The organism is Rhizobium sp. CNPSo 3670, from assembly GCF_057784555.1.
Window position 1 is genome coordinate 1 of sequence record NZ_JBXSOL010000029.1, and the last position, 56,658, is coordinate 56,658.

Below are 56,658 nucleotides of genomic sequence, written 5' to 3' on the forward strand. Positions count from 1 at the left end.
AGAGAAGAAGCCGGCGAAGCCCTCAGAGAACTGGTTGGCAGGGCTATCTTAACCAATCAGGCGGAAATCCCGCAGGCAATCGAGATTTGGGACGCCCACGGTCAACTGGCTGCCGAAGTACATATTGGTGCAGCGATACCCCAAATCGTAAATCGAAACCGAGATCGATAGCGCCGGTAATCAGTTGATCTTCAAACCGGTGTCGCAGCCACCCACAGGCATCGGTTGCGGGGAAGCCGCTAGATGCTGGATGACGATCACTCGAAAAAGCGACTTACCGAAGTTGGACTCGTTTAGGCAGCGGCGGCGCGGCTGAACCCGGTTGGAAGAATTGAAAGCGCGTGCAGCGAATAAGGCGCGGCTATCGGTCATCTGATATCCTTTGCCATTTGTTCTGAACAACCTTCATCGGGGGAGAGCACCCCTTCGTCCCAAGACAGATACGAGAAAGGTCGCGCCAGCTGGCGAGCTCCCACAGCAACGACCTCCTCCGGATTAAAGAAGACGACCGGGGCATTGCCCGCGTATTCGAATGACCCCTACCTCTCTTCGCCATCATGCAGCGGTCTGCACCCCGAGAGCAGCCCTGGTCGCACGGCGCATGCGTGCACCATGGGTACGTACACCTGGCAGAGTTCGGTAGATTTCGAGATAATCGCGCGCCATGCGCTTTGCAGAAAAGCGCTTTTCGAACGTTGCGCGAACTCTGCGGCGGTCCAGGCGCAGCGCTCGGTCGATGTTTTCCACGGCTTCGGTGACTGTATCGACGATTATGCCGGAGACACCGGCGTCAATCACTTCCGGTACGGAACCGCAGCCAAACGCAATGACTGGGGTGCCGCATGCCATAGACTCGATCATCACCACTCCGAAGGGTTCTGGCCAGTCGATCGGGAACAGCAATGCACCGGCATTGCCGAGAAACTCCGCCTTTTGATGTTCGTTGATCTCTCCGACGAACTCCACGTTTTGATGGCTCTTTACCAGAGGCTCGATCACGGTTTCCCAGTAATGCTTGTCGACATTGTCGATCTTCGCCGCGATCTTCAGGGGGATCCCTGCTTTAGCAGCGATCTGGATGGCTCGATCGGGTCGCTTCTCCGGCGAGATGCGCCCGAGGAAAGCAAGATAGTTTCCTTTCGGCTTTGCGGTGAAGGGTAGAATCTCGTCCGAGAGCCCATGGTAAACGGTGCCGGCCCAGTTGACCGGCGGCATGGGCTGTCGCTGATTGTTTGAGATCGACACCAGCGGTATGTCCGGGAAGGCTTGGTAGAATGTTCGAAGGTCCGGTAGATCCAACCGTCCGTGCAGCGTCGTCACGGTTCGGTCTGCGAAGTCCATAATCAATGGGAAATGCAGCAGATCAATGTGGAAGTGTAGGACATCGAATTCGTGTGCCCGGCGGCGAACCTCCTCCAGCATGGCAATATGGTGCGGCACGTGGTCCCTGACTGCTGGATTGAGACGCAGGGCGATGCGCGAGCACGCTACCAGTTTGGCGTCAGTAACAGAGTCGCCGCTGGCGAAAAGCGCGACCTGGTGGCCCTGACGGACCAGCTCGTCTGTCAGATAAGAGACGATGCGCTCCGTTCCGCCGTAAAGCTTCGGTGGGACGCTTTCAGCAAGGGGTGCGATCTGGGCGATCTTCATCGGAAAGCCTCCTCGAATGAGCGGAGCATCCTCTTGGATGCCGCGCGATCATCAGATGTAGAACTTGAACTGATGCGCCGCGTTCCGTAATCCTTTTCCATTAGCCGAGTTGGCCTGAAAGTTGAATCGGGGCGCCGCGACGGTTCCTTGGCTGATGAGGATCAAAGGTCAGGTATCCTGACGAGAAATCGCAAGCTTTGTTCGATTGAGCGCACATGGCTGTCGGGGCAGGGATTCGAACCCTGCGTCACAGCTCGAAAGCTGGAAGCAACCTCGGACACCCGAGGGATGGGGAGAGCGCCACGCTCCGATTACGCTTACGCCCGACTACCGCATTAACCCCCAGGGCCTTGTGTTTGTTCCTTGGTCGCGGACCATGCCAATAAGAACATGAGGCAGTCGAAAGCTGCTGAGCAACCTGCAAGAGTAACCAATCCGCCCGCCAACTAGACTGCTGCCACCGTGTCCCTGGTGCGAACATCCCCCTCATAAATGCCGACAACTGCCCCGTTGCAAGAATTGCGGTGGCAGGTCACGCTCCTCGCGTCTTCAGACCGCACCCTCTGCCCTGGTTAGGAGAACTGGTGCAGAACCTCCGCACCAGCTCCGAGCACTCCGGGATCAACCGTCTTCTTTGACGCGATAGGCATCCGGAAGGATGAAAATCTCGTCGGCACGCCCGTATCCGCCGTCCTTCACTTCCTCGATCAGTACCATTGTGTGTGGCCGTGCCGCCTCGGAGAAGTACTCCACCAGCATGTCGGTGGCGCGGTGCACGATTTCTTCCTTCTGGTAGCGGCTAAGCGCGCCCTCGGGTGTCTTTATGTTAACGAATGGCATTGGAATCTCCTTTCTTGTGGGTTCTGCTTCAGATCATGCCGCCATTGGCGCGTAACACCTGACCGTTCACCCAACCGCCTTCCGGGCCGGCCAGGAAGGAAACGACTGAGGCAATGTCATCCGGTTGGCCCAGGCGCCCGAGCGGAATGGTACCAACGATTCTCTGGACCAGCTCGTCGGGCTTGCCGGACATGAAGAGTTCGGTCTCGACGGGACCGGGCGCCACCGCATTGACGGTAATGCCGCGCCGGCCGAGTTCCTTCGCGGCGACGTGCGTGATCGCCTCGACGGCGGCTTTGCTTGCCGCATAGACGCCGTAAGTCGGCCCGTAAGCGCCGACGACGCTTGAAGAAAAATTGATGATGCGCCCACCATCGCGGAGCCGACGGGCTGCTTCGCGAACGGCGCGGAATGTCCCTGTGAGGTTTGTGGCGATCTGCTGCTCGAAACTCGCGTCGTCCATATCGGCAATCGGAGCCAACTTTATTATGCCGGCATTGTTGACCAGTATGTCGGTCCCGCCGAAGCGCTCGTCGGCCGCGCTGAACAGATCGGCAGCTGCGGCTGGAGCGCTAATGTCAGCCTGCACTGCGAGAGCCTTCCCCCCGCCCGATTCAATGTCTGCGACGACCGCATCAGCCGCCTGACGGCTCTTTGCGTAATTCACCACGACGGCGATGCCGTCTTGCGCCAGCCGAAGCGCTATGGCTCGGCCGATCCCTTTCGATGCGCCGGTGACGATAGCGACGCGCTGCCCTTTGATGCTCATTGTAACCTTCTCCTTTATGACGGAACAGGAGATATCGATGGTGTCCCGGGAGAACAATCCACCAACATTTGACATGAGAATTCGTCTGTGGTGAATAAAGATATGGATCGGCTTGACCGCATGCAGCTCTTTATCCGGGTCGTTGAGCGGCGTAGCTTCGCCGCGGCGGCGTCCGACCTTGGGCTTGCCCGTTCCACGGCCACCGAGGCGATTAAAAAGCTAGAAGGCGATCTCGGCGTTCGCCTTCTTGAGCGAACGACCCGGCATGTCGCGCCGACACTGGACGGCGCAGCCTTCTACAGGCGATGTGTGGCGATCCTCGCCGAGGTGGACGAGGCGGAAAACGTCTTCCGTGACATGCAACCGCGCGGCCTGCTGCGCGTCGACGCGCACCCTTTGCTGACACGCACATTCCTGTTGCCGCGACTCAATGAGTTCCTCGATCGGTATCCTCTGCTGGACCTGCAGATCGGGCAGGGCGACCGGCTGGTAGATCTCGTCAGGGAAGGTATCGACTGCGTCATCCGCGCCGGAGAGATTTCAGATAGCGGCCTGATCATGCGTCGCCTCGGGATGATCGCTGAAATCACCTGTGCCAGCCCAGCCTATATATCAAGGCGCGGAATGCCACGCTCCCCAGACGCGATGGAGGGGCATCGCGCCGTTGGTTTCATATCGTCCCGTACCGGGCAGATCATGCCTCTCGAGTTCACGGTCGGCAACACTGTCCGTTTCGTATCCTTGCCGTGCCGGCTGACGGTCAACAACTCCGACACCATGACCGATCTCGCCCGCCTCGGCTTCGGCCTCATTCAGGCGCCGCGTTACCGCCTCCAGCGGGATCTGGACGAAGGGACGCTGGTCGAGGTCCTTGCCGACTATCTTCCTCCGCCGACACCGCTTACCGCGCTCTATCCGCAGAACCGCCAGCTTTCGCCGCGGGTGCGCGTCTTCCTCGACTGGATCGTCGAATTGTTCTCCAAAGCTGAATTCTGACGGTCGGGCGCGATCCCAAATATCCAGCTATCTCCGGAGGGCTGCCAAGACCGATTGCTCGCTCCGTGGAATAGCTAATCGAAAGGAGCAACAAGCAAGGTCTACACCTTAGAGGTATGCGAGGCGTCGGCCTTTTCGCGCGACATGGCTTTCGCCAAATGTCGCTCATCTTGCTTCGATGCGATTGAACGGTCGAACAGCGTCTTTGGCAAGCGGCGTGTCCTTACCGCTCCATAGACAGGGTTAAAGCCGATCTTGCAGCTCATACGTTGAGCTGATCACCTCATTCCACGCCCAGTTCTGGAGGAGTCGAGTCGCCAATTCGATCGCCGTTGACCTGCCACGGGTAATTTCCTCGAGATTGGATTAGAGTCCGGCCTCTTGAAGGGCGGACAAATGAAAAAGCAGAGATTTGCTGAAGTCCGGGGTCAGGAATTTGCTTTCCGTCATTCTCACCTCCTTCGGCGGCAGTGGCCCGGAGCCGAGTCGCCGAATCGTAAGCCAATCTTCATTGTGGAGGTGAAGTCGGGACATGACACAATGAATGACCGGCAAGATCGTAAGATCGTTCGGCATACCATTGGAGGCTCATTCACCCCAGCCAGTACCTCGCTCCCGGCCCTTTTCGCCCTGCCACGTCGGCAGGGTTCGCCAAGCGACATCGATCGATCGACAGGCAGCCGCAACCGATGCATTCGCCAAGACCGGACCGTAGGCGCTGTAACTCGGCTATGCGCTGGTCGATACGCTTTGCCCACGCGCTCGACAGCCGCGACCAATCCCGACGTGACGGTACGCGATCGGCCGGCAGCTTAGCGAGCTCGGCGCCGATCTCCTCAAGCGTCAGCCCGATCCGCTGTGCAAAGACGATGAAAGCGATCCGCCGCAATGCGGACCGGTGGTAGCGTCGGTGTCCCGAGCCGGCGCGCTCGGATGCGATCAGCCCACGCTCCTCATAGAAGCGCAGAGCTGATGAGGCAACGCCGCTGCGTCGCGACACGTCGGTGATGGTCAGCATCGGATCCATGCATAAATAAAAGCACGAAGCTCTCTTGACTTCAAGTTCACTTGAACTTGTAGCAGTTACGCGTACCCATTGAAGGAGCACCGCAATGCAGGCGAATATCGATCTTCAAGGACTTCGCGTAGGGATCACCGGCGGCACTTCCGGCCTCGGGCTGGCGCTTGTGCGGCAGCTTGCCGGGAAGGGTGCGAGCATTGCCTTCGTCGCCCGCACCGCCGCGAATGTCGAGCGCGTCGCAGCCGAGACGGGCGCGTTTGGCATTGTCGCCGACATCGGCAAGAAGGAAGACATCTATCCGATCGCGATGCAGATCAGTGCCAATCTTGGCGGGGTCGACGTCCTGATCAACAATGCATCGAACCTCGGTCCTGTGCCTCTGGCGCTTCTTGCCGACACGGAGTGCGAGGAGCTGGAGGCGGCGCTTGCTGTCAACCTGCTTGGCGTCTTCCGGCTGACGAAAGCTCTGTTCGGTGCGCTTGCCGCGTCCGCGCGCGAGGGCCGCGGCGCGCTGGTGATCAACATCTCCAGCGACGCGGCGGTCAACGCCTATCCCGGTTGGGGCGCATACGGCGCGAGCAAGGCAGCGCTTGCCCATCTGACGGCAATTTGGGACGAGGAGTCGAAGCCAGATGGAATAAGGTTCCTTGCGCTCGACCCTGGCGATATGGACACCCCGCTGCACGCGTTGGCGCTCCCGGACGCCGATCCTTCGAGCTTGAAAGACCCGGAACTGGCCGCTGCCGAAATCCTCGAAACGATGCTCGACGCGTTGTCGGCTCACGCTGCGCTTACCGCCGGAGCCCACGCATGATCGCCGCTGATCGCCTCGATCGGCAATCGGCCAGGCTGTTCGTCATTGAGGCGGACGGCACGATGCGCGACCTGCCGCGGGCTCACCTCGGGACGTTATTTGATCCTGGCGATCTGGTTGTCGCCAACGACGCCGCGACCTTGCCTGCCAGCCTGCACGGCACGCATCTCCAATGCGGAAAGGCGATCGAGATCCGCTTAGCCTGCTGGCTATCAGCTTCCGCTCCAGTCCGCTTCATGGCGATAGCCTTCGGCTCTGGCGATCATCGCACCCGCACGGAAGATCGGCTGCCGCCGCCTGCGCTGTCATCAGGCGATCGCCTCCAGTTCGGCTCACTTGAAGCCAATGTCGAGCGCGTTCTCGACCATCCTCGTCTTGTCGAGCTCAGCTTCCAGGGCACCCGAGCAGCCATGTTTGCAGGACTGGCGCAGCATGGCTGGCCGATCCAATACGCGCATGTTCCCGAGCCGTTAGCACTATGGGATGTTTGGACGAGAATTGCTGCCCGGCCGGTCGCGTTCGAGGCGCCATCGGCTTCCTTCGCGCTCGACTGGCGCACACTGCAAGCTTGGCGTCGTCGCGAGATTGGTTTTGCAACACTCACGCATGCCGCGGGCATTTCTTCCACCGGCGATCCCGCACTCGACTCGCGCCTTCCCTTTGACGAGCCTTACCACATCCCTGAATGCACCGTGGGGCAGGTCGCGCGGGCGCAGCTCAGAGGCAGCCGCATCATCGCGATCGGCACCAGCGTCGTGCGCGCAGTTGAAGCAGCCGCCAATCCCGATGGCAGCGTGCGTGCCGGAGATGGTATTGCGACAGGCCGCATCGGCCGTGGCACTCCGCTCCACGTCGTCGATGCGGTTCTCACCGGCGTCCACCAGCCCGGCGAAAGCCATTTCGAGCTGTTGCGCGCCTTTGCCGACGACGGCCTGCTCGCCAGCGCCTCCGCAGCTCTCACGGGATGCCGCTACCGTGCGCATGAATTCGGCGATTCGATGCTCCTCAATCGTCAACAGCGGCTCTATCGCGCGAACCTTCCCGGGGCATATGATCATCGATCTTAAGCTGCAGATGCTGTTGGAGTTTTATTCCGGCCACCGCTGATATCTTCTTGAGAGTTATTCGATCGATAGGACAGTTTGCATCGCCGTGCCTTGGCTGGCTCGCCGGCGCTGAAGCGTGGCGTCAGGTCGGTTCGAACATTGGCTCGCGCAGGGCGGTGCTCGGCGCCATCGTTATCAATGGCAGGATCTAGCAGGAAGCCGACCTGGAACACCTCGTCGCTCAGCAGCTCCTCGATCTCTCGGCCGATCTTCCTTCCCTGCCGGGCGCGACAGTGAGTTCCGGCCGCCGACCGGCCGCGGCGGCGACGAGTTCGCGCACGGCTCTCTGGGCAGTCCGAATTCTCGCGAACGGCCGGCGCCGGGGCTTCGGCTGAGAGATATGTTTATGCCGGACCTTTGATATCCATAGCCGGAGAACAAGGGCAGGAATTTTCAGTAGATTTGCTGCTGACTAATGATAGCCACTGCACCGCGGTGATTCGATTGCCATCAACTGCAAGCAGATGCTGAATGACGGGTTTGGTTCTGCTCTCATCAAGGCGACAGAGACCGGATAATCGGAAAAGTCGGACTATTTTGGTGTTTAGTTGCGGGGATGGGCGGGCTTATGCAATGAAGCGCCTGCCTTTCGGCCGCCGCCTGCAGACGCTTGTCCTTGGTCCATAATGCCGCTCGCCGATCAAGCAGTATCGAGGCGAGCAAGTGGGCATCGGTATAGCCGATGCCCATACTGAGGATGCCGTGACGGTCGATCATTGTCATCACTTCGTCGTGCGTTGCGACGAACGCTTGGCGCTGGGCTGCCAGAAATGTAATCACACGCTCGCGATCTCGAAGGCTGCCAAGCGCCGGTTCGCCGACCACAGCCGGATGGCAGAGTAGACGATCGTGCTCAATGATCGTCCGAAGCTCCGCATCAATTTGGCGAAAATGATCGATCCATATAGAAGTGTCTGCCAGTATCACTTGGTCGTCGGGCTCCGGCGACGTGGAGCTGCCTCCGCATCGGGCATAGTTCCACCGAACGCGATCAGGCGTTTTCCGGACTCTACTCGGACAAGCGTCTCCAACGCCTGGCGGACGAGAGCAGCGGTTTCTTTTGTGCCGGTGAGGGACCTGGCCCTTTCCATAAGAGTGTCATCGAGATTGATAGTCGATCGCATCGTCTATTATCCTTGTACTGATGTTCTAAATAGCACCATTTGGTGAAAATCTACGCCTAAGTCCCGCGTTGATACCTCCGGCGTCATGACAAGAATCAAGCGGCGACCTGTCGCCCGAGATAATCCGATCTGACCAGCATGGCGCGATCGTCTACTGTCACAATCAAGCCGGATTGAGGAACTCCTATCGGGGAACGTGCTTGGACTTTTGTAGTTGCGTTTGTAACCAATCCATACAGTTCAGAGAGGACCAGGGCCGTTCTGGTACAGAAAATACAGAGCGGATTGCGGCGCACGAGTGGAAGCGAAGTGGCAATTTGTGGTCTGGTGTCGCCTCATCCGGTAACACTGATCGAAGAAAGAAATAGGTGCCCCAGCCAGCTATTCCTGACTGACTTGTGCCTCTGAAGGCAGTCTGTTGCCGCGGGCAAAATCCACGAAGGCACGCAGCGGCGGCGGCATCTGACGCCGGCTGGGATAATAAAGGTGGAAGCCGGGGAAGGGGGGTGTCCAGTCGTCAAGTATGCTGACCAGCCGGCCCGCGGCGAGATGTTCCGCCACGTGATGATCGAAGAGATAAGCTATCCCGACACCATCCAGCACGGCCCGCAGCATCAGGTCGTTGTCGGTAGTACTGAGCGGCCCCGAGACGGCCACTTCGAGCTTCTCGTCGCAGCGTTCGAATTCCCAGAGATAGAGGCTGCCATCCGTCGGCCACCGGGAAGCGATGCAAGAGTGGTCGCGCAGGTCGCGCGGCGTTTGCGGCATGCCGTGGCGCGCGACGTAGCCCGGCGAGGCGATGACGACGAGCCGCATCTCACCGCCGAGCTTTACGCTTACCATGTCCTTTTCCACCATCTCGCCTAGTCGGATGCCGGCATCGAAACGACCGGCGACAATATCGGTAAGTTTGTCATCCACGATAATGTCCATGATGATATCGGGATAGGCTGCATTGAAGGGAGCAATCAACGGCGCCAGCGTATGGACGATCGCGACCCGCGGTGCGGTGATGCGCAGGAGACCGGCTGGCTTATCGCGCAGCGCCGCAACATCCGCCACCGCCCGGTCGAGATCGGCAAGCGCGGGCACTAGTCCGGCAAGCAATCGCTGGCCAGCCTCGCTCGGCGCCACGCTGCGTGTCGTGCGGTTGAGCAGACGGATTCCCATTCGTTCTTCGAGTGTGCGGATCGTCTGGCTGAGTGCGGAGGCCGACATGCCGAGCCGGGCAGCCGCGCGGGCAAAGTTGCCATGTTCGGCAACTGCCACGAAAGCCCTGAGTTCCGCATAATCGCTGCCGCGCATTATGTTCTCTTTGCTAAAGAAGTCATGTCGATAATGTAGCATTGTTATCAGTATTGGCAAGGCGCATCTTCTGTCTGCAACACAGGAGATTTATCCGATGTCAGATGAAACAACCAACACAGCGTCCCTTGACCGCTATCGTCTCCTCGGCCGTTCCGGCCTGCGCGTCTCGCCGCTCTCGCTCGGCACCATGACCTTCGGAACCGATTGGGGCTGGGGCGCCGACGAGCAGGAATCGCGTCGCATATTCGACGCCTATGTCGATCGCGGCGGCAATTTCATCGATACTGCCAATCAGTATACAGGCGGAACCTCGGAAAGACTGGTCGGTCGCTTTGCCGAAGGCCGCCGCGACGAGCTTGTCATTGCCACCAAATATACTATCACCTCACGCCCGAAGGATCCGAACTCCGGCGGCAATCACCGCCGCAGCATGGTTCGCTCTGTGGAAGACAGCCTGAAGCGGCTGAACACCGATTACATCGATCTTTTCTATCTGCATGCCTGGGACTTTACGACCTCCGTCGATGAGGTCATGAGGGGGATGGACGATCTCGTGCGTGCCGGCAAGATCGTCTATGCTGGCATTTCCGACACGCCGGCATGGCAGGTGGCGCGCATGCAGACGCTGGCGGACCTGCGCGGCTGGGCCCCTCTGGTAGCTCTGCAGATCGAGTATAGCCTGATCGAGCGCACGGTTGAGCGTGAGCTGATGCCGATGGCGCGTGAACTCGGCCTCGGCGTCATCCCCTGGTCACCGCTCGGGATGGGCGTTTTAACAGGGAAATACAGCCGTTCCGATCTTGACATCGGAGCCGGCACGGCAAGTGCCGTCGGCACCCGCAAGAATGTGGCTGCCGGCAACGGCTCGCTGAGCGAGCGCAGCCTCGGTATCGCAGATGTCGTGAAGCAGGTCGCGGCCGAGATCGGGAAGACGCCTGCGCAGGTGGCGATCGCCTGGACGCTTACCAATCCTGCCGTGACTTCTCCGATAATGGGTGTGAAGACGATGGCTCAGCTCGAAGACAATCTCGGTGCGCTCGATGTCGTATTGTCTGAGGAGCATCGCACCCGCCTCGCTGAGGCCAGCGCCGTCGTTCTCGGCTTCCCGCACGATTTCCTCGCCAAGCCACTGACGCGCGGCGTCATGTTCGGCGAAGCGACCATCGAGCCGCGACGCTGAGTACGCTCGTTCGACGCAGAAAAACGCGGCGACGGTCGAAGAATCGAACGCCGCCGCCATACACCAGCGACTGAGTTCAGCGCCTTGTCGTAACGTCCAGCTCAGGCCAGTACGCCTTGAACGTGGTGCAGCTCGCGCGACGATTTCAACGCCGGATGGCTAAGATTGCTGCCGCTCCGATGTGATAGCTTACGACGCCAGTGATTGCTTTGGTGTGCGATGCCGGAGTTTGGAAGCTTGGTTGTTGAAGGCAAGGCGCTGCTGGCCGCCGTTACGATGTCGGCCGCAGTTGCTTCCGTGCCGAGGGTAACTGTCGCGCCGACCCGCTGACTGTTTGGCGCCTCCTGATGGCGCCGATGACTCTGGAGGCGAGGGGGCGGGACGACTGAACAGTATCCGCGACGAATACGTCCGCCGCTCCGATCTCGATGGCCAAATCACATCGGCTGGAATCCAGCATCAAGGATCTTCGCGAAGAGCACCGTGAGACGTCGAAGGAAACCACCCGACGGCTCGATGCCATCATTGCGTCACTGGCGAAAAACAGCGCGTGAGTGTCGGGCGGCGACGCATCGCTTGGGCGGAAACGGGAAACTTCGACTGGTCAATGGACCGTGATTGGACTCGGAGAGGTGAGATCAATGCAGATGGCTGGCGCAGTCTCCAGATCAAGGGTCCAACAGGGTGGGATTGTCGGCTTGATTGCGTGGGCTCTGTCATAGTCCATAATTTGGACAGCCACTGGAAATGGCAGCTCTCCTGCACCCTGATCGTAGCGCATGATTGTCTTAATGAATTTCCCTGAGGTCTTCGATATCCAGATTTCTATCGCCGCACTCCATTTGTATCGGTGCCAATGTGCGGAGTAGTGAAAAGCAAGACCTTCTTCCGTTTGCGAGACGCCGAGCTCTGTACAAGACGTGAAGACTGGCAGTCCCGAATGTGCATCGAGTGGGGTACGAATAGGCAGCCGCCGTTCTTCACCCCAGCCGGCATTTTCAATTTTGTAATAGACGAGATTGTCTATCGCTCGCACTTCCACGTAAGGCCTGAGATGACCATCTTCTTGCAACTCTGATAAGGTATAGCTGTAGCGCCCGCTATTATGCATGTTTTCGTATGCACGGTTGACGGCATAGCAGGATTTATCCTCCCCATTCAGCGCCTGATGAGAAGAGCGACTATCCTCCGCGCCGTGAGCGGTTGCGATTTTGATCAGAAATAAACAAAAAGCGGCTGCAGCAATAATACGCATGGAAACCTGCGAATGAAATGACGGGTAGAGTCCCAATGATCTCACTTACCCGGAGCATTGATGTCTGGGCAATTTCATACCTTGGCGACGTCGACGTTAACCGCAAAATAGTTTCTACCACCAGGGTGAGGTGGTATGTTCGTGACGCGCCACTGAAGACGGCTAATGCCTTACCAGAGTCGCTAAAGGGACTGAAGATGCGAAGATACGTTTTTAGTTTTCTAAGAATTTTAGTGATAAACGAAGAGAAATATGGCCTTTATGCTATAATAACTGGGCTTTTAATTTCCGCCCTTGCCTGGATTCCCCTTGTTGTCTTGGCGACCACTTTGTCATCTGAGTTATCGATCGGGCCAGGGCTCGCGATGTTGTGTGTTCTTTTTATATTTTCGCCTTTCGTTATTTTGTTTTACGCTTCATTTGCTTTGTTATCTGATGAGGTTTCTGGATATTTAACGGGGCGAACGCTGATTGGAAAAGAACCTGGTTCTCTTAAGCGCAAAATTCGGCAGATGGCTGGGATCTAGAAGACATGGGAACTAAAGCGGACGACCGCGTAGCGCAGTGCCATCTTTATGTTTCGGTCCGTGAGAAACATCGAAAGTGTCGGGCCGCACGGAGACACGCTTGGAGAGCACTTCACTGGGAATTGCTGCACGACCCGACTCTTAGGTGGGCGGATTGCAAACAGGAAGGCATTCCGCTGCCATCAAAGCGGCTGATCAATGTATCTGAGACCGGTGAGGCAAGCCGCTGGCCGTTGGATCAGCCGGCCTTGGCGGGCGGGGTGAGCCAGCCGTCGCGTGGCAGTTCCGGCCGTTGCGGCTTCGGACGGAACTTCACCAGCACCTCGCGCCCGTCGACGGAGGCCTGCGTGCGTTCCAGCGCGTCCCGCTCGGCGACTGCCTGGCGCCAATGTTCGCTGTCCCGGCCGTCAGGGCGGCCCTGTTCTTCCCAGATCGCATAGGCCCGTTTGCTGATCCACTCATGGCGTCTGTCGCTCATCTATCGATTCCGTTCGTGAAAGGCGTTATTCGGCAATTCTGTCCGGCAGAACAGGCGCGCGGCGCTTGGCTGCCATCAGCAAATCGAGTTCGATCGAGGAAGGCCCGAAACGGGTGAACAGGCTCTCGACCTGGTCGCTGCGCAGTGACCTTCCTCCCGCGATCCGATGAGCTAATCAAGTTCTCTGCCTGCAGTTCCCGTACGCTGGCGGACAAAAGAAGGGGGATAGGTGGAAGCTGATGGGTCTTGGAGGGTCAGGTATTGTCGAAATAGGGGCGTCGGCGCACACCTTCATCCTTATAAAGTTCGGCACGGCGGCAATGGCGTGGGCGACCGGAAAATAGCGACGGCTGACCAAAAAGAGGCCCCGCCGAGACGAGGCCAGTTGTGATGTGGGAAAGAAGGGATCATGACGCCCTTAAAATTTCGGTATGATCGTCCGTTTGGAACAGACTCTCCTAATATACGTTGTAGGAAGCCTGCCCACGGAGGACGCCATGATCAGCATCTGGGACGCGAACGTCCAATTGAAGATAGATGATCGTGTTCACGTCATCAGGAACGCTAGAGAGGCGGTCGCGTTCTTGAAGAAATACTGGCCCGACAAGAAAAACGCGAGCTATGCGACAGCGTGGAAGGTATGCCTGGACGCGGCGCATGGCGTTGTTCCCGATACGGAAGCACGATCTGCGTTTGAGGCTGCGGCAAAGGAGGCCGGTATCCTTCAACAAACTTGAGGTCGCTTCGTTTGAAGTGAGAAACTGGATCATGCCGCCATCGGCCATCATGCGGCATTGGGCCGTGCGAAGCACCTCCGAGAGAACTGGGAATTACCTCCGCACGGCCCAACTCTGGTTTGGATTCTAAGAGGACGGGCACGTCGTTCGCGCGGTCCAGTGAGCTAACCTAATTCTTTCTCTACTGTTCCCGTACGAAGCGGGGGCCAAGGCGCGCGTACGGAAAGATCGGATCTAGATAGCTGTAAACGCAGTAACGCAACAAAGTTCCACGACCAGCGCATGGTCGTGGGAGAGAAAGCCCCGCGCGGAAGCGGGGCAGAAAGGTAAGGGGGTGTTTTGATGCGCCACTTGTGCGTCGCGCAAATAGCTTGCCTATTATTATCTTTTTTGGCAATAAACTATGCTATTGACAAATACGCAATTTAAGAGACGGGCGTTCATTATTGGTCATGGCCCAGCATCGGTCCAGACATTACATGATCGCGAGGCGCGGAAGCAAAAGCTGAATGGACACTCCCCCTGGCGTCCATGATCGCTGGATATCAATTTTAAGGCTCCGTGCTATCCTTTGCTCCAGGATGCTTCCAAAGCCACAAGGAGCTTGATTTGGCTCCGTAGTCGGCGGTCCGTTCGCTTCAACCCAAACCAATTCGATTGTGTCCGGCGAGATTGCAGTTGCGATCTCGAGGGTACCTTCGTTGACAGAGAGCGCTCCGTACTTAGCCGCGTTCGTCGCGAACTCGTGAAACAACAGCGCCAGAGAGCTGATCTTCGCTGGACCTACCTCGACGTCCCCGCCGCTCAGCGTCCATTGCCGGTTACCATAAGGTGCAAGGACATTCGAGAGAAGCTGAAACAGCGTGGCTGACTGAACCTCGACGGCCTGTTCGGTTAGACTTGGCAGCGTTATCTCGTGCGCTCGGGCCAGAGCCATGAGCCTCTCTTGGGTGCTGGCGGCGAGATCGCCGGGCGTTGCTGCGGTCCGGGCACCGAGAGTGATAATGCTGCTGATGATCGCGAACAGGTTTTTTACGCGGTGATGCATTTCCCGGAGGAGCAGTTCTCGGTGTTCGGCTGCCCGTCTCCGCTCCGAGACGTCGCGGGCAATCTTCGATGCTCCGATAATTTTGCCATTGCCGTCTCTGATTGGGGAGATCGTCAAAGAGATGTCGATGAGTTCGCCGTCTTTGCGGCGTCTTACGGTTTCAAAGTGATCGACGCGTTCACCGGCTTGGATTCTGCTAAGTATGGCGGGCTCTTCATCAAGGCGATTATCCGGGATAACAAGGGTGATGGGCTTTCCTATTGCCTCGTCTGCGGTATATCCGAAAATTCTCTCGGCGCCTTTGTTCCATGTCGTGACAATGCCGGACAAGCTCTTGCTGACAATGGCATCGTCTGACGATTCGATAATGGCCGCGAGAAAGGCCGCCGCATCATAAGCAGGCGATGCAGGCTCGGCGGTAGCCGGTCTTTCTCGATCACCCAAACCCATCTTCGCCCCTGTCTGATGTTTGATAAAGCCATCTCTCACGGTCGAAGATTATAGCATATCGCATTGCCGTTCGGTCGAAATGAATCCTCAAGCGCGGCTGCAAACCCGCGCGATCAGCAATGCCAGCTCATCACCAGAAATAATGTCATAAGATTTGTTGTTGCCGTGAACAAAGACCTCCAGGGCGTCGAGCTGGTCAGCGTGCTCGCTCGCATATTCGATAGCTTGCCTGAGAGAATCGAAGGTCTTGTTCGGAGTGTGGATTAACCAGCTATGAACCGTGCACTGAGTTGTCGTATAGACAGAGATTTTGTCCATCATTGAACACCGGTCCATCTGTGATGCAATTTAGGAGATTAATATATACCCCTGAGCAAACGAGCAGACCAACCGCAAGATGCAATCTGGTTGCTAATTAGTTAACGAAGAAGCACCGCAGCCTTGCGGGCAATTCCCTCTCCCGATATCTCAGAACCAAAATGCCCCGCAGTGTCACCGTCGAGGCCGTCAGCGAGGCGCACAGGTCGATATGGACACCCCGCTGCACGCGTTGGCGCTCCCGGACGCCGATCCTTCGAGCTTGAAAGACCCGGAACTGGCCGCTGCCGAAATCCTCGAAACGATGCTCGACGCGTTGTCGGCTCACGCTGCGCTTACCGCCGGAGCCCACGCATGATCGCCGCTGATCGCCTCGATCGGCAATCGGCCAGGCTGTTCGTCGTTGAGGCGGACGGCACGATGCGCGACCTGCCGCGGGCTTGCCTCGGGACGTTATTCGATCCTGGCGATCTGGTGTCGCCAACGACGCCGCGACCTTGCCCGCCAGCCTGCACGGCACGCATCTCCAATGCGGAAAGGCGATCGAGATCCGCTTAGCCGGCTGGCTGTCAGCTTCCGCTCCAGTCCGCTTCATGGCGATTGCCTTCGGCTCCATTTCGAGCTGTTGCGCGCCTTTGCTGACGACGGCCTGCTCGCCAGCGCCTCCGCAGCTCTCGCGGGATGCCGCTATCGTGCGCATGAATTCGGTGATTCTATGCTGCTCAATCGGCAACCACTGCTTTATCGGCGCGATCCTTCTCGGGCCACTGATCGTCGAGCATAGCTGCACATGCTTTTGGGGTTTTATTCCGACCACCGCTGATGCCCACTAGAGTGTCAGCGCCCTCTATCGTCTTCTCGTCACAGTCTATAGGACAAGCGGTCAGCTAGATGGCGATCGAACAGTTACTGTCGTCTTCGATCGCGGTACTCCCCGTGGGCAGGCGCGAGGATAGCGTGGGATTCTGCACGGTTCAGCATGTTGACCAGTTCTTCGCCCTCATCGGCGGTAAGCATGTCCATAACGAAGCCGTGGACGAGAGCTTTCTGGTCTGAAACCGTATCGATTACCGTCCAGTAGATGTTGAGGTTCTTCTGCAGGGCGTATCTCTGGTTTTGCATCGATGATACCTTTCCTGGATCTTTCGGTTGCTCGCGCGTTGCATCAACATCGATGACGTCCGTCCATTGGTGGGGAGGCGCGGACCCGACGCAGATTCTTGCACCGAGACGCGATAACGTGCGTCCTGTCTCTGCATGCTTTTTCAGCTGGGAAGAGGATAGAGCCGACGGGCTTCGGAACGTATTGCCGAATGAGATAAGCGACCAGCCGAATTGGCACCCCGACTATCCACCCGTGGCAGACGCCCGATACTTTGGTCTAGATATGTGAGCCTACCTGACCCACGCCGGCTTCGTCGTTAATCCGAGGCTGTCCGCCATCCGGACCAGGTCAACGAGAGATCTCGCCTGCATCTTCTGCATGACGTGGCCGCGATGAACCTTGACGGTCACCTCGCTCAGGCCCACTTGAGCAGCGATTTGCTTGTTGACGCTGCCCGCGACCACCAGGTTCATGATCTCGCGCTCGCGCGGCGTCAACGAATCATAGCGGGACCGAAGCTCGGCAATGAGCGCGACCTCCTGCCTGCGAGCGCAATCGCGCTCGATCCCGGCATAGGCGGCATCGAGCAATTCCTGCTCGCGCAGCGGCTTTGTCAGGAATTCGATAGCGCCGGCTTTCATCGCCCGCACAGAGATCGGAATGTCGCTGTGGGCACTGATAAAAATGACCGGAAGCTCAATTCCAAGGGAAGTGAGCATGCGCTGAAATTCCAGGCCGCTCCGCCCCGGCAGCCTTACATCGAGAATGATGCAGCCCGGAACGTCGGGGCGCTTACTATCCAAAAATTCCTGGCTGGACGCGAATGTCAGTACCTCAAGTCCAACCGAGCGCAGGAGATCGCCGAGTCCTTCGCGGACGGATGCGTCGTCATCAATGATGTAGACAATCTCCTTCATCCATGTCCCCAAGTTTTGCGCCGGTCAGGCGGCGCCCCGGACATGGATCAATTATTTCTCCTCGGTTGGTAATGTAAACTGAAAAATGGCACCGTGGGGCGCGTTTGGCGTGGCCCAGAGTTGGCCTTTGTGAGCCTCTATGATCGAACGACTGATCGTCAGGCCCATGCCCATACCCTTGGGTTTGGTACTGAAGAACGCCTCGAATATATCGCCGATCTTCGCCGGGTCGAGGATAGGGCCGCTATCGCGGACTGCCACCAAAACGGTGTTGGGTGCTGCCTTTTCAGTGCTTACGATGAGTTCGCGCGCTCCTTTTGGCATCGCCGCCATCGCGTCGTTGGCGTTCATGATAAGATTCAGGATCACCTGCTGGATTTGCACTTGGTCCCCTACGATCGGGGGCAAGCCGTCGGAGAGGTTTGTACGAAGCGACACCGCACTGCGTTCGAGGTCCGTGGACACCAGCGCAATCGTCTCGGACACGATGTCGTTGATATTCAGCCGGTCCCTGCGTTCGGGCGATTTCTTCGCCATTGCCCGAATCCGGTCGATGACCTCGGATGCACGAAAAGCGTCGCTGATCATGCGCTCGATGGCGCGACGGGCGGAGACGATGTCACGGGGATCCGCGTCGAGATAGCGAAGGCAGGCATTGCCGCTGCTGACCAGCCCGGTGAGCGGCTGTCTGACCTCGTGGGCGATGGAGGCTACAAGTTCCCCCATAGTGGTCAGCCTGCTTACATGGGCAAGTTCTGCTCGCGCAAGCTGAATGGCATCCTCGGCCTGCCTGCGGTCGGTGATGTCACGCGCCAGCGAAAGACGAAACCATTGCTCTTCCTGTCGGAATTTACCGACGCGAACCTCGACCGGAAACGTTGTTCCGTCCTTCCGCCGGTGGAGTGTTTCGAAAGTCATTGGATGTCCTGCGTCGACGCGATCCACCAATGTCGCAATCGCCTTTTCGTCGATAGCTCCGTCAAAGTCGCGCGGGTGCATGCCAATCAACTCCTCCCGGCTGTAACCGAGGCTTTCACAGGCTTGGCGGTTGACGTCTATGACGGTCAGATCGTCGGTATGGAGGAAAAAGGCATCGGTGGCATGGTCGACGAAGGTCCGAAAACGAGTTTCGCTTGCTCGCAGCCTCTCCTCTGCTCGCTTGCTCTCGGACAGGTCGAGCACGAAGGCCACGACCTGGCTCCCGGCCCCCTCGAAACTTGCCTCACCGATCATCACGGGTACGTGACCGCCGTCCTTTCGCTGGTACACCTTTTCAAAGGGGCGGACGCTGCCGGTCACTCTGAGCTCGGCCTGGGCCTCGGCGTCACGTTCGCGCCATTCCGGCGGTGTCAGCTCTTTATCGAGGAGCTGACCCGCCAAGAGTTCGTCACGGCTGTAGCCCACCATTTGCAGGAACGCCTCGTTGGCCTCGATTATCCGACCTTCGATGTCCCGGATAAAAATTCCGATGATGTTCGCTTCGACAAGCCGGCCTATTCGCGCTTCACGCTCTGCCAGGTCGTGGTAAAGTCCGGTGATTTCGAGCGTGCTGGCGGCTTGCGAGGCGATGAGCTTCAACACCGGAATGCGCCCCGGCGCGAAGACACGGCCCGCCAGAGTATTTTCCAGATACAGCGCACCGATCAGCTTCGCGTGATTGATCAGCGGCAAACAGAGAATGGATCTGGCCGCACGATGGCGGATATAGGGATCGGCCGCAAAGGCGTTTTCAGCCGACGCATCGTCGAGGCTGACGATTTCCCGCATACGCAGGACGTAATTGAGAACTGATTCCGGCATCACGCCGGCGACGGGCTCATTACGCAACTCGATGAGGACCGCTTCGCCGCGGATCGTCGCCTCAGCGGCAATCCGCGGTTCACCGCCGCGCGACAGGATCAGAAGGCCACGTTCGGCTCCCGCCTGCTCGACGGCCATTCGCAGCACCGTATCGATCAGCTTCTCGACAACGATTTCGCTGGAGACTGCTTGCGACACCTTGATGACGGTGGCGAGGTCGAGATGCTCGAGCGGCGCTTCGATCGTGCTTGTTGCAGCCGGTGCCGGTTGCCCATCCCGCAGTTGGCGATAGGCTTCTTCAAGCTGCCGGACCTTGCCGTCGGCTCCCCAACTGAGATAACAGCGACGGGCGCTTTCAAGATACAGGCGAGCAATCTGATCGAAGCCGCGCGCCCGGTAAAAGCCCGAAGCGCGCTCATACGCGATCGCTTCGTCGTGTGGGAGCGCGTGCGCACGCGCCAACTGGATCGCCTGTTCATAGAGGCGCTCGGCTTGCAACTCACGGCTTCCCAAGCGGGCGATCTCTGCGCCGAGCAATGTTGCGCGGCTTGCGAAATTCTCCGGACTGTGCGCGGCCCAAGTGTCGAGCTGCCGGCGATGAGCGCGTAGGGCCTTGCGATAAAGAGCTGTTTCAGTCGTCGGTCCTTGCAAAGCAGAGGCCAATGAAAGGCCGGTGTAAAAGTGATATTCCGCCCGCTCGAAAATAGCGGGAGTCATCCACAGGAGGCTTTCTGCTTTCGCCGCTGCCGAAAGTGCTGTGAGGGTATCCCCGGCAAATACACATGCCTGTAGCTTGCGGATCCAGTACAGGCAACTGCCCGGCTTGCCGTCGGTCTTAAGTTCGAATTGCTGCTCGTCGAACCCTTCATCGTTGAAGCATCCGAAGATCGGCGTCAGCCCGCGAAGCGTGCGGATGAGTTGGAGCTGCCCGCTGATGAAACCGACGGCGACTCCGAAGCCGGCCTGACGCGCGAAGTCCAGGCCGGCTTCCGCATCGCGCTGGACCTGTGAGAGGGGCTCGCCAGCGGCCAGAAGATAGGTCACAAGGTTATTCCGGCTTAAGACGGCGTAGGTGAGATCGCCGACCTGCTGTGCTGTTTCGAATACGCGCTGCGCAAGCGCACGGCCGGTGCGGACATGACGCGATGATGATTTCGCAAGGTTACCAAAGGCGAGGTAGACTCGTGCCTTCAGGCGTTCCATTCCAGGCTTTTCCGTCAGGTCCAGACCGAGCAGGCCGAACCGAAAACCGGCTTCATAGTTGCCAAAATAGGGCCCGAGCACCGTGCCCACAGCAGTGAAGGCATAAGGCGATGTGTCGCTGTTGCCGTGCTTGAGGCTGATGTTGCCCATTCGCCCGATAACGAGGCAGCGCAGATTCTCGTTGGTAAACAGGGCCGGAGTAACAAGTGAAGTCAGAACGTCCATGGTCGCGAGCGCGACAGGGTCCGCCATTGGGGGCGAGTTAAGCAGCGCTTCGATAGGGCGGCCCCCGAGTTGTCGCCAAAGCCGCGCGTATTCCTGGCGCACCTGGCCCCTGGTCGGGTGGGACGACCACGAAATGCCGACCCGGCGCAGGTAGTCGAGACCGAATATGATGGCCTGATCGCTCCGACCCAGGCTCATGAAAAGGTCGACGCGCAGGCGCGTGACGCGGGCCAGGTCGGCGAGGCTGGTGGCTCGGCTTGCCAATTCCGCGAGGCGGGCCTGCGCCTCCGCCGGTGCCCCTGTCAAGAATTCGCATTCGGCCCTGTGGAGTTCGAGGGCGAAAGCGAGTTCGTATCGGCGCTCCCAGGCATCGTGCGGCAGGTAAGCCGCACCCGTGCCGGCATAAGCCAGCGCCGATTCGTATGCAGCCGACGTCTTGGCGCGGCGAGTGGCAAGCAGGTTCAAGTCCGCGAGACGCTCTCGCTCTTCACCGGGCGCGATGAGCGCGCCGCCGCAGTTGAGTTGGCCGACAATCTCGAAAATATTCTCCTCGAGTGCCTGCGGCGGTCTATGCTTCAGCAGGAGGCGGCCAATGGAAAGATGTGCTGCCGCCCGCTCATCTTCAGGGATCAGCCCATACGCGGCCTCCTGAACACGATCATGCAGGAAGCGGTAAGATGACCCCTCTTCAAGCAGCACGAGTCCGGCCCGCGCCGCGGCCCAAAAGGCTGCATGAACCGCGTCGTGATTTTCGCTCCTGATCAGAGCTAGGGTATCAACCGCCGCGTGATTGCCGAGACACGCCAGCATGTTCAGGGCAGCCTGTGTGGTATCGGGCAGGCGCCGCAGCTTGCTTAGCATGAGATCCACGACGTTATCGGTATAGCCTTTCGCTCTTATGCGATCGAGATCCCAATCCCAGTGCGCCTGTTCGTGATTGAATTCGAGCAGGCCTTCGTCCGGCAGCGTGCTCAGGAACTGGAGCGCGAAGAAGGGATTGCCTCCGCTCTTCTTGTGCACTAGCCGCGCAAGCGGCTGGACACGCTTGCTTCCGTAATGAAGAGCGTCGGCCAGCATCCGGGTCAGATCTTCCAGCCTGAGCGGTGTCAGTACGATTTCATGCACTTGGCCACCGGCCTCCCGGATCGCTGTCAGCCGGCGGATCAGCGGATGGGTGGACGATACTTCGTTGTCGCGATAGGCGCCAATGAGCAGCAGGTGACGCATATCCTGCTGGGTGCACAAATCTTCAAGCAGATCGAGCGTCGCTGCGTCCAACCATTGGAGATCGTCCAGAAACAGCGTAAGCGGATGTTCTGCTGTGGCAAACACGCGCAGCAGCCGCCTGATGTTCAGATGGAAGCGGCGTTTGGCATCCTGAGGCGGCAGATCCGCAACCGCCGGAAGCCGGCCGATGAGAGATTCAAGTTCCGGAATGAGCGTTACCAGCAGCCGACCGCCCGCGCCCAGCTCTTCGCTTAAAGCAGCGCGCCATGGCGCGAGTTCCGCTTCACTCTTGCCCAGCAGCACTCGGACGAGGCCTTGCAGGGCCTGCGCTAGGCTCGCATATGGAATGTGACGCTGGTTCTGGTCGAATTTGCCGGAAGCAAACAGCCCACGTGACGGCACGAGCGCGCGGTGGAGCTCATTCACGACCATGGATTTGCCCACGCCGGCATGACCCGAAACCAGCACCAGCGTCGGACCAGCGCCCGCTACGGCCCGGTCGAATGCGGAGGTCAGGGCGGCGATCTCGCGTTCGCGACCGTAGGGGCGCTCGGGGATCACCAGTCTGTCCGGCACATCGCGCGTCCCGAGCGGAAATTCTGAGATCCGCCCATACTTCTCGCTCTCGACGAGGGCACGTCGAAGATCCGCCTCTAGCCCGGCGGCCGTCTGGTAGCGTTCCTCTGCGTTCTTGGCGAGCAGCTTCATCACGATTGCCGAGATAACGCCTGGTAGCTCTCTTGCACGCTCGGACGGCGGCACCGGTCGCCTGGCAACGTGGCAGTGCACCCATTCCATCGGCTCCGAAGCAGTGAACGGCAACTGGCCGGTAATCATTTCGTAGAGCGTGATGCCGACGGCGTAGAGGTCACTACGCGAGTCCACCGATCGGTTCATGCGGCCGGTCTGTTCGGGCGACATATATGCGAGGCTGCCAGCAATGACCTCAGGGGGCTCGGCGGCCTGGCGCTGACGAGAAAGATGCGATGCCACTCCGAAGCCCGTGAGACGAACCCGTCCATCCGCCTCGTCCGCCAGTATATTCGCTGGCTTGATGTCCCTGTGAATGAGGCCGCATCCGTGAGCCTTGCCGACTGCCGCCGCAATGCCCCTGGCAAGGCGCAGAAAGACAGTGAGTTCGCCTGCCATGCCATGGCTGTGCCGTCCCATCAACTGCGGGAGGGGCACGCCGCCGCAATCTTCGAGGACGAGCACGCCACGACCATTTTCCGTGGTGAAATCCAGCGGTTTGGCTGCCCACTCCCGGTCGAGTTCGTCTTTCAGGCGATACTCGTGGGCCAGTCTGTCGAGGCTGGTTCGATTGGGATGTTCGGCTGCAAGCTGCACCCTCAGAACGGCTTTTGATGCGCCGTTGCCGCTCCGGATCAGCTCTCGTGTAAAGATGCGATCGCCGTCACTCCAGGAGGATTGTGGCTCGTGGTACCTAAGGTCGGTCGAAGTTTGCTGGCCGATGGAAGCGAGAGCGCGCTTCCGTCCGAACATGTTCTTCCTGGTCTTCTGCGCATCTTTGACCGTGTCGTCCATGGCACACCGCTCGCTTCGATGCTGCCCGCATACCATCGGAGGTGCAGGCATCGCAGATCCAATCAAGCTTCACCGACTTTCCTCTCATGTCAACGAGCCTATGCTTCGGATTATGAGGCGGTCGCAGCTCTGCTGATCTTCGCGACTCGGGTTCCAGTGCCTGTTGTTAAGCCAGTTCCGCGAAGAGCAAAGCTGCGGCAATGCGGTTTCATGCTATAAGAGGCGCCGCGCCGGCAGGGGTGAAGGTCTTACGATCAAGCAAAACGCCGGCGCGGCAAGTCGGCCCGTGATGGGAGGGCGTTTCTTTTAGGGCCGTTGCAACAGTAACTCTGCCTGGAGCGCCCTCGCCATTATGCCAAAGTATATTTGTTTAGCCCTTTCGCACGATTTCCTAAACCAGACCAATTATGCCGGAAGTATCAGATCGCGCCTGCCTTGAGAGCAGCACCGTCTCGATCCCGAGTTTTGACATCTTCTTCGCGATCGCCGGCCCGCCGCCGTGGAACCGGAGAGTGGCGGTGAGAGGGCGTTTGCCTGCCTACAGCCATGGAACCAAAGATACCGCCGTCGGCCGGCCGAACGGGAGCTCAACGCGCTTCAGATGGCGCGCAATATGCTCGAACGCGTCGGGGGAAGGCGCCGCAGCATGTTCCTGGTCACTCGCGCCTCCGTCAATCTGCCGATCTCCGGGGCGCTCAAGGCTTCCTATACTGATGAACTCACCGCCATCATCAACGGTCGTCGCCGTGCGCGCGAAAACGCTTCACTCGGCTGTGTACCCCGCAACTTGCCTCCGAGCACCATCGCCGCCGGCCACCCTTTGAACGATCAAGGAAGAGCCAACCGCAGTTATCGCCCTTACACTCACGCACGCGACGGCGGCCGCTCCGGTTGGTCAACAGATCAGTAGCAGCGATAGCGAATAGGTGAAAAATATCGGACAGATCGTCAAAGGGGAGTGCCCAGACGAAGTTCTGATTTGACTTTAGGAGGGTCTGTCTTGCGCGGCCTGCTCTCGCCATTTCTACCACTGTGCTCAATGCTGGCTCGGGATAAGGAGCATCGGTATCCTCGGCAATGAATAGGGTGTAGATAGTTTCTCTAAGCCTTATCAAATTCGCCAGGGCGTCTTCTGCCTTGCCGGGATCGACCGCCGCGCGTTCCCTCAAACTTGCCAATCCCCTTGCATCGATGAGCTGAAGCCTTTCAACGAACGCCAGCACGTCATCGAACGACCGCAGGAAATCGGGCCCCCAACGGCCGCGGCGGCTGTCGAGGGTGTTTACCAGTTCAAGGGCAGGATGGCCGCCGCTCAGACGCATGTCGAATATTGATGAGGCCATGGTGCGGAACAAAAAGCAGGTCGCCAGATTGTAACGATATAAATAATGTTTATTCGTTACAGAACAAGGGCCTCTCTATGTCTCCTCGCAAGAACATGATCAAGTTCCTCATTCTTTGCCTCGTCTGGGGTCTGACGTGGATCGCCGTCAAGACCGGTATCGAAACCGTGCCGCCGATGATGTTCGCGGCGACAAGGTTTCTTTGCGCCGGCCTTCTGCTCTCAGGCTGGTCGCTGCGGTCCTGTCGCATATCGTTTGCGGCCGGTGAAGATTTGGTCAGGCTTGTCATTGCAAGCCTGTTGATGATCACACTCTGCTACGGTCCGCTGTTTTGGGGTATGCAGTTCGTTGCATCCGGGACAGCTGCCGTGATCGAAATGTCGCTTACGCCCTTGGCTCTGCTCGGGTTCGGAATATTGCTGGGGGAGGAACGATGGAGTGGCGCCCGAGCCCTTGCGATGATCATCGGCATGATCGGCCTCTCATTCCTGTTTTCACCCACAGTCGAATTTTCCAGCCTCTCCGGCACAGCCGGCATTGTTGGACTTCTTGCGATCAGCTGGAGTGCAGTATCGTCGGCCTGGGGATCTGTTTTGGCCAGGCCGCTTATCACCCGTTACGGCAGTACCCTCGTATCCGGCTGCACGACACTCATCGGAGGTGGAGGTCTGTTTTTGAGTTCACTGGTCTTCGAGCCCGAAGCAACCGCAAGTCTGCAGACATCGTGGAATTGGCAGGCAGTCGCGAGTTGGCTGTTCCTCGTCCTCTTCGGATCGCTGATCGGTTACAGCATCTATCTTCAGCTTATTCGTGACATCGGGCCCGCCCGGGCGGGCAGCTTTGCGTTCGTGTCGCCCATCGTTGCTGTCGCCGTCGGCGTTATGATCGCTGGCGAGGCTTTGTCTGCGGCGGGAATGTTCGGAATGATCCTGATGCTAATGGCAGCAGCCATTTGTCTCTATGGGCACCAGGATTCCTCGAGAAGTGCCCGAATCGACAATGGCGAGTTGGCCGACGGGAGAGCCTTTAACCGTCGCTGTAGAACGTTGATGCGATAGGCAGCAATCGAAGACGGCCGCTGACAGCCCATGTTCCGTATCATTGGCAATCCGGATCGCTTCGTCCTCTCCGGAAACGCGAATGATCGGCTTTACCGGGGCGAAGGATTCTTCCGCGCAGACGCGCATTTTGGTGTAATTCCATTCCCGACAAGCTGGCGTAGAACGCAATTCACGCCGGAAACAGAAGTTCAACGACAGTTCCTTTGCCCGGTGCCGAGGCAATGCGGGCATCGCCGCCGCTCTGGCGTACGAAGCCGTAAACCACGGCCAGTCCAAGACCTGCGCCACCTTCTGCTTCGCGGGTTGTGAAATAGGGCTCGAACGCCTTATCGACCGCTTCGGCCGACATGCCCATACCGTCATCGATCACGCTGACGGTCACGCCGGCCTCGCTACGGGCGCACCGGATAAGGATCGTTCCGCCAGCCGGCATGGCTGCAGCGGCGTTGAGGCAGAGATTGAGGATCGATTGCTCGAAGAGCGCTGTGTCGATGAGAACGGTGGGCAGATCGTCGGCTATCTCGAAGGCAAGCCGGCATTTTTCACCGATGGCGATTTCCAGCACGTCGGCCATGCCGCGCAGCACCGCGCCCATCTCCACCGCGTCCGGACGGATCGGCTGCTGGCTGCCGATGGAAAGCATGCTCCCGGCCAGCGACCTGCCGCGGTCGGCTGCCTTACGGATGCGGGCAAGGTGCCGCTTTTGCCGGTCGTTGAAGCCGGTTTCGCGCTCCAGCAGGCCGAGGCTGCCGGTGATGATGCCGATCATGTTGCCGACCTCATGGCTCACCTGATGGGTCATGCGCATGATGCCGTCGAGGCGTTGGATCTTTGCCGCCTCCGCCTCCTGCCGGTCCATGTCGGTGATATCGCGCGCCAGCAGCACGATGCCGCCGTCGGGTTGGCGCGATAGCGACACCTCAGTCACCCGCCCGGCATCGGAGCGGTGGCGCAGCACCGACCGGTCGGAGAGCAGGCCGGCGTCGTTTCCGGCCGGCAGGAGTGCCGGATCGATCTCCGGCAGCGGTGTCACGAAACGGCGGAGCGGCAATTTCCTGGCCGAACCAGACCAGCCGACCAGCTCGATGACACGACGGTTCATGGTGATCGGCCGGCCGCGCGGATCGAACAGCGCGATGCCCTCGTTCATGCTGCGGAAGGTGGAGCGGATGGTGCGGGCGGCGGCCTCCGCCGTGCGCCGCAGCCGCGTCACGCGCTCGACGCTCTCGCGGAACGCACGAAAGGCTTCGAGCAGGCGCACCAGCTCGGTTTCCGTGCCGTCATAGCGCGGCGCATCGACATCCTTGCGCCCTTCCGCCAGTGCGTTCATGCCGTTCGAAAGCGCAACAATGCCGCGTGAGACACGCATGACGGAGCGGATGGACACAATGGCCATTGCCAGGACGAGGAGCGAGGCGACGGCGACGATGACCAGGATGCGGCTCAAGGCGTCGGAGGTCGAGACGAGGTCGTCGCTGAGGCCGCGGGCAACGGCCTCGCTTTGGGTTTCAGTCGCGTGCGACAGATCGCGGGAAACAGTATGCAGGCGCGAGACGGCCGCGCGGATGGCAAACATTTCGAGGAGATAGCGTGTCTGTGCCTCGAAGACCCGTTCGTAAGGGGCAAGTTCGGCGGCGCCGATCCGGATGTCCGGCGCGGCGCGTTCGAGGCGCGGCGCGGTCTCGGAGACGTAGCGCCGCCGCAATTCGCCGAGCTGGAAGAGGCTATCCGAGTTGGAGGCGGATTGCACGACGGCATTCAGCCGACTGCGGAGATCGGCATTGGCGATGCCGCTGCCGGTCGCAATTTCGCCAAGCGCTGCGGCAGCCGCGGCCTTGTGCTGCTGGGCGGATTCCGCGTCGCCTGCAAGCGCCGTCGTCTGCGTGCGGATCGTTTCCAGCAGCTCGACGATACGGTTGCTCGCAAAACCTTTCACGACGGCCCCGTCGTTTTCAGGTTGCATGGCGCGCAGCAAAGTATCGACCTGCACGACGACAGAGCGGCTTTCGCTGGAGACCCGGTAGGGCGAGGTCGCGTTCATCAGGAAGGGTGCGCTGGAGACGAGATCGGAAACCTGCCGCGACACCAGCGAGGCCTTGGCGAGGCTCGAAAACGCCTGCAGGCCATAGGCGGCCATCTCCTGGCGCGCCCGCTGCAGGCCGTAGACGGCGATGGTCGCCAGGCTGAAGACGAGCACGCAGATGAAGGCGATGGCAAACGGCAGGCGAAAGGCGATGGAGGAGAGGAAGGGCCGGCTGATCACGATGCGATCTCGCCATCGTCGGTGTCGAGAACATAGCCCTTGCCGCGGCGCGTCTTGATATGGCGCGGCAGGTCCGGATTGCGCTCGATCTTGCGCCGCAGACGCAGCACGAGCACGTCGACATTGCGGTCGATATAGCGCTCGCTTTCGGCGCCCAGCCGGTCGAGGATATGCGCGCGGCTAACCGGTGCATTCGGCGTTTCGGCGAGGATTTCGAGCAGCGCGAATTCGGCGCTCGTGAGCGACTTGGCAGGATCTGTGCGGCAGATGGCGCGGCGGCTCTTGAGATCCACCGACCAGTCGCCGAGCTTCAGGGATGTGGGCTCGTGCTCCCGTTCGCTTTCCCGCTCCGGCTTCAACGAGGGGATGGTCCGGCGCAGCACAGCCTTGATGCGGGCCGTCAATTCGATCGGCTCGAAGGGTTTGACGACATAGTCGTCGGCCGCCGTTTCGAGGCCGAGCACCCGGTCCGCGGCACTGCCGGCAGCCGTCACCATGACGATGCCGATATTGGTCTGCGCCCGCAGGCGCTGCGCGAAGGTACGGCCGGAGGTGCCGGGCAGGTTATGGTCGACGAGCACGAGATGCACCGTTTCGCGCGAAAGCACGATCGCGGCCTCCTCCGCCGACGGCGCGGTGAGCGGCGTCCAGCCCTCCGCCTCCACGAGGTCGGAGATAAGCTCCGCCATGTCCGGATCGTCCTCGACGATCAGAATGCTGATCCTCTCATTCAACACATACACGTCCTCCCGCATCCATTATAGGCAGGGCCGTCACGATCTTCAAAGCGGGCTCGTGTTATGCGCTTTGTCACATTTGTAACCTTTGTCATTTTTGAGGGTTCGTCGCGGGCAAAGCTGTAAGAACCGTAACCATTCTTCGATTGCGCAAGGCAGCAGATGTGACATCCTGACTGCGGAGATTGGGACGCAAGGTCCAATGGGAGGAAATCGTGAGAGGCATCACCGCTTTCGGCGCGGTCGCGGCGTTGTGGCTGGCGAGCGCCAGCACCGGCATGGCTGCCCCGTCGCTCACCGTTTTGTGCGGTGTGGACGAGATGTGGTGCGCCGCGATGAAGGCGGCCTATGAGGCGAAGAGCGGGCACGAAATTTCGGTGACCCGCAAGAGCACCGGCGATATCCTCAATCAGATCCGCGCGGAGAAGGCAGCGCCGACCGTCGATGTCTGGTGGGGCGGCACGGGCGACACCCATCTGCAGGCTGGCTCTGAAAATCTTCTCGAACCCTACCAGCCGGCCCATGAGCGCGACATGCTGCCCTGGGCGCAGAATTTCTTCGCCATGTCCGGCGGCCGCTCGGCCGGCATCTATGCCGGGGCGCTCGGCTTTGCCTACAATGCCGATCTCTTACGCGAGCTGAAGTTGCCGGCGCCGACTTGCTGGAAGGACCTGACGGATACCGCCTATCGCGGCCGCATCCAGAGCGGCAATCCGAATTCGTCCGGCACTGCCTTCACCACGCTTGCGACGCTGGTCCAGCTCTTCGGCGAGGACGAGGCCTTCCGTTATCTCGCCGCACTCAATCGCAATATCGAGCGTTACACCCCTTCCGGATCTGCGCCTATCAAGGCGGCGGCGCGCGGAGAAACGCTTATCGGCATTTCCTTCATGCATGATGCCGTTACGCAGGAGCAGGCGGGCTATCCGCTTGTAATTGTCGCACCCTGCGAAGGCACCGGCTACGAGATCGGTGCCGTGAGCATCGTCAAGGGTGCGAAGAACATCGAGGAAGCAAAGCGCTTCGTCGATTTCGCGCTGAGCCCGGAAGGACAGGAGACCGGAGCGGCGTCCGGCCAGAACCAGGTGCCATCAAACGCGAAATCCAGCCTGCCGCTCGCAGCACCTGACATTTCGATGATCAAGATGGTGGACTATGACTTCGCCACCTTCGGCTCACCGGAAGAACGAAGTCGACTGCTCCGCAGGTTCGATGCGGAAATCGCCGCGACGAACTGACCGAGCCCTTTAGACAGACAGCAATCCGAAATCGTGAACGCGCCGCCGCGGGCAGGCCGAAGGCCCCGCTGTGTCTCGTTCATGGGAAGCCCAGGCAACAGGAGGATGCCCGCATGAAAATCAACACCCTTTCCCTCATGCTCTTCGCCGGCACGGCGCTCGGGGCGCTGCCGGCGCAGGCGGCTGGCGAACTCAACCTCATCTGCTCGGCCGACGTCGTCATCTGCGAGCAGATGAAGGGCGATTTCGAGAAGGCGCATGCGGACATCAAGGTGAACATGGTTCGCCTCTCGTCCGGCGAGACCTATGCCAAGGTGCGCGCCGAGGCCCGCAACCCGAAGACCGACATCTGGTGGGCCGGCACGGGCGACCCGCATCTTCAGGCGGCATCGGAAAATCTAACGCTGGAATACAAGTCGCCGAAGCTCGATGAACTCAACGACTGGGCGAAGAAGCAGGCCGAAAGCTCCGGTCACAAGACGGTCGGCGTCTATGCCGGCGCGCTCGGCTGGGGCTACAACACGGAAATCTTCAAAACCAAGGGCTACAAGGAGCCGGTCTGCTGGGCCGACCTTCTGGCGCCGGAATTGAAGGGTGAAATCCAGATCGCCAACCCGAATTCTTCGGGCACCGCGTATACGGCGCTCGCCTCTCTCGTGCAGATCATGGGCGAGGACCAAGCCTTCGACTACCTGAAGAAGCTGAACGGCAACATCTCGCAATACACCAAGTCCGGCTCGGCGCCCGTCAAGGCGGCTGCCCGCGGCGAGACGGCGCTCGGCATCGTCTTCGTGCACGACGCCGTGGCGCAGACGGCGGAAGGCTTCCCGGTCAAGTCGATTACGCCTTGCGAGGGCACCGGCTATGAGATCGGTTCGATGTCGATCATCAAGGGCGCGCGCAACCTCGACAATGCTAAAATCTGGTACGACTGGGCGCTGACGGCGGAAGTCCAATCGCGCATGAAGGATGTAAAATCCTTCCAGCTGCCGTCCAACAAGAACGCGACCATTCCGAAAGAGGCGCCGCGCTTCGAGGACATCAAGCTGATCGACTACGATTTCAAGACCTATGGCGACCCGGCAAAGCGCAAGGCACTGCTGGAACGCTGGGATCGCGAAATCGGCGCCGCCGCCAACTGATGTCCTGACAGGCGGCGCCTGCCTCCAAGAGGCGCCGCCTTCCTACACTCAAAAACAGCGAGGTCAGCCATGAGACATGGCAATCGCAGGCTGGACGTCGTCCTGCTCCTGGGCGTGGTCGCATTGACCCTGTTGCCCTGGTATCGGATCGACAACGGCTTCTTCGGACTCGGTTGGCTGGCCGGTTTCCCCTTTTCCCCGGAGACCGCACCCGGTCTCGTGCAGATATTCGCGCATGATCGGCCGTGGCTTGCCGGCGCACTCGTGTTTCTTCTCCTGGCGCTCGCCGCGCGCGGCATCGCGGATCCGATGCTCCGCGGATCCGCGCTCGCCTGGTCCGGTGCGATCGGCATTCTCTTCCTCTCGCTCCAGGGTCTCGCCATCGGCTTTTCCGGGTGGACCTGGACGATGAGCGAAACGCTCTTCGGCACAAGTTCCTACGGTCAGCCTTCCATGGGCGCGGGCGCGGTGCTCTGCGCCATCACTTTCGTGCTGCTCTTCGCCTTCGGACTTGCCGAGCGCGGCGTCATGAAGGGCGATGCCTTCGTGGTCAGCGCAATCGCGCTGCTGGTCGTCCTCGTCGCAGTATTCGTCTTCTACCCGATTGGCAGCATGTTCGTCGGTTCGGTGCAGGATTTCGACGGCTCGTTCAATGCGGATAACTTCATCCGCAACATCCAGGATCCGAGCATCTGGAGCCTCAACTGTGTGACCGGCGCCGGCCGCTGCGGCGTCGCCTGGCGCACACTGTGGCTCGCCATCATGACCGGCCTCGGCTCGACCCTGCTCGGCCTTGCCTTCGCGCTCGTCGCCACCCGCACGCGCTTTCCCTTCAAGAAAGGCCTGCGGCTGCTGACGATCTTGCCGATCATTACGCCGCCTTTCGTCATCGGTCTGGCGCTCACCTTGCTCTTCGGCCGCGCAGGCGTCGTGACGCAGGGGCTGTCGGAACTGTTCGGCCTCGAACCCGGCCGCTGGCTCTACGGCCTCACCGGCATCTGGATCGCTCAGGTGCTGTCCTTCACGCCGATCTCCTTCCTTGTGCTGATCGGCGTCGTCGAAGGCGTCAGCCCGTCGATGGAGGAGGCGTCAACGACGCTGCGCGCTGACCGCTGGCGCACCTTCTGGCGGGTGTCGCTGCCGCTGATGAAGCCCGGTCTCGCCAACGCCTTCCTCATCGGCTTCATCGAAAGCATGGCTGATTTCGGCAATCCGCTGGTGCTCGGCGGCAGCCATGGCGTGCTTTCGACGGAAATCTTCTTCGCCGTCGTCGGCTCGCAGAACGACCCCTCGCGCGCCGCCGTGCTCGCCATGGTGCTGCTCGCCTTCACGCTCTCCGCCTTCCTCGCCCAGCGCCTGTGGCTGTCGGGCAAGAATTTTGCCACCGTCACCGGCAAGGGCGATAGCGGATCGCATATTGCCCTCCCAAGTGGGCTGTCGATCGGCGTTCACGCGGTCGTCATCCCCTGGATCCTGTTTACCCTCGTTATTTACGGCATGATCCTGATTGGCGGCTTCGTGAAAACCTGGGGCCTCGACAATTCACTGACGCTCGACCACTACGCCAAGGCCTTCTCGATCAGCTTCGAAAACGGGGTTGCCTGGACAGGCGTTGCCTGGAACTCGTTCTGGACAACGATGGAGATCGCGCTGATCTCCGCCCCCCTCACTGCCGCCGTCGGTCTGCTGACCGCCTACATCATCGTGCGCCAGAAATTCGCCGGCAAGAATGCCTTCGAGTTCGCCCTGATGATGAGCTTTGCCATTCCCGGGACGGTCATCGGCGTAAGCTACATCATGGCCTTCAACCTGCCGCCGCTCGAGATGACCGGCTCGGCGCTGATCCTGATCGCCTGCTTCGTATTCCGCAACATGCCGGTCGGTGTGCGCGGCGGCATTGCGGCGATGAGCCAGCTCGACAAGAGCTTGGATGAGGCCTCGCTGACACTTCGGGCCAACAGCTTCCGCACAATCCGCAAGGTCATTCTGCCGCTCTTGCGTCCTGCCATCACAGCCGCGCTGGTCTATTCCTTCGTGCGCGCCATTACCTCCATCAGCGCCGTCATCTTTCTCGTCAGCGCCGAGTACAACATGGCCACCTCCTACATTGTCGGTCTCGTCGAGAATGGCGAATATGGTGTGGCGATCGCTTACTCCTCCATGCTGATCGTCGTGATGATCACCGTCATCGCCGGCTTCCAGCTCATCGTGGGCGAACGGCGCCTGCGCCGTGAAAACCGCGTCGCTGGCCTCGCCACCTCCGCTTCCTCTCGTCAGGAGAAAATCGCATGATCAACCAGAAAGCCGGTTCCGTCGTCTTCCAGAACGTGCGCAAGACGTTCGGCGCCTTCACCGCCATTGCCGACCTGTCGCTCACCATCGAGCCCGGCACCCTCGTCACCCTGCTTGGCCCTTCCGGCTGCGGCAAGACGACGACGCTGCGCATGCTTGCTGGCCTCGAACATCCTACGGCCGGAAAAATCCTGATCGGCGGCAAGGACGTCACCATGCTGCCGGCCAACGAGCGCGATGTCTCGATGGTCTTCCAGTCCTATGCGCTGTTTCCGCATATGAATGCGCGCGACAATGTCGCCTATGGCCTGGAATCCTCCGGGCTCAGCCGCAGGCAAGCGCGCGAGAAGGCGGAGGAGGGGCTGGCGCTCGTCGGCCTTGCCGGCATGGGTCATCGCCTTCCCGCCGAACTCTCCGGCGGCCAGCAGCAGCGCGTCGCCGTCGCCCGCGCGCTGGTGCTGGAGCCGCAGGTGCTGCTGCTCGATGAGCCGCTCTCAAATCTCGATGCACGCCTGCGCCGCAAGGTGCGCACGGATATCCGCCAACTCCAGCAGCGCCTCGGCTTCACGGCCGTCTATGTTACGCACGATCAGGACGAAGCGCTTGCCGTGTCCGACCGCATCATCGTAATGAAGGATGGCGAAATCGCCCAGTCCGGCGCCCCGCGCGACCTCTATGAAGCGCCGGCTTCCGCCTTCATCGCCGATTTCATGGGGGAAGCGAATGTCATCCCATGTGAGGTGGTCGGCATCGATGGCGACGATGCTGAAATCCGCATTGGTAGCTTCACGCATCGCGTGCCGGCGGGCGCGGCGACGCCGGGCGCGGCAAGCCTTGCCGTTCGACCCGGCGCGATCGCGCTTTCGGAAGGACGTGGGCAGGGACTTGGCGGCCGCATCCTGCACTCGGCCTATCTCGGAGATCATGTCGAATACGAGGTAGAAACCGACATCGGCACGCTCTTCATCGTCGATCATGCCGTCGACCGCATCCTGCCGGTCGCTTCCGACACCACGCTCGGCTTCCGAAGTCGCGGCATTGCTCTTATCAGCGCGTGAGAGCTCTCAGGCGAAGCTGTGAGGCGACCGGCGTTCGATCCCGCTCTACCAAACTGAACCCGCCTTCGGGAATCTCCGCTTCAAATCAATGTCCCACCCGTCTGAAGGAATAGGAATGATTGATATTCTGTCGCTCGAAAATGATTTCGAGGCTGTTATTTTTGATTGCGACGGTACACTCGTTGACACGCCGCCTATTTATGCGGACGCATGGGCGGCCGGCCTTTCACTTTCCGGCAAGCCGATGAACCGGGATTGGTATTTGCTCCAGGCAGGAATGTCCGAAGGCGTTCTCATGGACGCCTTCGAGCGAGATTTCGACGTCGTGCTTAATCGCGAATCCGTCATCACCGCCATGCGATCGCATTTTCTCCAGAATGTGCACAAGGTGCTCGAAGTTGGTGCAGTTGCTGCAACCGTTCGCCGGTTGGCGGGCTTGCTTCCAATGGCCGTTGCATCGGGCGGTTCTCGTGAGATTGTAACGGCGACGCTGGAAGGGACGGGTCTGTGGACGCATTTCGACCACATTGTCACGATCGATGACGTGGCGCATCCAAAGCCGGCGCCAGACCTGTTTTTGCACGCGGCCGGTTTATTGGGAGTAAACCCGGACCTGTGCGTCGTGTTCGAAGATAGCGAACAAGGCCTTGAATCGGCCCGACGGGCGGGTATGAGCGCCATTGACGTGAACTGCATCGATGCCCATGAGCGGCAATGCGGCACGAACAGAGGCGACAGCTTGCAGATCAATGCCTGAAAATTCAGTTGTACGCTCGCTTCGCTCGCCTTCGCCTGCGGCGCCTCGTCTGAAACAGCCAACGACAAGAACCATCACATGGAGTACCAGCATTATGTCGTACGAGACGGAACTTGATACACGCTTCGCCCTCGCCAAAGCCATTGCGCAGGAGGCGGGCGCCATGGCGCTCGATTATTTCAACGGCCGCGAGACGCTGGTGATCGAGACGAAGCGGAATTTGCAGGATGTCGTGTCAATTGCCGACCGCGATGTCGAGACGCTCCTGCGACAGCGCGTGGCAGAAGCCTTTCCTGCAGATGGATTTCTTGGTGAGGAATACGGTTTTCAGCAAGGGCAGTCGGGATTGACATGGGTGGTTGATCCGATCGACGGAACGGCTCCCTTCGTGAATGGCATGCCAACTTGGTGTGTATCGATTGCCGTTCTGCACCGCGGCGTGCCGGTGATCGGCGTGATCCACGCGCCATGCGATGGCGAACTCTATGCAGCGGCAGCGGGCATGGGAGCGAGCCTGAATGGCAAAACCCTGAGCCTCGACCCATCGCGGACTTTACAGAATGCGATGACCGGCATCGGCTGCAACTCCTATGTCACCCCGGAGCGGGTAGGCGCGATTGTCGCTGCTGTGCTTGACAAAGGCGGGAATTTCATCCGCAACGGTTCCGGTGCCCTGATGCTCGCCTATGTGGCCGCTGGCCGGCTTGTTGGCTATTACGAGCCCCATATGCGTGCCTGGGACTGCATGGCCGGATACTGCCTCGTCAAGGAGGCCGGTGGAACCCATCTAGCCTTCCCGGCTGAAGGCGAAGCTTTGCTGCATGGCCATCCGGTGCTGGCGAGCAATCAGACAGTCTATGCTGATTTGCTGGCAATCCACACCGGCTGACCCCTCAGACATCCCTCAATGCCGATGTTATAAGCCGACATACCCTCCACGGCCAGAATAGTTATGCAGCGCCTAGATGCGCAATGCCTAAGAAACGCGCCACCTATTAATCCCCGCGAAAGCGGGGATTTCTTGCCGCAAGAACGGCAGCTGGAAATATCGTGGTCAACTGCACTTATGCGCATGGGACTGCCACACCTCTGCTATTCCGATCATGCGGCCCCCGCAAGAAATGAGGGGCGTTTTTGTAAAGACCGGGAACTGCGGCGAGGCAATAAGGTTTTTTCAGTGGACGCCGGGTGCCTTTCCACCTAGCGATCCACCTATCCCAGAGTTGGGTCGTGCGGAGGCAGGTTTTCGGTCTGCTCCCAAGCGACGCTCCGCGCGGCCCGACGCCTCGAAGAATTGACGGCGGCCGCAGGCCCAAACGCAAGCCGTGAGACGGGTTGAACCATCGCGCTTGCGCCCTACCCTTCGTAAAGGGGGTGAGGGCGTTATGATCCTGTCCCAGGTATTCCAAACCCAAGGCGTGCTGAATGATGACGAAGTTGCCCTTTGTCAGAGGGTGTTCGATCACGTCACATTGGTGAAGAAGATCACTGCGGACGCGGAGCGCCAGGACCTAGCCTCTCGAATTATTCAGTCATATCAGCACGGCGTGAAGGATGAGGATGGATTGTTGAGGCTGCTCCTTAATCCTAATTGCTGATGTATTCTACCTCGGCGGAAGCTGCAGGTGAATATGTGGTTTGGCGACACACTGCAGGGAATTGTCCCCTGCGAAAGCCTGTCCTGGAAGCCTCCTTCTCAGTCGCCAACGTGCAGGTGATTGCCAGGCACGGGAACGACCGGAGATGGGGAGTGCAGGCCGTTGCCCACCTATTATTTTTACATAAACACGCTGATTACGTCGTGCCCGACTCGGACGGTGAGACATTCCTGGACTTGGGCGCAGCAAGCGAAGAGGCCGGCGAAGCCCTCAGAGAACTGGTTGCCACGGCCATTTTATCCAATCAGAAAGAACTCCCGCAGGCAATCGAGATTCCGGACGTCCACGGTCATCTGGCTGCCGAAGTTCATATGCGGCGATACCCCAGATTACGCATCGAAACCGAGAGAGATAGCGCTGGTAGCCCCAGTCTACTGTCGGATGTCGCGATGATGGGGCAGACCTATGCCGAGCATGGAGTCCGCACCCTAAGACGACCGCGCGTCTTCCGGTTCTCAACGGCCGCAGCCGCGGTGGTAAATACATCTCGTCCAGCACGTCGTGGAAAGGTTGAAGAGCCGCGCATCTGGGTGGCCTGCGCGGCCTTTGAGGAAGGAACTTAACCGCCTTCGCCACGCCGGAAATCCACGTTTGTTAACCTGCTCCTTAAGCAACCATTCACGCCACGTAAATTGTCACCCGTACGTCTTTCCGGGCATCGTTCTCAAGGCAGCTCGGAATGACCGCAATGTTGTGAGGTGAAATTATGCTGAGCGAATGCGAGAACCAGTTCTATTTTGGCGGGAAGTGGCAGAAAGCTATGGATGCAGCCCGACTGCCTGTCGTCAATCCCGCCTCGGAGCAGGTTGTTGGGCATATCGCTGCGGGCGGGGCTAACGACGTCGATCTCGCGGTTGCAGCAGCGCGGCAGGCCTTCGCCGCCTTTTCTCAAACTTCTGTGTCGGAGAGACTTGGTCTGCTCGGCAGGATGCATTCTCTGCTGAAAGAAAGAGCCGATACGTTCGCGGAAGCGCTCGTTCTGGAGATGGGGGCGGCGATCAGCTTCGCGCGGGCTTCTCAGGTTCCGTTTGCCGCCGAGCACATTCGTGTCCAGATGGAGGTTCTCAAGCAGTACCAATTCACGACAGTTGATCGGCGCACCGCAACCGTCAAGGAAGCGATCGGAGTTTGCGCGCTGATCACACCTTGGAACTGGCCACTTTACCAGATCACGGCTAAGGTCGCTCCGGCCATCGCAGCAGGCTGCACCATCGTCCTCAAGCCCAGTGAGCTGTCACCTTATAGCGCTCTGCTCTTTGCCCAACTGATGCATGATGCCGGCACTCCGCCGGGCGTTTTCAATCTGGTCAACGGCACTGGCGAGAGCGTAGGCGCAGCGCTTGCCAGCCATCCGGAAGTCGACATGATCTCGATCACCGGGTCCACACGCGCAGGGGTGCTCGTCGCACAGGCGGCAGCACCGACTGTGAAGCGGGTGGTGCAGGAACTGGGCGGCAAGTCACCGAACATTTTGCTCGCCGATGCAGATTTCAGAGAGGCGGTAGCAAAGGGCGTATTGGCGGGCATGCGCAACGTCGGCCAGTCGTGCAGCGCCCCGACGCGCATGCTTGTGCCCGCAGATCGGCTCGGTGAGGTCGAGGAATTGGCTAGCGCCACTGCGCGTGCCATCCGCGTCGGCGCGCCGCTTGATCCGGCGACGGAAATGGGCCCCATCGCCAATCGTGCTCAGTTCGAGCGGGTACAGGTCATGATTCAGGCCGGTATCGATGACGGCGCCAAACTGCTGTGCGGCGGGTTGGGTCGGCCGGCCGGCCTTGATAGCGGCTTTTTCACGCAACCGACAATCTTTTCCGAGGTGACGCCCCACATGCGGATTGCTCGTGAAGAAATCTTCGGTCCTGTCCTTTCGATCATGCCCTACAAGGACGAGGAAGAGGCAATCGCGATTGCTAACGACACCATCTATGGATTGGGCGCCCATGTTCAGTCTTCAGACCCGGAGCGGGCACGCCGCGTCGCCACTCGCATTCGTGCCGGTCAGGTCCATATCAACTATCCGGCTTGGGACGGAGCGGCCGCCTTCGGTGGCTACAAACGGTCGGGCAACGGCCGCGAATATGGCGTATACGGGCTTGAAGAGTATCTCGAGACGAAATCGATCCTCGGTTATTGACCAGCCTTCTCCGGAGGATCGGCTCTCCAGGGCAGTGGTTTGAGCGACTGACGAAGCATTGTCAGGAAAGCGGCGGTGCGGGCACTTCGTCCGTGCCGTGATCCGAGGATGGCGACGATATCGGCCGACGGCAGCTTCCAATTGGGAAGTACCTGCCTCAGCCGTCCCTCAGCCAGGTCTTCTGCAACGGCCCATTCGGAGCGCATCATGATGCCTTGACCCGCCAGCGCCCAATGCCGAATAACGGCGCCATCATTGCTCGACATGACCGGGTTGACGCGCACTGTCGCAGTTTCCTGCCGCAATCCCTTGAACCGCCAGAGCGTTACGTCCTCCTCATTTTCGCGAACCACAAGACAGCGATGTTGCGCCAGATCGGCGGGCGTAGAAATGGGCGCAGCCGAAGCGAGGTATTCGGGGCTTGCGCAGAGAATTCGCTTGTTCGGCGCCAGCGTCGTCACCACTTGATCCAGATGCGCGGACGCCCCGATGTGAACAACCACCTCATAACTGTCAACGATCAATGCAGTGGGATGGTCGGACAGTTGCAGGGTAGCGGTGGCACCACGATGCTCTCGAGCAAACGCCTCCACGACCGGGGCCACGTAGATCCTGCCAAAACCGTGAGGTGCTGCGACCCTGAGGTGCCCGCGGACCGCACCCTTGCGATCAGCCAAGGCTTCGGCAAGCGAGTCTATGGCATCGCTGACGATGACGCTGTGAGAAGCGACCAATGAGCCCTCTTCGGTAAGACGCAGGTGGCGTCCGGAGCGGTCGATCAGCCTCACCCCGACTTTCTCTTCAAGCGCGCGAAGGCGCTGGGTCACCGCCGGAGGGGTGACGTTGAGCTTTCTCGCGCTTTCAGCCAGGGATTTGGAGGCTGTGAGGACCGAAAAAAAGGCAAGATCGTCGGACGTGAGCATTAATGTGTACCTGAAGTGAACATTCATGGATGATTAATTGCCATCTTTATGGCTTGGCGACAAGGTGAGATCAGGCTGGTTATCGGATTCAATGAGGCTGGCGACGTTGGTTTATCCGCCTGAAGGGCTGGACTCGGCAGTATTCAGCGGGTGCCAGTTGGAAACTGTATGAGGGAATGCGTCGGCGCCGATTTGGCTGCTCTGGACCGGAAGGGATCCTCCCAACGACGACCGCGCGACCGCTGCTCCGAACGGAGCTGTCTTGCGGGCAGAGGTCGCAAGTACCGCGTTTTGCCCTAGACATGATGGAGAACCTGAGGTGAATGCCAAGAACATACTGGAGCAGCTGGTTGGCTTTCCGTCCGTCGTCGGGGCTGCGAACGGCGACATCGTCACATGGGTGAAGACCTATCTCGAAAGTCATGGCGCCACCGTGACTGTCTTGCCGGGGCCGGAAGGGGATAGGGCAAACCTGTTCGCCACGATCGGCCCCAAAGATGAGCCCGGCTATATTCTTTCCGGGCATATGGATGTCGTTTCGGCCTCCGAACGGACTTGGACGTCGGATCCCTTCCGACTGCGGGCTGAGGGAGATCGGCTTTTTGGCAGGGGTGCCTCCGACATGAAGGGGTTTCTCGCCGCCGCGCTTGCCTGCCTTCCCACTATAGCGAAAATGCCATTGAGGCGCCCGATTCACTTCGCCTTTTCGTATGACGAGGAAGCTGGCTGCCGCGGCGTACCGCATATGTTGCAGCAGATCGGGAACCTGTGCGCTCCTCCTTTGGGAGCAATTATCGGTGAACCAAGCAGTATGGTGGCGATCCGCGGCCACAAGGGGAAGGCCGCCGCCCGCATCGAAATCCATGGCACGGCCGGTCATTCGTCGCGCCCTGATAAGGGCCTGAACGCGATCCACGCCATGACTGCGGTGATGAGTGCGACGCTGAAGACCGTCGATGCCCTGCGAGACAGCGGGTTGGATCGAAATTTTGAGCCGCCCTATTCTACGCTGCAGATCGGAACGATCACAGGCGGACGCAGCGTCAACATCATCCCGGATGTCTGCATCATGGAATTGGAAGCCCGCGCCGTGCCTGGCGTGTCGCCAATAGTTCTCCTGGAACAGATCAAGGCAACGGCCGAGGCCTTGGCGAAAGACGGTTTCCGCGTCACGTGGGAAACCAGCAGCACCTATCCCGCGCTTTCGCTTGGTGCGGACACGCCGCTCGCTCGGCTGATGGAGGAGCTGACCTCAGCTCAGACCTTGGCTGCCGTCAGCTACGGCACCGAGGCCGGACTCTATCAGGCAGCCGGCATCGACGCGATCATCTGTGGTCCCGGGGACATCTCCCGCGCCCACCGCGCTGACGAGTTCATCCGCCTGGACGAACTCGCTGCCTGCGAAGAGATGATCCTGCGGCTTGCCAAGACGCTGCAACAGTAGGAGAGCTTCATGGTTTTCTGGTTCAACTCAGATCGAGAAAGAGGCCGCGTCTTCGCCGAGGCTTTTGCACGCGACCTTCCCGAGCTGCCCTTCGTGATGGATATTTCGGAGCGCGATCCGGACGAAATCCGGTACATTCTCACGTGGACTGCGCCGCCCGATCTCCATCGTTTCAGCAACTTGAAGGTTGTCTTCTCGATCGGGGCCGGCGTCGATCAATTCAAGCCAGAGACCCTTCCGCCAAACGTCATGCTCGTCCGCATGGTCGAGGATGGTATCGTGCGGATGATGCAAGAATATGTCACGCTCGCCGTGCTCGCCCTGCACCGCAAGTTGAAGGCCTATATCGAACAGCAGGCCGACGCCGCCTGGCTTCCGCTTCCTGTGCGGCAAGCTGGTGATCAGCGGATCGGTATCCTTGGCCTTGGCATGCTCGCCCAGGCCGTTATTGAGCGACTGAAACCGTTCGGCTTTCCACTTGCCGCGTGGAGCCGCTCAAAACGACAAGTGGATAGCCTTGATTGCTATCACGGCCCGGACGGGCTCATGCCGTTCCTTGCGCGCACCGATATCCTGATCTGTCTCCTGCCGCTGACCCAGGAGACGCAAGGACTACTCGACGCCGGGGTCTTCGCGACCCTTCCAGCGGGCGCGGCGCTCGTCCACGTGGGGCGCGGTGCGCAACTCGATCATGACGCGCTTATTGCGGCTCTCGATGACGGACATCTGTCGGGTGCGGTCATCGATGTCACTGAACCTGAGCCCTTGCCCCCAGAACATCGTTTCTGGAGGCATCCGAAGATCATCCTGACGCCGCACATCGCAAGCGTCACGCAAGCAGAGACGGCGGCCGGCGCCGTCATCGACAACATCAAACGGCTTCGCGACGGTCTCGACCCGATCGGGCTCATAGACCGTGAGCGCGGTTATTGAAGCTGCAACCAGGAGAGCAAGGAGAAAAAATGTCCCTCCTCAAGACCATAGTACCCAACAGCACGGAAAAACCACGTGAGTCAAAGCCTGGGCCGGAACGCCTGATCTCCGGCAGTCCTTCTTTCAAGAGCTGGCCCCAGGACGTTGCGCGAGACGACATGATTCACACCGGCGTCTGGGAGGCGACACCGGGCCTGACGCGCTCCGTCAAGGGAGAGACATTCGAATTCTGCCACATCCTTCAAGGCGTCGTGGAAATCACCCCGGATGGCGGTGAACCGGTGACCTACAAAGCAGGCGATAGTTTCGTGATGAAACCGGGATTCATCGGCACCTGGCGCACCGTGGAGACGGTCCGCAAGATCTACGTCACTGTCAACTAACCAGCGCCGCCTCGGGTATGCGAGCGTAGCGACCGACCTGCCTGGACAACAACGAGCGGTAAAACGGCGGAGAAGTTACTCTCCGCCGTGTGAGGGCGACGACACGAACTCAGGAGCCAAAGACGCCGGCTTCAATTCCTGATCCACAAGGAAAAGTCCGCTTGACGATGTCAAGCCGTGCGCCGTCTAGCTAGGAGCGTCTTCATTCGAACTTCACCAAGTAAGCAACAGCTCGGATGGGCCTTCCCGCCGGACCGATCACAATGCGCTCGCATAGAGCGGATGGCGGGCTATTTTGCTGATGTTCGTCAAGGAGCAGCATGGTCCGCCAATCGAGTTCCTACCGGCGGTCGGACACCTGCCCGCGCTTACCCAGTCACGCGTGATTATCTCCGGATTACCGAGGAGAGGGCGAACGCAGTTAGTGTATCGCGCACGCCGGGCATCTCGGCAATCAACTGCCAAATCTGGCGGATGCGGTCGGCCTCGGGGGACTCGACCCGCACGAGGAGATCGAAATCACCGGTCATAACGTCGCAAGCAACGACTTCTGGGATCTTCCGCAGCGCCTGAATGACTTCGCCGCCCCGCATGCGATCGTGCCGATAGACGAAAATCAATGCGGTTGTGACGTTTTGGCTATTTCCTCCATCCCCGGTGACGATTGTATATCCCTTGATGAAGCCTTCTCGTTCGAGACGTTCGATTCGCACCCTCACGGCGTTGCGAGAAAGGTTTACCTTCGCCGACAACTCCGCATGCGAGATCCGGGCATTGGCCTTCAATTCGACAAGTATCTGTTCGTCAGTTCGGTCGAGAAGATATTTCATGGATATTGAGCCGGGCCGCTTAGCCTAGAATGTCGGGAGTTACGGACCGATAAGCTAACACGGCGATTTCCGGTAGTAATGTTCTTTCCTGCTTGCTCGCAAATCGCTTTGACGTCGAGGCCATTATGAACCCTGGCAGCGCCGTCCTTTCCGCATCGGTCAGGCCGCGGACTCCCTGATAACCCTGCAGCAGCGCTCGCGCCCGCTCTTTGTTCAGCTCTCCGCTGATTTCGCCCGCCCAACCGACAAGCGCATCAGCAAGCTCCGACACGAGGGCGTCCTCGTGCCGAAGCCTGAAGTTGATGACTCCGCTGACTTCCTCTCCGAGGAAAAAGACGTTCTCCAGGACCAATGCGCCATGAATTGCGCCAGTGGGAAGATCCGTCGCTTTGCTCTTCGCTTTTCGTTCCAGGACGGTGTGCATTTCAGCCATGACACGGCCCAGGCTGAGACATTTTGCCGGGTTTGCAAATGTGGGTGAGGCGCCGGGTACGAAGCTGACGATGGCAACCAATCGATCGGCGGCCCGAGACGTGGCGTGGCCGTCGACAGTGCGGAGCGGCTTCGGGCAGGGGACGCCATGTCGATAAAGCGCCTCCATGGTTTCGAAGGCCCTTTCCAGATCTGAAGGTTGGGCTCCGTTCTCAAAAAGCGTGACGATGAATTCGCCTTCTGTAGTCCGAAACAGATAGGTCGTTTCGGAGTCGCCGTCTGCAATGCCAATCACCGACAGAAGCGACGTAAAGCCATAGGCGGCCGCAATGAGTTGGCGATCTTCGTCAGAAAGCTCGGTAAAAACAGCCATTTCTTACCCTTATGCGGCCGATGAACCATTAGGAATTTGCGAAGGCTGCGCTACCTTCAAAGATCTCTTCCACTTGACTGGAGGCTAAGATCCCTTCTTCTTCAACGACCTGCCGCAGCCCCCGCTTTTCGGCCAGCGCCTTGTTGGAAAGCTGCGCCGCCTTATTGTAGCCGATAAGCATCGCCAACGGCGTTGCAAGGACAAGAGACTGGTCGAGGAGGTCCTTGCAACGGTCGACGTCAACCTCAATGCCAGCGACGCACCGCTGCTTGAAAATTTCCATGCCCCGCGTCAACATCCGCATAGACTGAAGGATGTTGAGGATGATCACCGGTTCCATCGCATTGAGTTGCAACTGCCCCGCGCTTGCCGCCAAGGTGACAGTGAGATCATTTCCGATAACCTGAAATGCGATTTGGTTCATCATTTCCGGAATGACGGCGTTGACTTTGCCGGGCATGATCGAGGAGCCAGCCTGGACGGGCGGAAGTCGGATTTCCCCCAGGCCGCCCCTAGGGCCACTGCTCAGGAGCCGCAGATCGTTGCAGACCTTTGTCAGCTTCGCAGCAATTCGCTTGAGGACACTGGAGATGGAAACGAAACCACCGGTGTCTGAGGTGGCCTCAATCAGATTTCGAGCTCGGATGAGCTGGATACCAGAAATCTGTGTGAGGTGGATGCACGCCGCGGCTGGAAAGCCGCGGGGGACGTTGATCGATGTTCCAATTGCAGATCCGCCGAGATTAACCTCTTTCAACAACCTGGAGGCGGACTGGAGCTGGTTGATGTCTTCGTCGATCAGCTCGGCGAACGCATCAAATTCCTGCCCGACTGTCATTGGGACGGCGTCCTGCAACTGAGTGCGGCCGACCTTCAACGCAGTCGCATACTCACATGCCTTGGCGCGGAATGCGTCGCGCAGCCCGACCTGGGACTCGATCAGCCCTTCGCAAGCACGAAGAATGGTCAGACGCAGTGCGGTCGGATAGACATCGTTTGTCGATTGGGAGAGGTTCACGTCATCATTCGGATGAAGCTTGTCATAGTCCCCCACATTCGCACCGAGCTTCAAGAGCGCCAGGTTCGCAACAACCTCATTGACGTTCATGTTGGTGGACGTTCCGGCGCCACCCTGCATCATATCGACAGGGAAGTTCTCATCAACGCATTTCAGCTCGATGAGCTCATCGCAAGCCTCTGAGATCGCCGACGCTTTCTCCGCTGACAGCAGGCCAAGCTCGGCGTTTGCATACGCCGCCGCTTTCTTGACCATAGCCATAGACTGAATGAGTTCTGGGAAGTCCTTCAGGCGAAGGCCTGAAACGGTGAAGTTAAGCTCGGCTCGACGCGTATGGACACCGTAGAGAACGTCACCGGGGACAGGGAGGGGGCCGATCAAATCGGTCTCTATTCGTTCAATTCCCATTCACCAATCCCCTAGTCCAGAATTCCGGCGTGGCCCATGGCATAAGTAATAACCTCTTTAACAGGATGGCTCACCTCCACGAGAGGAAGGCGCAGGTCACCGCGGATCTTCGAGAGGTGCGCTAGCGCGAATTTCACCCCAGCCGGGCTGGTCTCGAGGAATAGCGCGTGATGCAGGGGCATCAGTCGATCCTGAAGAGCCAGTGCCGCCGCGAAGTCGCCTTTCTGGCATGCCCGCTGGAAGTCTGCACACAGCCGGGGAGCAACGTTCGCGGTCACGGAAATGCAACCGTGGCCGCCATGGGCCATGTAACCCAGCGCTGTGCCGTCTTCGCCGGTCAGAAGATTGAACTCATTGCCGCAGGCCATACGCTCCAGCGACGGTCGCAGGAGATTGCCCGTCGCATCTTTGACACCCTTGACGTTCGGACAATCCCTGAAAATTTGGGCAAGCGTTGCGACTTCAATGTCGATTACACTCCGACCCGGGATGTTGTAGACAATGATCGGAACCGTAGCTTCAGCGTCGATGGCCTTGAAGTGCTGATAGATTCCCTCTTGGGTGGGTTTATTGTAGTAGGGCGCAACGATCAGCAAACCGTCCGCGCCGGCCTCCTGTGCGTGCCGCACGAAGCCGATCGCTTCCTCGGTGCTGTTGGAGCCGGCGCCGGCAATGACCGGAACCCGACCATTCGCTGCCGCGATCGCGATTTCCACGACTCGCTTATGTTCGGCATGGCTGAGGGTCGGGCTTTCCCCCGTTGTTCCACAGGGGACAAGCCCTGACGTGCCTTCGGCGATCTGCCATTCAATGAGGCTGCGGAGGGCAATCTCATCGACTTCCCCATCGGCAAAAGGGGTGACAAGGGCAGTGATGGATCCTTTGAACATCTTGACTTCCAATGACGACGATGGGTTCAAACTGGCGCCGGCGTCGGCGATCAGTGCTGCAGTGACGTGATGCAGACGACCTTCGGCTGGGTCATGTCCTCATAAGCAAAGCGCACGCCTTCGCGTCCCATGCTGCCATATTTGAATCCGCCAAACGGCATTGCGTCGAACCGATAGTCGGACGACTGGTTGATCATGACGCCGCCGGCATCGATCCGCTTGGCGGCCTCGAGGGCATTGGCAAGATCGTTGGTAAAGATTCCGGCATGGAGGCTGTATTCCAGCTTGTTGGCCAGCTCTATTGCCTCTTCAAGTTCATCGAACGGCTGCAGCATGACCACCGGGGCGAAGACTTCCTCGTTCAGTACGTCGCACGTGGCCGGCACATTTTCCAGGACGGTCGGGGGATAGAGTGTGCCGGCCGGCTTGTGACCGCAGAGCAGCGTCGCGCCGGCAGCGATTGCTCGTTCCACCATGGCGACGGCGCGGTTCACCGCGCTTTCGGAGATCATGGGGCCCATATCGGTCTCAGAATTCATCGGATCGCCGGTCTTCATCCGGACGGTTCGGGCCACGAACTCGGTCTTGAATCGTTCATAGACCGAGCGCTGAACCAGAATCCGCTGCGTTCCGATGCAATTCTGGCCAGCCGCCCAGAAGGCGCCTGACACGCAATCTTCCACGGCGGCCTGAACATCGCTATTTTCCATCACGATAACCGGCGCATTGCCACCGAGATCCATTGCGAGCTTCTTGATGCCCGCAGATCTTGCAATGGCCTCGCCCGTGACGAATCCCCCTGTAAAGGAGATCATGCGAACGTCTTTGGCCGAAACAAGTGCCTTGCCCAGGTCGGCGCCGCCGACAGCGACCGTGATGATCTCCTCCGGCAAGCCGCTTTCGATCAGGACCTCCACCAGCTTGATCGCCGATAGAGGCGTAAGCTCCGATGGCTTCAGCAGTACCGCGTTTGCGCCGGCGATGGCAGGGCCAAGCTTGTGCGCCACGAGATTGAGCGGGTCGTTGTAGGGCGTGATTGCCGCGATGATTCCTAGCGGCTCCCGGGTGTACCAGCCCTGACGCGATTCAGAGCCCGCATAGGCATCAAACGGAATGACTTCGCCAGCATTGCGCTTGGCTTCTTCGGCGGAGAGTTTCAGTGTGTTGACACAACGTGTCGCCTCCTTGCGGGCCTGGGCAATCGTCTTCCCCGCCTCCCGTACGATCAGGAGCGCGAACTCCTCCTTGCGTTCTTCGACGGTGGCTGCGGCCCTTTCGAGAATAGCAGAGCGCTGGTGGCGGGGGAGCGACCGGGCAATCTGCGCGCCGCGACTGGCCCGTTCGAGCAACAGGTCCACAGCCTCGGCACTGGTCTCTCCGATGGCGCCGACAAAACTGCCGTCGAACGGATTAGTGACGATGATCTCGTTGGAAGAGGCGGGTTTCAAGGCGAGACCGGGCATCACGCTGCCTCCTTGGCGAAATTTGCCGACTGCGCATTATGTATAGCCACGATGTCGGACAGCAGTGCGTAGGCGGTTTCTATTCGACCGGCGCCCGGGCCGCTCACGGTGACGGGACCGAGAAGCTCTGTGTTCAACGATACTGCGTTGGTAGCGCCGTTGACGCCGGCGAGCGGATGTTCGAGGGCAAGCTGTTTGGGCGCGACACTGCCGGTTATCGTCCCGTCGGCATTGCGAACTGCTGACCCGACCAGTTTCCAACGGCTTTTGGCCTTGGCAGCTGCTTGTATGTCGGAGGGAGAAAGCTTGGAGATACCGTTGCAGGAGACATCCTCCGGCTTGAGATTTGCTCCCAGCAGCTCATTTGCCAGGATCACGACTTTCAGGCGAACGTCTAAACCTTCGACGTCAGCGGTCGGATCGGCTTCGGCATAGCCCAGCGCCTGCGCTTCCGTGATAGCGCTGGCGAAGTCGAGACCCTCCTCCATGCGGCCGAGGACGAAGTTCGATGTGCCGTTGAGGATTCCTTCGAACCCTTTGATCTCGGCACCAGCGAGGGTCTTCTCTGCCATCCTTATGACGGGCGTGCCGCTCATGACGGAGCCCTCATACTCGAAATGAACGCTGTTCGCCTCGGCAAGGGCCTTCAGTTCCCGAGCAGCGATTGCAACAGGTCCTTTGTTCGTAGTGACGACGTGCTTGCCCGAGTTCAAAGCCCAACGGCAGTGCGAAACCGCCGGCTCGCCGTCGGCCGGATTCGTATATGTCGCCTCCACAATGATGTCGGCAGGCGCCGTCTTGATGATGGCTTCGTTGTCAGCCTCGGCGCTGCCGCCGGAGAGCCGAGCGAACCCGCCCTTCGCGAAATTCGCCTCCACGAGGGTCTTGGCATCCAGGCCGTTGGGCGAAATGACCGAGCCCAGATTGAGATCGCTGACCGCAACGATGTTCAGGCGGAAACCAAGGTCCCGTTCCCAAAGCGGGCCCTTTGTCGCGATGAGCTCGGTCAAGGCACGGTTGACGCCGCCAAATCCGATTAGGGCAATATTGTAGATCTTCATGTGGTTTCCTCCGATGAAGCGATTTGTGCGCATACGATGCGATGCAAATCGCTCAGTCGGAACGGCACAAACAGACCAATCTGCCGTACATTTTGCTCATGATGCTGACCGCTTGCCGCTTCCGTCCGGCCCGCACTCGGGCGGACAAGTGGTCGGGCGAGAAGCCCACTCGCCCATGCAATGCGTCGATGTATCAATCTTCGCGCAAAGTCGACGCGTCTGAGCGTCCGTCGGCGGAAACCTCAGGAGAAGTGATCAAAGTCGATCGGAACTGAAAAGCCTGTCTTGACCCGGTCCATGACCACCATTGTCTTGAACCCCTTGATGTCGGGATTTTCATAGAAGAACTTGCGGGTGAAAACCTCATAGTCCTCCATGCTCTCGGCAGTGACAATCAGGACGAAATCCGCATCTCCTGTTACATAGTAGCCGTTCATCACTTCTGGCGTCTGCCGAATCGATTGCTTGAACCGGTCGACGATGTCGGCTCTTTCGCGCTCCAGCGTGACCAGTACCAGCATTGCGATTGGCCGGCCGACAGATTTGGGTTTCACAACCGCAACCTCCGCCTCAATCACTCCGGCCTCACGCAGCCGCTTCAGGCGGCGCTGCACCGCAGTGGCCGAAAGACCAACCATCGCGCCGAGCTCCTCGCTGCTGTGCCTGTTATGAACCTGCACGATACTGAGAAGACGCGCATCTAGGCGATCGAGCTGCATGGGAAACTCCGCAGGATTTCCTCGTTTCATACCCATAAAAAGCAGGAATCCCTCGCCAAGGCAACACTTACGCCGGAATTCATCGTCTCAATACTTCTACGCTTCACGGACAAGACAGAGGCGGCAGAAACGTTCAACCCGACGATGACCTCGCTGCATGAGGAATTGAGAAATGACCAACATTGTTGAAATAGCTGACATGGACCGCAGGACCGTTCTGCATCCGTTCACATACCTTAAGAATTACGCCGCTGGAGAGACCGATCCTACCATCGTCGAGACTGGAAAAGGCGTTCGTATCCGCGACGCATCCGGCCGGGAATACCTGGACGGGTTTGCGGGCCTCTATTGCGTGAATGTCGGCTACGGTCGCACCGAAGTCGCCGAAGCGATCGCCCGGCAGGCCTACAAGCTCGCCTATTACCATTCCTACGCCGCCCACACGACCGAGGAACTCGCGCGACTTTCGGACCGACTGGTGCGGATGGCGCCAGGCAACATGTCCAAGGTCTTCTACGGACTGTCCGGTTCGGACGCGAACGAGACGCAGGCGAAGATCGTCTGGTATTACAACAATCTTCGCGGGAAAGCGCAAAAGAAGAAGATCATCTCGCGTGAGCGTGGCTATCATGGATGTTCCGTGGTTTCCGGTTCCATGACAGGCTTGAGCTTTTACCACGATCATATGGACCTACCGGTTTCGGGGATTCTGCGTACCGGCGTCCCGCATTTCTATCGCGGTGCGATGCCTGGCGAGACCGAAGAAGCCTTTTCACAGCGTCGCGCTGATGAACTGGAAGGGCTCATTCTCGCCGAAGGACAGGACACTGTCGGCGCCTTGATAGCGGAGCCGGTCCTTGGAACGGGAGGCATTACACCGCCGCCGGCAGGATACTGGCCGAAAATCCAAGCTGTGCTGAAGAAGTACGACGTGCTGCTGATTGCCGACGAGGTGGTGTGCGGGTTTGGCCGCACCGGTGCAATGTTCGGTTCGGATCTATACGGTATGGATCCCGATCTGATCACCGTCGCCAAGGGCTTGACATCAGCCTATGTGCCGCTGTCGGCGGCCATCGTTTCGCAGAAAGTCTACGAGGTGATGGAGCAGGCGACGCCGCGTGTGGGCTCCTTCTCACACGGTTACACCTATTCCGGTCATCCGATCGGCGCCGCGGCGGCGAACGCAGTGCTTGATATCGTCGAGCGCGAAAATCTTGCCGGACAGTCCGCGACGAAAGGCGCTTATCTTTTGCAACGGTTGAAAGCAGAGTTCGAGCAGAACCCGATCGTCGGGGAAGTTCGTGGTGTCGGCATGCTTGCCGCCATCGAGTTCGTTTCCGATCGCGGTAGCCGGGCTTCGTTCGATCCAGGCCTGAAGGTCGGCGCGCGCATCTCCCAAGCCGCCCGAAATCGCAACCTCATTGCGCGCGCAATGCCGCATGGAGACATTCTGGGCTTTGCACCGCCGCTTGTGATGACGGAAGCGGAAATCGACGAAATGGTTGCGATCGCAAGGGCTGCCGTTGACGAGGTGCTGCGGGAGCTGGACTCCCAAGGACTGGTGGCGGGATAACGGATGGGCAATCGTCTGAGGCTTTGCCAATGAACGCAATTCTAAAGGTTCACGAACTCACAAAGACGTTTGGATCGACGAAGGTGCTGGATGGTATCAGCTTCGACATGAGAGAAGGTGAGGTCATTTCTCTGATCGGGTCGTCCGGATGTGGAAAAAGCACCGCACTTCGCTGTATCAATTTTCTGGAGACGCCGACATCAGGTCGGATCGAGTGCATCGGTCAGTCCGTCTCAGTCGTCAATGACGAGCGCGGCCGAAGGCAGATCGTCAACGGTCGCGATATCAGGAACCTTCGCAGACAGATCGGCATGGTGTTCCAGAACTTCAATCTCTGGCCTCATCTGAGCGTCCTGTCCAACGTGACCGAGGCACTCGTTTGGGTGCTGAAACTCGGGAAGAAAGACGCCGAAGAGGTTGCGCTCTCGGCCTTGTCGAAAGTCGGCATGGCGAGTTTCCGTGACCGCTACCCGCAACAGCTGTCGGGCGGGCAGCAACAACGCGTCGCAATCGCGCGTGTTCTGGCAATGAAGCCAAAACTCATGCTGTGCGATGAGCCGACATCCGCACTGGACCCCGAGCTCGTGGGTGAAGTGCTAAAAGTCATAAGGGCGCTGGCGGAAGCGGGGGCTACGATCCTCCTCGTCACGCATGAAATGCGGTTCGCACGCGATGTGTCGAACCGGATGATATTCCTGCAAAACGGCCGCCTTGAGCAGGATGACGAGCCGAAGGAACTGTTTCGAAATCCCGCAACGGAAGGGGTGAAGCGGTTTCTTTCTACAGTAATGGCGGCCAACGCCTGAAAAGCGCAACGAAAACCAAAAGGGGTAACAATCATGATCAACAGCAATCTCATCAAGTCAGCATTCGCAACCAGCCTTCTCGTCTGCGCACTGGCGACGGGCGCGTCGGCAAAGGACGGCGTTCTGCGCATCGGGACGGAGGGCGATGCGCCGAAGTTCAGCATGGCCGATCCGAGCGGCAAGGTAACCGGGTTCGACGCCGATATCGCCAACGGCATCTGCGCCGAGCTGAAACTGAAGTGTGAATTCGTCGTGCAGACATTCAGCTCGCTGGTGCCATCCATGGATAAGGATCGCTTTGACGTCATCATTTCCGGCCTTGGTATCACCGCCGAACGTCAGAAGAAGATCGACTACTCCATCCCCTATGCGACAACACCCCTCTATTTCGCTGTCGCCAAGGACTCCCCGCTTGCAGGCCTCAAGAGCCTCGCCGAAATCGAAAAGGCCCTCCAGGGCAAGAGTGTCGGCGTCGTCACGGGGACGACCTACGCCAGGTTCATGGAGAAGCGGATGCACGGCGCCGATCTCAAGACATACGACGCCGTCACGCAGCTCACCGCCGATCTCGCGAGCGGCCGTATCGACGTCGCCTTCGCGGATTCGCCGACATGGATGGATTTTTTCGCAACGCCCGACGGAGCCAACTTCACCAGGATCGACCTGAAGATCATGGCGATGGATGACCCAGACGTTCTTGGCCATGGCATGGGAGTCGGCATGCGCAAGGGCAATGCCGAACTCAAGACCAAGGTCGATGCCGCCCTCTGCAAGATGATCAACGATGGCAAGGTCAGGGAAGCCTCGATGCATTGGTTCCAGGACGACTACACGATTCCCTGCAAGAAGTGATCGTTTCGAACATGAAGCCTGCCTTGGCACGGCCCAGGGCAGGTCACGGGGATTGTGTCCATGTTGGGTGACCTTTGGGTGTTGATGGTGGAGCAGAGTTGGGCGCTGGCTCTGCTGAAAGGAAGTGTCGTCACGATCGTGATCGGTTTGATCGGAATGGCACTCGGTTTTCTCGTTGCAACCCCCTTGGCCATCATGCGCTGGCGGAAGGTCGTGTTCGTCTCGCAACTTGTCGACGGGTACAGCATTCTTGTTCGTGGCGTTCCGGGCTTGCTGGTCATCTATCTCCTGTTTTTCGGGTCCATCGAGTGGGTGAAGGCGATTACGGCTGCGTTCGGCTACCAGGACTCGGCTGATGACGCATACCCCTACATCGTCGGGGTGATCGCGATTGCCGTCATCTCGTGCGCCTATTCGATCGAAGTCATCCGGGGTGCGCTTCAGGCGGTGCCGTACGGTCTGCTGGAAGCCGCTCAGTCGCTCGCCTTGCCGAGAGGTGTAACGTTTATGCGCATCACGTTCCCACTGGCACTGCGGCTGGCGCTTGGCGGGATCAACAACGTCTGGCAGATGACGATCAAGGATACTTCGCTCGTCTCGGTCGTCGGCTTACAGGAATTGATGAGGACGGCTGCCATCGGTGCAGGAATCACGCGATCTCCGTTGCTTTTCTACTGCATCGCTGCGGCGCTCTTCTTCTGCATGACCGCAGTCAGTCAAACCGCGTTTTTCAGCGCCGAACGTGCGCTCGACCGCGGCTTCCGAGGAAGATGACATGGATCTTGGAATAATTGCATATGCCGTTCCCTTCCTTGTCATAGGTGCCAAGACGACGTTGCTGATCGCCGTATTCGGCGTCGGTATGGGGCTTCCCTTTGGTGTCGCCGTCGGGCTCGCGCGCTGCTCGAGAAGCCGGGTGTTGCGCCGCGTATGCGACGCCTACTGCGCGATCTTCCGCGGCACGCCTATGCTGGTCCAGGTCTTCGTCATCTATTACGGCTTGGCCCAGGTGAGTTTTATTCGTCAGAACCCCATTTTATGGTGGATGATCGGAGATGGGCTGAACGCTGCAATCCTTGCCGTGGTGCTCAACACCGGTGCCTACACGGCGGAGATTTTCCGCACGGCTTTCCTCTCCCTGCCGAAAGGACTTATCGAAGCGGCAGAAGCCTGTGGCATGCACCCGTGGCACGTCTTCAGGAGGGTGAAGTTCCCGCTTGCCGTGCGGCAGGCGCTTCCCGCTTATAGCAGCGAGGCGGCGATCATCGTGAAGGAATCCAGCCTCGCGTCAACGATTACCGTTCTGGAAATCACCGGATATGCGAAGCGGCTCATGAGCGAGACTTTCGCGATCATGGACATCTTCATGGTCACCGCAGCGTTCTATCTCACCATCAACGTCGTCGTTCTGACGGGTTTGAAACTTCTCGAACGGCGCCTGTCGTTTGCCCGATAAACAGATCCAGGAAAGGTCTTCCAATGTCCAAACTCACTTTCGTCGACTACAACAATCTGCCTGAACCGCGTAAAGGCCAGCCCGCGCCTGAAAGGCTGGTCGAGGGAAATCCGCAGTTTCTCTCCTGGGACATCGCGCAGACTGCCGACGGCGTCGTTCGCTCCGGCGTCTGGGAAGCGACGCCCGGCGCCTACCGCTCGATCAAGGGCGAAACTTTCGAATTCTGTGTCATTCTGTCGGGTGTGTCCGAATTGATTGAGGATGGCTGTGAGCCGCGACGCATCGTTGCCGGCGACGCTTTCGCCATGCATCCGGGTTTCGTCGGAACCTGGAGAGTGATCGAAACGACGCGAAAGCTTTGGGTCTGCCGAGACTAAGCCATCATCACTTGAAGTCATCTTTCCGGAACTTAAGCTCCCATGACCGAGGCTCAACGACATCCGATCAAGTCGACACCTTACTGGTGGGAAGACAGCTCATTTCCTTCGCTGCGAGTACGGAACGTCGAGAAGACATGCGACGTGGCGATCGTTGGGGGAGGGTACACGGGTTTGTCGGCGGCCCTCGAACTTGCGCGAGCCGGCAAGCATGTCCAGCTGTTCGACCGTCAGACCCTAGGCCTCGCGGCATCGGGTCGCAATGGGGGCATGGCCAGCGGAAGCATCCGCCCGGGGCGCAAGGATCTGGTCAGGCGGTTCGGGCAGGAGAGGGCGCAAGCCATTCTCCTGGAAGGCAAGGCGGCGCGAGAGGATCTCTGGCGCTTCCTCAGAGACGAGAATATCGAATGTGATTTCTCGCTGTCCGGCGCTTTCAGCGGGGCCATGACGGGTGATGAAGCCGACGAACTCCGTCGTCAGGCAGACTTTCTGCATCAGAATCTCGGCATTGAGGCATTTCCGGTGGAAAGGGCCGATGTTCCGAAGTTCATCGGAACTGACCTTTATGTCGGAGGCCTTGTGCGCAAAGACATCGGTGGGCTGCAGCCGGCCAAGCTTCTTGCGGCCATGATCAATCTGGCAAGTTCATCGTCGGCGGTCATACATGAAAATACCGCAGTCCTCGGTTCGACTAGCGAGCCCGGAGGCGTGCGAATTCAAACGCAGCGCGGAGAGGTTTTCGCCAGAACGCTTCTTGTCTGCACTGATGGCTACACCGACGGTTTCGACCCGTGGCTCCGTCGCCGCCTTGTTCCTGTCCGCAGCAGGATAATCGCGACTGAGCCGCTCGACAGGGAGATGATGGATCGGCTGATGCCGCCACGCATGATGTATGGCGACCTGCGTAAGCTCAGCTACTATTACCGTCCGTCGCACGATGGATCGCGGATCTTGTTCGGCGGACGCGACGGGACGACTGAAGGAGACCCGGCCGCTCCGATTGCACATCTGCAAAGCGAACTTGCGCGGCTTTTTCCCGAACTCGCAGGAATGGGTCTTACGCACAGCTGGTTCGGCTATGTCGCCATGAACCGCGACATGATCCCGCGCATGTTCTCGCGCGAAAATACAGTCTATGCGACCGGCTATTGCGGCTCCGGTGTCGTGTGGGCCAGATGGCTTGGTAAGAAGGCTGCTTTCAAGATCCTCGGTGACGGGGAACAATCGCGCTCTGCGTTCGATTTCGATGCCGCTCCCAAGGCCGTGCCATTCTTCAACGGCAAACCCTGGTTCATTCCTATCGTTTACTCGATGTACGCGCGGCACGACAGGAAGATGCTCCTCAGACGCTTGAAGGGCTGAGGTTCAGATGCCTCACTCGTTTCTGCAAG

At 59.3% G+C, this 56,658-nt stretch carries 52 protein-coding genes and 3 pseudogenes; 27 read left to right on the top strand and 28 right to left on the bottom strand.

What is annotated here, in order from left to right; translation table 11 throughout:
* Window positions 1–180: 180 nt before the first annotated feature.
* The 4 genes from AC13QO_RS24145 to AC13QO_RS24160 all read right to left on the bottom strand — a co-directional run bounded on the left by AC13QO_RS24145 (window position 181) and on the right by AC13QO_RS24160 (window position 3,259).
* Window positions 181–372: a hypothetical protein gene (locus AC13QO_RS24145; protein ID WP_157131527.1), complete on the bottom strand. Its 192-nt coding sequence runs from the start codon at window positions 370–372 to the stop codon at window positions 181–183.
* Window positions 373–555: 183 nt separating this feature from the next.
* Window positions 556–1,650 (bottom strand): glycosyltransferase family 4 protein, encoded by a 1,095-nt coding sequence (locus tag AC13QO_RS24150; protein WP_488542077.1) that lies wholly within the window; start codon window positions 1,648–1,650, stop codon window positions 556–558.
* A 621-nt stretch (window positions 1,651–2,271) separates the two neighbouring features.
* Window positions 2,272–2,490 carry a tautomerase family protein gene (locus AC13QO_RS24155; RefSeq protein ID WP_488542078.1) on the bottom strand — a complete coding sequence of 73 codons (219 nt, stop codon included), beginning with the start codon at window positions 2,488–2,490 and terminating at the stop codon, window positions 2,272–2,274.
* 28 nt (window positions 2,491–2,518) lie between these two features.
* On the bottom strand, window positions 2,519–3,259 hold the full coding sequence (locus tag AC13QO_RS24160; RefSeq protein ID WP_488542079.1) for an SDR family oxidoreductase: 741 nt from the start codon (window positions 3,257–3,259) through the stop codon (window positions 2,519–2,521).
* A 102-nt stretch (window positions 3,260–3,361) separates the two neighbouring features.
* Between AC13QO_RS24160 and AC13QO_RS24165 the strand changes: the two genes are divergently transcribed.
* Window positions 3,362–4,255, top strand: a complete 894-nt coding sequence (locus AC13QO_RS24165) for a LysR family transcriptional regulator (protein WP_488542080.1) — start codon at window positions 3,362–3,364, stop codon at window positions 4,253–4,255.
* 592 nt (window positions 4,256–4,847) lie between these two features.
* Here AC13QO_RS24165 and soxR read toward each other — a convergent pair.
* A complete protein-coding gene (gene soxR / locus AC13QO_RS24170; RefSeq protein ID WP_085781855.1) occupies window positions 4,848–5,282 on the bottom strand; it encodes a redox-sensitive transcriptional activator SoxR in 435 nt (144 codons plus the stop codon).
* Between the two features lie 85 nt (window positions 5,283–5,367).
* Between soxR and AC13QO_RS24175 the strand changes: the two genes are divergently transcribed.
* From AC13QO_RS24175 to AC13QO_RS24185, 3 genes and pseudogenes are all read left to right on the top strand, one after another.
* On the top strand, window positions 5,368–6,090 hold the full coding sequence (locus AC13QO_RS24175) for an SDR family NAD(P)-dependent oxidoreductase (RefSeq protein WP_488542081.1): 723 nt from the start codon (window positions 5,368–5,370) through the stop codon (window positions 6,088–6,090).
* On the top strand, window positions 6,087–7,157 hold the full coding sequence (locus AC13QO_RS24180) for an S-adenosylmethionine:tRNA ribosyltransferase-isomerase (protein WP_488542082.1): 1,071 nt from the start codon (window positions 6,087–6,089) through the stop codon (window positions 7,155–7,157). Before AC13QO_RS24175 ends, AC13QO_RS24180 begins: the two co-directional genes overlap by 4 nt.
* A gap of 143 nt (window positions 7,158–7,300) precedes the next feature.
* Window positions 7,301–7,557: pseudogene (locus tag AC13QO_RS24185) on the top strand (hypothetical protein); the annotation flags it as partial.
* A gap of 183 nt (window positions 7,558–7,740) precedes the next feature.
* Here AC13QO_RS24185 and AC13QO_RS24190 read toward each other — a convergent pair.
* From AC13QO_RS24190 to AC13QO_RS24200, 3 genes and pseudogenes are all read right to left on the bottom strand, one after another.
* A pseudogene (locus AC13QO_RS24190) lies at window positions 7,741–8,123 on the bottom strand (PIN domain-containing protein).
* Window positions 8,120–8,320, bottom strand: a complete 201-nt coding sequence (locus tag AC13QO_RS24195; RefSeq protein ID WP_285194978.1) for a type II toxin-antitoxin system VapB family antitoxin — start codon at window positions 8,318–8,320, stop codon at window positions 8,120–8,122. Before AC13QO_RS24195 ends, AC13QO_RS24190 begins: the two are co-directional and overlap by 4 nt.
* A 381-nt stretch (window positions 8,321–8,701) precedes the next feature.
* Complete coding sequence (locus AC13QO_RS24200; RefSeq protein ID WP_488542083.1) at window positions 8,702–9,625, bottom strand: LysR family transcriptional regulator; 924 nt, start codon at window positions 9,623–9,625, stop codon at window positions 8,702–8,704.
* Between the two features lie 97 nt (window positions 9,626–9,722).
* On the opposite strand from AC13QO_RS24200, the gene AC13QO_RS24205 reads away from it, so the two are divergent.
* Window positions 9,723–10,808: an aldo/keto reductase gene (locus tag AC13QO_RS24205; RefSeq protein WP_488542084.1), complete on the top strand. Its 1,086-nt coding sequence runs from the start codon at window positions 9,723–9,725 to the stop codon at window positions 10,806–10,808.
* Between the two features lie 604 nt (window positions 10,809–11,412).
* Here the strand turns inward: AC13QO_RS24205 and AC13QO_RS24210 are convergent.
* Window positions 11,413–12,063 carry a hypothetical protein gene (locus AC13QO_RS24210; protein ID WP_488542085.1) on the bottom strand — a complete coding sequence of 217 codons (651 nt, stop codon included), beginning with the start codon at window positions 12,061–12,063 and terminating at the stop codon, window positions 11,413–11,415.
* Window positions 12,064–12,098: 35 nt separating this feature from the next.
* On the opposite strand from AC13QO_RS24210, the gene AC13QO_RS24215 reads away from it, so the two are divergent.
* Window positions 12,099–12,590: a hypothetical protein gene (locus AC13QO_RS24215; RefSeq protein WP_488542086.1), complete on the top strand. Its 492-nt coding sequence runs from the start codon at window positions 12,099–12,101 to the stop codon at window positions 12,588–12,590.
* A gap of 238 nt (window positions 12,591–12,828) precedes the next feature.
* On the opposite strand, the gene AC13QO_RS24220 is transcribed toward AC13QO_RS24215, so the two are convergent.
* The gene (locus AC13QO_RS24220; RefSeq protein WP_097597907.1) at window positions 12,829–13,068 is read right to left on the bottom strand and encodes a DUF2934 domain-containing protein; all 240 of its coding nucleotides are present in this window, start codon (window positions 13,066–13,068) and stop codon (window positions 12,829–12,831) included.
* A gap of 497 nt (window positions 13,069–13,565) precedes the next feature.
* On the opposite strand from AC13QO_RS24220, the gene AC13QO_RS24225 reads away from it, so the two are divergent.
* Window positions 13,566–13,805 carry a DUF982 domain-containing protein gene (locus tag AC13QO_RS24225; RefSeq protein ID WP_097601403.1) on the top strand — a complete coding sequence of 80 codons (240 nt, stop codon included), beginning with the start codon at window positions 13,566–13,568 and terminating at the stop codon, window positions 13,803–13,805.
* Window positions 13,806–14,280: 475 nt separating this feature from the next.
* On the opposite strand, the gene AC13QO_RS24230 is transcribed toward AC13QO_RS24225, so the two are convergent.
* The 7 genes from AC13QO_RS24230 to AC13QO_RS24260 all read right to left on the bottom strand — a co-directional run bounded on the left by AC13QO_RS24230 (window position 14,281) and on the right by AC13QO_RS24260 (window position 24,998).
* Window positions 14,281–15,303, bottom strand: coding sequence for a PAS domain S-box protein (locus AC13QO_RS24230; protein WP_488542087.1), 1,023 nt, complete (start codon window positions 15,301–15,303; stop codon window positions 14,281–14,283).
* An 87-nt stretch (window positions 15,304–15,390) separates the two neighbouring features.
* Entirely contained in the window at window positions 15,391–15,624 is a 234-nt protein-coding gene (locus AC13QO_RS24235; RefSeq protein WP_488542088.1) for a hypothetical protein, read from the bottom strand.
* A 94-nt stretch (window positions 15,625–15,718) separates the two neighbouring features.
* Complete coding sequence (locus AC13QO_RS24240) at window positions 15,719–16,321, bottom strand: hypothetical protein (protein WP_488542089.1); 603 nt, start codon at window positions 16,319–16,321, stop codon at window positions 15,719–15,721.
* Window positions 16,322–16,527: 206 nt separating this feature from the next.
* Entirely contained in the window at window positions 16,528–16,743 is a 216-nt protein-coding gene (locus AC13QO_RS24245) for a hypothetical protein (protein ID WP_488542090.1), read from the bottom strand.
* Window positions 16,744–17,016: 273 nt separating this feature from the next.
* Window positions 17,017–17,643, bottom strand: a complete 627-nt coding sequence (locus AC13QO_RS24250; protein WP_488542091.1) for a response regulator transcription factor — start codon at window positions 17,641–17,643, stop codon at window positions 17,017–17,019.
* 51 nt (window positions 17,644–17,694) lie between these two features.
* The gene (locus AC13QO_RS24255; protein WP_488542092.1) at window positions 17,695–23,643 is read right to left on the bottom strand and encodes an AAA family ATPase; all 5,949 of its coding nucleotides are present in this window, start codon (window positions 23,641–23,643) and stop codon (window positions 17,695–17,697) included.
* 731 nt (window positions 23,644–24,374) lie between these two features.
* Entirely contained in the window at window positions 24,375–24,998 is a 624-nt protein-coding gene (locus AC13QO_RS24260) for a CGNR zinc finger domain-containing protein (RefSeq protein ID WP_245362238.1), read from the bottom strand.
* Between the two features lie 83 nt (window positions 24,999–25,081).
* Between AC13QO_RS24260 and AC13QO_RS24265 the strand changes: the two genes are divergently transcribed.
* Entirely contained in the window at window positions 25,082–26,044 is a 963-nt protein-coding gene (locus AC13QO_RS24265) for a DMT family transporter (protein WP_488542115.1), read from the top strand.
* Between the two features lie 9 nt (window positions 26,045–26,053).
* On the opposite strand, the pseudogene AC13QO_RS24270 reads toward AC13QO_RS24265, so the two are convergent.
* The 3 genes and pseudogenes from AC13QO_RS24270 to AC13QO_RS24280 all read right to left on the bottom strand — a co-directional run.
* Window positions 26,054–26,176 (bottom strand): annotated as a pseudogene (locus AC13QO_RS24270) (aldehyde dehydrogenase family protein); the annotation flags it as partial.
* 40 nt (window positions 26,177–26,216) lie between these two features.
* Window positions 26,217–28,310 carry an ATP-binding protein gene (locus AC13QO_RS24275; protein WP_488542093.1) on the bottom strand — a complete coding sequence of 698 codons (2,094 nt, stop codon included), beginning with the start codon at window positions 28,308–28,310 and terminating at the stop codon, window positions 26,217–26,219.
* Window positions 28,307–29,047 carry a response regulator gene (locus AC13QO_RS24280; RefSeq protein WP_488542094.1) on the bottom strand — a complete coding sequence of 247 codons (741 nt, stop codon included), beginning with the start codon at window positions 29,045–29,047 and terminating at the stop codon, window positions 28,307–28,309. The genes AC13QO_RS24275 and AC13QO_RS24280 overlap by 4 nt, the downstream gene beginning before the upstream one ends.
* A 215-nt stretch (window positions 29,048–29,262) precedes the next feature.
* Between AC13QO_RS24280 and AC13QO_RS24285 the strand changes: the two genes are divergently transcribed.
* The 9 genes from AC13QO_RS24285 (at window position 29,263) to AC13QO_RS24325 (ending at window position 39,326) form a co-directional block, all read left to right on the top strand.
* Window positions 29,263–30,285: an ABC transporter substrate-binding protein gene (locus tag AC13QO_RS24285; protein WP_488542095.1), complete on the top strand. Its 1,023-nt coding sequence runs from the start codon at window positions 29,263–29,265 to the stop codon at window positions 30,283–30,285.
* Between the two features lie 113 nt (window positions 30,286–30,398).
* Complete coding sequence (locus AC13QO_RS24290) at window positions 30,399–31,427, top strand: ABC transporter substrate-binding protein (RefSeq protein ID WP_488542096.1); 1,029 nt, start codon at window positions 30,399–30,401, stop codon at window positions 31,425–31,427.
* A 69-nt stretch (window positions 31,428–31,496) separates the two neighbouring features.
* Window positions 31,497–33,719 (top strand): ABC transporter permease, encoded by a 2,223-nt coding sequence (locus AC13QO_RS24295; protein WP_488542097.1) that lies wholly within the window; start codon window positions 31,497–31,499, stop codon window positions 33,717–33,719.
* Window positions 33,716–34,777, top strand: coding sequence for an ABC transporter ATP-binding protein (locus tag AC13QO_RS24300; protein WP_488542098.1), 1,062 nt, complete (start codon window positions 33,716–33,718; stop codon window positions 34,775–34,777). The genes AC13QO_RS24295 and AC13QO_RS24300 overlap by 4 nt, the downstream gene beginning before the upstream one ends.
* Before the next feature lie 115 nt (window positions 34,778–34,892).
* Window positions 34,893–35,534: an HAD family hydrolase gene (locus AC13QO_RS24305; RefSeq protein ID WP_488542099.1), complete on the top strand. Its 642-nt coding sequence runs from the start codon at window positions 34,893–34,895 to the stop codon at window positions 35,532–35,534.
* Between the two features lie 94 nt (window positions 35,535–35,628).
* A complete protein-coding gene (locus AC13QO_RS24310; protein ID WP_488542100.1) occupies window positions 35,629–36,423 on the top strand; it encodes an inositol monophosphatase family protein in 795 nt (264 codons plus the stop codon).
* 496 nt (window positions 36,424–36,919) lie between these two features.
* Window positions 36,920–37,132 (top strand): hypothetical protein, encoded by a 213-nt coding sequence (locus AC13QO_RS24315; RefSeq protein WP_285194956.1) that lies wholly within the window; start codon window positions 36,920–36,922, stop codon window positions 37,130–37,132.
* 152 nt (window positions 37,133–37,284) lie between these two features.
* Window positions 37,285–37,755: a DUF6894 family protein gene (locus AC13QO_RS24320; protein WP_488542101.1), complete on the top strand. Its 471-nt coding sequence runs from the start codon at window positions 37,285–37,287 to the stop codon at window positions 37,753–37,755.
* 143 nt (window positions 37,756–37,898) lie between these two features.
* Complete coding sequence (locus tag AC13QO_RS24325; RefSeq protein WP_285194955.1) at window positions 37,899–39,326, top strand: aldehyde dehydrogenase family protein; 1,428 nt, start codon at window positions 37,899–37,901, stop codon at window positions 39,324–39,326.
* On the opposite strand, the gene AC13QO_RS24330 is transcribed toward AC13QO_RS24325, so the two are convergent.
* On the bottom strand, window positions 39,320–40,249 hold the full coding sequence (locus AC13QO_RS24330; RefSeq protein WP_488542102.1) for a LysR family transcriptional regulator: 930 nt from the start codon (window positions 40,247–40,249) through the stop codon (window positions 39,320–39,322). The genes AC13QO_RS24325 and AC13QO_RS24330 overlap by 7 nt on opposite strands.
* 319 nt (window positions 40,250–40,568) lie before the next feature.
* Between AC13QO_RS24330 and argE the strand changes: the two genes are divergently transcribed.
* From argE to AC13QO_RS24345, 3 genes are read left to right on the top strand one after another with little or no spacing between them, the layout of a single operon-like run.
* Window positions 40,569–41,693, top strand: coding sequence for an acetylornithine deacetylase (gene argE, locus AC13QO_RS24335; protein WP_488542103.1), 1,125 nt, complete (start codon window positions 40,569–40,571; stop codon window positions 41,691–41,693).
* 9 nt (window positions 41,694–41,702) lie between these two features.
* Window positions 41,703–42,626 (top strand): 2-hydroxyacid dehydrogenase, encoded by a 924-nt coding sequence (locus AC13QO_RS24340; protein ID WP_488542104.1) that lies wholly within the window; start codon window positions 41,703–41,705, stop codon window positions 42,624–42,626.
* Window positions 42,627–42,655: 29 nt separating this feature from the next.
* Window positions 42,656–43,009, top strand: a complete 354-nt coding sequence (locus AC13QO_RS24345; protein ID WP_488542105.1) for a cupin domain-containing protein — start codon at window positions 42,656–42,658, stop codon at window positions 43,007–43,009.
* 386 nt (window positions 43,010–43,395) lie between these two features.
* Here the strand turns inward: AC13QO_RS24345 and AC13QO_RS24350 are convergent, their stop codons facing one another.
* The 7 genes from AC13QO_RS24350 to AC13QO_RS24380 all read right to left on the bottom strand — a co-directional run bounded on the left by AC13QO_RS24350 (window position 43,396) and on the right by AC13QO_RS24380 (window position 50,203).
* On the bottom strand, window positions 43,396–43,839 hold the full coding sequence (locus tag AC13QO_RS24350) for an Lrp/AsnC family transcriptional regulator (RefSeq protein ID WP_285194950.1): 444 nt from the start codon (window positions 43,837–43,839) through the stop codon (window positions 43,396–43,398).
* A 19-nt stretch (window positions 43,840–43,858) separates the two neighbouring features.
* A complete protein-coding gene (locus tag AC13QO_RS24355) occupies window positions 43,859–44,644 on the bottom strand; it encodes a homoserine kinase (protein ID WP_285194949.1) in 786 nt (261 codons plus the stop codon).
* 28 nt (window positions 44,645–44,672) lie between these two features.
* Window positions 44,673–46,070 carry an aspartate ammonia-lyase gene (locus AC13QO_RS24360; protein WP_488542106.1) on the bottom strand — a complete coding sequence of 466 codons (1,398 nt, stop codon included), beginning with the start codon at window positions 46,068–46,070 and terminating at the stop codon, window positions 44,673–44,675.
* An 11-nt stretch (window positions 46,071–46,081) separates the two neighbouring features.
* Window positions 46,082–46,960, bottom strand: a complete 879-nt coding sequence (gene dapA / locus AC13QO_RS24365) for a 4-hydroxy-tetrahydrodipicolinate synthase (RefSeq protein ID WP_488542107.1) — start codon at window positions 46,958–46,960, stop codon at window positions 46,082–46,084.
* Between the two features lie 50 nt (window positions 46,961–47,010).
* The gene (locus AC13QO_RS24370) at window positions 47,011–48,423 is read right to left on the bottom strand and encodes an aldehyde dehydrogenase family protein (protein ID WP_488542108.1); all 1,413 of its coding nucleotides are present in this window, start codon (window positions 48,421–48,423) and stop codon (window positions 47,011–47,013) included.
* Window positions 48,423–49,484, bottom strand: a complete 1,062-nt coding sequence (locus tag AC13QO_RS24375; protein ID WP_488542109.1) for a homoserine dehydrogenase — start codon at window positions 49,482–49,484, stop codon at window positions 48,423–48,425. The genes AC13QO_RS24370 and AC13QO_RS24375 overlap by 1 nt, the downstream gene beginning before the upstream one ends.
* A gap of 242 nt (window positions 49,485–49,726) precedes the next feature.
* Window positions 49,727–50,203 (bottom strand): Lrp/AsnC family transcriptional regulator, encoded by a 477-nt coding sequence (locus AC13QO_RS24380; RefSeq protein ID WP_125846413.1) that lies wholly within the window; start codon window positions 50,201–50,203, stop codon window positions 49,727–49,729.
* A 172-nt stretch (window positions 50,204–50,375) separates the two neighbouring features.
* Here AC13QO_RS24380 and AC13QO_RS24385 point away from each other — a divergent pair, with 172 nt between their 5' ends.
* From AC13QO_RS24385 to AC13QO_RS24415, 7 genes are read left to right on the top strand one after another with little or no spacing between them, the layout of a single operon-like run.
* A complete protein-coding gene (locus AC13QO_RS24385; protein ID WP_285194944.1) occupies window positions 50,376–51,776 on the top strand; it encodes an aspartate aminotransferase family protein in 1,401 nt (466 codons plus the stop codon).
* 29 nt (window positions 51,777–51,805) lie between these two features.
* Window positions 51,806–52,582, top strand: a complete 777-nt coding sequence (locus AC13QO_RS24390) for an amino acid ABC transporter ATP-binding protein (RefSeq protein WP_488542110.1) — start codon at window positions 51,806–51,808, stop codon at window positions 52,580–52,582.
* A 33-nt stretch (window positions 52,583–52,615) separates the two neighbouring features.
* Complete coding sequence (locus tag AC13QO_RS24395; RefSeq protein WP_285194942.1) at window positions 52,616–53,434, top strand: transporter substrate-binding domain-containing protein; 819 nt, start codon at window positions 52,616–52,618, stop codon at window positions 53,432–53,434.
* Window positions 53,435–53,494: 60 nt separating this feature from the next.
* On the top strand, window positions 53,495–54,208 hold the full coding sequence (locus AC13QO_RS24400) for an ABC transporter permease subunit (protein WP_488542111.1): 714 nt from the start codon (window positions 53,495–53,497) through the stop codon (window positions 54,206–54,208).
* A gap of 1 nt (window position 54,209) precedes the next feature.
* A complete protein-coding gene (locus AC13QO_RS24405) occupies window positions 54,210–54,890 on the top strand; it encodes an ABC transporter permease (RefSeq protein WP_285194940.1) in 681 nt (226 codons plus the stop codon).
* Between the two features lie 23 nt (window positions 54,891–54,913).
* Window positions 54,914–55,267, top strand: coding sequence for a cupin domain-containing protein (locus tag AC13QO_RS24410; protein ID WP_092754245.1), 354 nt, complete (start codon window positions 54,914–54,916; stop codon window positions 55,265–55,267).
* A 42-nt stretch (window positions 55,268–55,309) separates the two neighbouring features.
* Complete coding sequence (locus tag AC13QO_RS24415; RefSeq protein WP_488542112.1) at window positions 55,310–56,629, top strand: NAD(P)/FAD-dependent oxidoreductase; 1,320 nt, start codon at window positions 55,310–55,312, stop codon at window positions 56,627–56,629.
* Window positions 56,630–56,658: the final 29 nt, after the last annotated feature.

What these genes read in the sequence shown, in the direction of transcription:
- AC13QO_RS24145 (WP_157131527.1), bottom strand. Translation starts at nt 372, where the DNA reads ATGACCGATAGCCGCGCCTTATTCGCTGCACGCGCTTTCAATTCTTCC.
- AC13QO_RS24150 (WP_488542077.1), bottom strand. Translation starts at nt 1,650, where the DNA reads ATGAAGATCGCCCAGATCGCACCCCTTGCTGAAAGCGTCCCACCGAAG.
- AC13QO_RS24155 (WP_488542078.1), bottom strand. Translation starts at nt 2,490, where the DNA reads ATGCCATTCGTTAACATAAAGACACCCGAGGGCGCGCTTAGCCGCTAC.
- AC13QO_RS24160 (WP_488542079.1), bottom strand. Translation starts at nt 3,259, where the DNA reads ATGAGCATCAAAGGGCAGCGCGTCGCTATCGTCACCGGCGCATCGAAA.
- AC13QO_RS24165 (WP_488542080.1), top strand. Translation starts at nt 3,362, where the DNA reads ATGGATCGGCTTGACCGCATGCAGCTCTTTATCCGGGTCGTTGAGCGG.
- soxR (WP_085781855.1), bottom strand. Translation starts at nt 5,282, where the DNA reads ATGGATCCGATGCTGACCATCACCGACGTGTCGCGACGCAGCGGCGTT.
- AC13QO_RS24175 (WP_488542081.1), top strand. Translation starts at nt 5,368, where the DNA reads ATGCAGGCGAATATCGATCTTCAAGGACTTCGCGTAGGGATCACCGGC.
- AC13QO_RS24180 (WP_488542082.1), top strand. Translation starts at nt 6,087, where the DNA reads ATGATCGCCGCTGATCGCCTCGATCGGCAATCGGCCAGGCTGTTCGTC.
- AC13QO_RS24195 (WP_285194978.1), bottom strand. Translation starts at nt 8,320, where the DNA reads ATGCGATCGACTATCAATCTCGATGACACTCTTATGGAAAGGGCCAGG.
- AC13QO_RS24200 (WP_488542083.1), bottom strand. Translation starts at nt 9,625, where the DNA reads ATGCGCGGCAGCGATTATGCGGAACTCAGGGCTTTCGTGGCAGTTGCC.
- AC13QO_RS24205 (WP_488542084.1), top strand. Translation starts at nt 9,723, where the DNA reads ATGTCAGATGAAACAACCAACACAGCGTCCCTTGACCGCTATCGTCTC.
- AC13QO_RS24210 (WP_488542085.1), bottom strand. Translation starts at nt 12,063, where the DNA reads ATGCGTATTATTGCTGCAGCCGCTTTTTGTTTATTTCTGATCAAAATC.
- AC13QO_RS24215 (WP_488542086.1), top strand. Translation starts at nt 12,099, where the DNA reads ATGATCTCACTTACCCGGAGCATTGATGTCTGGGCAATTTCATACCTT.
- AC13QO_RS24220 (WP_097597907.1), bottom strand. Translation starts at nt 13,068, where the DNA reads ATGAGCGACAGACGCCATGAGTGGATCAGCAAACGGGCCTATGCGATC.
- AC13QO_RS24225 (WP_097601403.1), top strand. Translation starts at nt 13,566, where the DNA reads ATGATCAGCATCTGGGACGCGAACGTCCAATTGAAGATAGATGATCGT.
- AC13QO_RS24230 (WP_488542087.1), bottom strand. Translation starts at nt 15,303, where the DNA reads ATGGGTTTGGGTGATCGAGAAAGACCGGCTACCGCCGAGCCTGCATCG.
- AC13QO_RS24235 (WP_488542088.1), bottom strand. Translation starts at nt 15,624, where the DNA reads ATGATGGACAAAATCTCTGTCTATACGACAACTCAGTGCACGGTTCAT.
- AC13QO_RS24240 (WP_488542089.1), bottom strand. Translation starts at nt 16,321, where the DNA reads ATGCGCACGATAGCGGCATCCCGCGAGAGCTGCGGAGGCGCTGGCGAG.
- AC13QO_RS24245 (WP_488542090.1), bottom strand. Translation starts at nt 16,743, where the DNA reads ATGCAAAACCAGAGATACGCCCTGCAGAAGAACCTCAACATCTACTGG.
- AC13QO_RS24250 (WP_488542091.1), bottom strand. Translation starts at nt 17,643, where the DNA reads ATGAAGGAGATTGTCTACATCATTGATGACGACGCATCCGTCCGCGAA.
- AC13QO_RS24255 (WP_488542092.1), bottom strand. Translation starts at nt 23,643, where the DNA reads ATGGACGACACGGTCAAAGATGCGCAGAAGACCAGGAAGAACATGTTC.
- AC13QO_RS24265 (WP_488542115.1), top strand. Translation starts at nt 25,082, where the DNA reads ATGATCAAGTTCCTCATTCTTTGCCTCGTCTGGGGTCTGACGTGGATC.
- AC13QO_RS24290 (WP_488542096.1), top strand. Translation starts at nt 30,399, where the DNA reads ATGAAAATCAACACCCTTTCCCTCATGCTCTTCGCCGGCACGGCGCTC.
- AC13QO_RS24295 (WP_488542097.1), top strand. Translation starts at nt 31,497, where the DNA reads ATGAGACATGGCAATCGCAGGCTGGACGTCGTCCTGCTCCTGGGCGTG.
- AC13QO_RS24300 (WP_488542098.1), top strand. Translation starts at nt 33,716, where the DNA reads ATGATCAACCAGAAAGCCGGTTCCGTCGTCTTCCAGAACGTGCGCAAG.
- AC13QO_RS24305 (WP_488542099.1), top strand. Translation starts at nt 34,893, where the DNA reads ATGATTGATATTCTGTCGCTCGAAAATGATTTCGAGGCTGTTATTTTT.
- AC13QO_RS24310 (WP_488542100.1), top strand. Translation starts at nt 35,629, where the DNA reads ATGTCGTACGAGACGGAACTTGATACACGCTTCGCCCTCGCCAAAGCC.
- AC13QO_RS24315 (WP_285194956.1), top strand. Translation starts at nt 36,920, where the DNA reads ATGATCCTGTCCCAGGTATTCCAAACCCAAGGCGTGCTGAATGATGAC.
- AC13QO_RS24325 (WP_285194955.1), top strand. Translation starts at nt 37,899, where the DNA reads ATGCTGAGCGAATGCGAGAACCAGTTCTATTTTGGCGGGAAGTGGCAG.
- AC13QO_RS24330 (WP_488542102.1), bottom strand. Translation starts at nt 40,249, where the DNA reads ATGCTCACGTCCGACGATCTTGCCTTTTTTTCGGTCCTCACAGCCTCC.
- AC13QO_RS24340 (WP_488542104.1), top strand. Translation starts at nt 41,703, where the DNA reads ATGGTTTTCTGGTTCAACTCAGATCGAGAAAGAGGCCGCGTCTTCGCC.
- AC13QO_RS24345 (WP_488542105.1), top strand. Translation starts at nt 42,656, where the DNA reads ATGTCCCTCCTCAAGACCATAGTACCCAACAGCACGGAAAAACCACGT.
- AC13QO_RS24350 (WP_285194950.1), bottom strand. Translation starts at nt 43,839, where the DNA reads ATGAAATATCTTCTCGACCGAACTGACGAACAGATACTTGTCGAATTG.
- AC13QO_RS24355 (WP_285194949.1), bottom strand. Translation starts at nt 44,644, where the DNA reads ATGGCTGTTTTTACCGAGCTTTCTGACGAAGATCGCCAACTCATTGCG.
- AC13QO_RS24360 (WP_488542106.1), bottom strand. Translation starts at nt 46,070, where the DNA reads ATGGGAATTGAACGAATAGAGACCGATTTGATCGGCCCCCTCCCTGTC.
- dapA (WP_488542107.1), bottom strand. Translation starts at nt 46,960, where the DNA reads ATGTTCAAAGGATCCATCACTGCCCTTGTCACCCCTTTTGCCGATGGG.
- AC13QO_RS24370 (WP_488542108.1), bottom strand. Translation starts at nt 48,423, where the DNA reads ATGCCCGGTCTCGCCTTGAAACCCGCCTCTTCCAACGAGATCATCGTC.
- AC13QO_RS24375 (WP_488542109.1), bottom strand. Translation starts at nt 49,484, where the DNA reads ATGAAGATCTACAATATTGCCCTAATCGGATTTGGCGGCGTCAACCGT.
- AC13QO_RS24380 (WP_125846413.1), bottom strand. Translation starts at nt 50,203, where the DNA reads ATGCAGCTCGATCGCCTAGATGCGCGTCTTCTCAGTATCGTGCAGGTT.
- AC13QO_RS24385 (WP_285194944.1), top strand. Translation starts at nt 50,376, where the DNA reads ATGACCAACATTGTTGAAATAGCTGACATGGACCGCAGGACCGTTCTG.
- AC13QO_RS24390 (WP_488542110.1), top strand. Translation starts at nt 51,806, where the DNA reads ATGAACGCAATTCTAAAGGTTCACGAACTCACAAAGACGTTTGGATCG.
- AC13QO_RS24395 (WP_285194942.1), top strand. Translation starts at nt 52,616, where the DNA reads ATGATCAACAGCAATCTCATCAAGTCAGCATTCGCAACCAGCCTTCTC.
- AC13QO_RS24400 (WP_488542111.1), top strand. Translation starts at nt 53,495, where the DNA reads ATGTTGGGTGACCTTTGGGTGTTGATGGTGGAGCAGAGTTGGGCGCTG.
- AC13QO_RS24405 (WP_285194940.1), top strand. Translation starts at nt 54,210, where the DNA reads ATGGATCTTGGAATAATTGCATATGCCGTTCCCTTCCTTGTCATAGGT.
- AC13QO_RS24410 (WP_092754245.1), top strand. Translation starts at nt 54,914, where the DNA reads ATGTCCAAACTCACTTTCGTCGACTACAACAATCTGCCTGAACCGCGT.
- AC13QO_RS24415 (WP_488542112.1), top strand. Translation starts at nt 55,310, where the DNA reads ATGACCGAGGCTCAACGACATCCGATCAAGTCGACACCTTACTGGTGG.